This is a genomic window from Oryzihumus sp. (assembly GCF_036391795.1).
In the GTDB taxonomy this organism is placed as follows: domain Bacteria; phylum Actinomycetota; class Actinomycetes; order Actinomycetales; family Dermatophilaceae; genus Oryzihumus.
Window position 1 is genome coordinate 1 of the sequence record NZ_DASVZH010000043.1, and the last position, 49,715, is coordinate 49,715.

General features: G+C 72.2%; 49 protein-coding genes, 2 tRNA genes and 1 pseudogene. 14 read left to right on the forward strand and 38 right to left on the reverse strand.

The window, feature by feature from the left end:
• Positions 1-915, reverse strand: a 915-nt coding sequence (locus VF825_RS02395) for a 3-isopropylmalate dehydratase large subunit (RefSeq protein ID WP_331109757.1), incomplete at its 3' end; no start/stop codon positions are given.
• A gap of 120 nt (positions 916-1,035) precedes the next feature.
• Between VF825_RS02395 and VF825_RS02400 the strand changes: the two genes are divergently transcribed.
• The 3 genes from VF825_RS02400 to VF825_RS02410 are packed head-to-tail and all read left to right on the forward strand — an operon-like array spanning position 1,036 to position 3,001.
• Complete coding sequence (locus VF825_RS02400; RefSeq protein WP_141789020.1) at positions 1,036-1,785, forward strand: IclR family transcriptional regulator; 750 nt, start codon at positions 1,036-1,038, stop codon at positions 1,783-1,785.
• A gap of 56 nt (positions 1,786-1,841) precedes the next feature.
• Complete coding sequence (locus VF825_RS02405; protein WP_331109760.1) at positions 1,842-2,369, forward strand: GNAT family N-acetyltransferase; 528 nt, start codon at positions 1,842-1,844, stop codon at positions 2,367-2,369.
• A 38-nt stretch (positions 2,370-2,407) separates the two neighbouring features.
• Complete coding sequence (locus VF825_RS02410) at positions 2,408-3,001, forward strand: undecaprenyl diphosphate synthase family protein (RefSeq protein ID WP_331109762.1); 594 nt, start codon at positions 2,408-2,410, stop codon at positions 2,999-3,001.
• Positions 3,002-3,133: 132 nt separating this feature from the next.
• Here VF825_RS02410 and VF825_RS02415 read toward each other — a convergent pair.
• From VF825_RS02415 to VF825_RS02435, 5 genes are all read right to left on the reverse strand, one after another.
• A tRNA-Glu gene (locus tag VF825_RS02415) sits at positions 3,134-3,209 on the reverse strand.
• A gap of 111 nt (positions 3,210-3,320) precedes the next feature.
• Positions 3,321-3,392, reverse strand: a tRNA-Gln gene (locus VF825_RS02420).
• A 59-nt stretch (positions 3,393-3,451) separates the two neighbouring features.
• On the reverse strand, positions 3,452-4,201 hold the full coding sequence (locus VF825_RS02425; protein WP_331109764.1) for an HAD family hydrolase: 750 nt from the start codon (positions 4,199-4,201) through the stop codon (positions 3,452-3,454).
• 5 nt (positions 4,202-4,206) lie between these two features.
• Positions 4,207-5,697 (reverse strand): glutamate--tRNA ligase, encoded by a 1,491-nt coding sequence (gltX, locus tag VF825_RS02430; protein WP_331109766.1) that lies wholly within the window; start codon positions 5,695-5,697, stop codon positions 4,207-4,209.
• 42 nt (positions 5,698-5,739) lie between these two features.
• The gene (locus tag VF825_RS02435) at positions 5,740-6,519 is read right to left on the reverse strand and encodes a fumarylacetoacetate hydrolase family protein (protein ID WP_331109768.1); all 780 of its coding nucleotides are present in this window, start codon (positions 6,517-6,519) and stop codon (positions 5,740-5,742) included.
• 55 nt (positions 6,520-6,574) lie between these two features.
• Here VF825_RS02435 and VF825_RS02440 point away from each other — a divergent pair, with 55 nt between their 5' ends.
• Positions 6,575-7,426: a 3-methyladenine DNA glycosylase gene (locus tag VF825_RS02440; protein WP_331109853.1), complete on the forward strand. Its 852-nt coding sequence runs from the start codon at positions 6,575-6,577 to the stop codon at positions 7,424-7,426.
• A gap of 5 nt (positions 7,427-7,431) precedes the next feature.
• Here the strand turns inward: VF825_RS02440 and VF825_RS02445 are convergent, their stop codons facing one another.
• Positions 7,432-7,836 carry a VOC family protein gene (locus VF825_RS02445; RefSeq protein ID WP_331109770.1) on the reverse strand — a complete coding sequence of 135 codons (405 nt, stop codon included), beginning with the start codon at positions 7,834-7,836 and terminating at the stop codon, positions 7,432-7,434.
• A gap of 98 nt (positions 7,837-7,934) precedes the next feature.
• Here VF825_RS02445 and VF825_RS02450 point away from each other — a divergent pair, with 98 nt between their 5' ends.
• The 3 genes from VF825_RS02450 (at position 7,935) to VF825_RS02460 (ending at position 10,133) form a co-directional block, all read left to right on the forward strand.
• Complete coding sequence (locus tag VF825_RS02450) at positions 7,935-8,807, forward strand: hypothetical protein (RefSeq protein WP_331109772.1); 873 nt, start codon at positions 7,935-7,937, stop codon at positions 8,805-8,807.
• Positions 8,808-8,904: 97 nt separating this feature from the next.
• The gene (locus VF825_RS02455) at positions 8,905-9,717 is read left to right on the forward strand and encodes a glycoside hydrolase family 16 protein (protein WP_331109774.1); all 813 of its coding nucleotides are present in this window, start codon (positions 8,905-8,907) and stop codon (positions 9,715-9,717) included.
• A gap of 164 nt (positions 9,718-9,881) precedes the next feature.
• Entirely contained in the window at positions 9,882-10,133 is a 252-nt protein-coding gene (locus VF825_RS02460) for a hypothetical protein (RefSeq protein WP_331109776.1), read from the forward strand.
• Between the two features lie 24 nt (positions 10,134-10,157).
• On the opposite strand, the gene VF825_RS02465 is transcribed toward VF825_RS02460, so the two are convergent.
• Positions 10,158-10,415, reverse strand: coding sequence for a PspC domain-containing protein (locus VF825_RS02465; RefSeq protein ID WP_331109778.1), 258 nt, complete (start codon positions 10,413-10,415; stop codon positions 10,158-10,160).
• A 166-nt stretch (positions 10,416-10,581) separates the two neighbouring features.
• Positions 10,582-12,162, reverse strand: a complete 1,581-nt coding sequence (gene cimA / locus VF825_RS02470; RefSeq protein WP_331109780.1) for a citramalate synthase — start codon at positions 12,160-12,162, stop codon at positions 10,582-10,584.
• A 459-nt stretch (positions 12,163-12,621) separates the two neighbouring features.
• On the opposite strand from cimA, the gene VF825_RS02475 reads away from it, so the two are divergent.
• Positions 12,622-13,020 (forward strand): response regulator, encoded by a 399-nt coding sequence (locus VF825_RS02475; RefSeq protein WP_331109782.1) that lies wholly within the window; start codon positions 12,622-12,624, stop codon positions 13,018-13,020.
• Between the two features lie 44 nt (positions 13,021-13,064).
• On the opposite strand, the gene VF825_RS02480 is transcribed toward VF825_RS02475, so the two are convergent.
• From VF825_RS02480 to VF825_RS02565, 18 genes are all read right to left on the reverse strand, one after another.
• On the reverse strand, positions 13,065-13,796 hold the full coding sequence (locus tag VF825_RS02480) for a gamma-glutamyl-gamma-aminobutyrate hydrolase family protein (RefSeq protein ID WP_331109785.1): 732 nt from the start codon (positions 13,794-13,796) through the stop codon (positions 13,065-13,067).
• Between the two features lie 2 nt (positions 13,797-13,798).
• Positions 13,799-14,566: a 3-oxoacyl-ACP reductase gene (locus VF825_RS02485; protein WP_331109787.1), complete on the reverse strand. Its 768-nt coding sequence runs from the start codon at positions 14,564-14,566 to the stop codon at positions 13,799-13,801.
• A gap of 31 nt (positions 14,567-14,597) precedes the next feature.
• Positions 14,598-15,989 (reverse strand): aldehyde dehydrogenase family protein, encoded by a 1,392-nt coding sequence (locus VF825_RS02490; protein ID WP_331109789.1) that lies wholly within the window; start codon positions 15,987-15,989, stop codon positions 14,598-14,600.
• A gap of 6 nt (positions 15,990-15,995) precedes the next feature.
• Positions 15,996-17,363: a glutamine synthetase family protein gene (locus tag VF825_RS02495; protein WP_331109791.1), complete on the reverse strand. Its 1,368-nt coding sequence runs from the start codon at positions 17,361-17,363 to the stop codon at positions 15,996-15,998.
• 43 nt (positions 17,364-17,406) lie between these two features.
• The gene (locus VF825_RS02500) at positions 17,407-18,141 is read right to left on the reverse strand and encodes a FadR/GntR family transcriptional regulator (protein ID WP_331109793.1); all 735 of its coding nucleotides are present in this window, start codon (positions 18,139-18,141) and stop codon (positions 17,407-17,409) included.
• Positions 18,142-18,146: 5 nt separating this feature from the next.
• Positions 18,147-19,679, reverse strand: a complete 1,533-nt coding sequence (locus tag VF825_RS02505; protein WP_331109795.1) for an amino acid permease — start codon at positions 19,677-19,679, stop codon at positions 18,147-18,149.
• A gap of 185 nt (positions 19,680-19,864) precedes the next feature.
• Complete coding sequence (locus VF825_RS02510; protein ID WP_331109797.1) at positions 19,865-20,977, reverse strand: branched-chain amino acid aminotransferase; 1,113 nt, start codon at positions 20,975-20,977, stop codon at positions 19,865-19,867.
• 114 nt (positions 20,978-21,091) lie between these two features.
• On the reverse strand, positions 21,092-22,171 hold the full coding sequence (locus tag VF825_RS02515) for a 3-isopropylmalate dehydrogenase (protein WP_331109799.1): 1,080 nt from the start codon (positions 22,169-22,171) through the stop codon (positions 21,092-21,094).
• A 511-nt stretch (positions 22,172-22,682) separates the two neighbouring features.
• A complete protein-coding gene (gene serA, locus VF825_RS02520; RefSeq protein ID WP_331109801.1) occupies positions 22,683-24,272 on the reverse strand; it encodes a phosphoglycerate dehydrogenase in 1,590 nt (529 codons plus the stop codon).
• Between the two features lie 221 nt (positions 24,273-24,493).
• Entirely contained in the window at positions 24,494-24,796 is a 303-nt protein-coding gene (locus VF825_RS02525) for a hypothetical protein (protein WP_331109803.1), read from the reverse strand.
• Between the two features lie 19 nt (positions 24,797-24,815).
• A complete protein-coding gene (locus VF825_RS02530) occupies positions 24,816-26,507 on the reverse strand; it encodes a sodium:solute symporter family protein (protein ID WP_331109805.1) in 1,692 nt (563 codons plus the stop codon).
• A gap of 168 nt (positions 26,508-26,675) precedes the next feature.
• Entirely contained in the window at positions 26,676-27,704 is a 1,029-nt protein-coding gene (gene ilvC, locus VF825_RS02535; RefSeq protein ID WP_331109807.1) for a ketol-acid reductoisomerase, read from the reverse strand.
• A 76-nt stretch (positions 27,705-27,780) separates the two neighbouring features.
• A complete protein-coding gene (ilvN, locus tag VF825_RS02540; protein WP_141789047.1) occupies positions 27,781-28,293 on the reverse strand; it encodes an acetolactate synthase small subunit in 513 nt (170 codons plus the stop codon).
• 67 nt (positions 28,294-28,360) lie between these two features.
• Positions 28,361-30,199, reverse strand: coding sequence for an acetolactate synthase large subunit (locus VF825_RS02545; RefSeq protein ID WP_414695749.1), 1,839 nt, complete (start codon positions 30,197-30,199; stop codon positions 28,361-28,363).
• 286 nt (positions 30,200-30,485) lie between these two features.
• Positions 30,486-32,204: a dihydroxy-acid dehydratase gene (gene ilvD / locus VF825_RS02550; protein WP_331109811.1), complete on the reverse strand. Its 1,719-nt coding sequence runs from the start codon at positions 32,202-32,204 to the stop codon at positions 30,486-30,488.
• Between the two features lie 65 nt (positions 32,205-32,269).
• The gene (locus tag VF825_RS02555) at positions 32,270-32,791 is read right to left on the reverse strand and encodes a histidine phosphatase family protein (protein ID WP_331109813.1); all 522 of its coding nucleotides are present in this window, start codon (positions 32,789-32,791) and stop codon (positions 32,270-32,272) included.
• Between the two features lie 40 nt (positions 32,792-32,831).
• A complete protein-coding gene (locus VF825_RS02560; RefSeq protein ID WP_331109815.1) occupies positions 32,832-34,895 on the reverse strand; it encodes a YhgE/Pip domain-containing protein in 2,064 nt (687 codons plus the stop codon).
• Entirely contained in the window at positions 34,892-35,512 is a 621-nt protein-coding gene (locus VF825_RS02565; RefSeq protein WP_331109817.1) for a hypothetical protein, read from the reverse strand. Before VF825_RS02565 ends, VF825_RS02560 begins: the two co-directional genes overlap by 4 nt.
• 62 nt (positions 35,513-35,574) lie before the next feature.
• Between VF825_RS02565 and VF825_RS02570 the strand changes: the two genes are divergently transcribed.
• A complete protein-coding gene (locus VF825_RS02570) occupies positions 35,575-36,243 on the forward strand; it encodes a TetR/AcrR family transcriptional regulator (RefSeq protein ID WP_331109819.1) in 669 nt (222 codons plus the stop codon).
• Between the two features lie 56 nt (positions 36,244-36,299).
• The gene (locus tag VF825_RS02575; protein ID WP_331109821.1) at positions 36,300-36,959 is read left to right on the forward strand and encodes a dienelactone hydrolase family protein; all 660 of its coding nucleotides are present in this window, start codon (positions 36,300-36,302) and stop codon (positions 36,957-36,959) included.
• Position 36,960: 1 nt separating this feature from the next.
• Here the strand turns inward: VF825_RS02575 and VF825_RS02580 are convergent, their stop codons facing one another.
• The 5 genes from VF825_RS02580 to VF825_RS02600 all read right to left on the reverse strand — a co-directional run bounded on the left by VF825_RS02580 (position 36,961) and on the right by VF825_RS02600 (position 39,829).
• A complete protein-coding gene (locus VF825_RS02580; protein ID WP_221632528.1) occupies positions 36,961-37,251 on the reverse strand; it encodes a ubiquitin-like small modifier protein 1 in 291 nt (96 codons plus the stop codon).
• Entirely contained in the window at positions 37,248-38,330 is a 1,083-nt protein-coding gene (locus tag VF825_RS02585; protein ID WP_331109825.1) for an exo-alpha-sialidase, read from the reverse strand. The genes VF825_RS02580 and VF825_RS02585 overlap by 4 nt, the downstream gene beginning before the upstream one ends.
• A 41-nt stretch (positions 38,331-38,371) precedes the next feature.
• On the reverse strand, positions 38,372-39,298 hold the full coding sequence (locus tag VF825_RS02590) for a 2-hydroxyacid dehydrogenase (protein WP_331109827.1): 927 nt from the start codon (positions 39,296-39,298) through the stop codon (positions 38,372-38,374).
• Between the two features lie 10 nt (positions 39,299-39,308).
• Positions 39,309-39,470 (reverse strand): hypothetical protein, encoded by a 162-nt coding sequence (locus VF825_RS02595; protein ID WP_331109829.1) that lies wholly within the window; start codon positions 39,468-39,470, stop codon positions 39,309-39,311.
• A 107-nt stretch (positions 39,471-39,577) separates the two neighbouring features.
• Positions 39,578-39,829, reverse strand: coding sequence for a hypothetical protein (locus VF825_RS02600; protein WP_331109831.1), 252 nt, complete (start codon positions 39,827-39,829; stop codon positions 39,578-39,580).
• On the opposite strand from VF825_RS02600, the gene VF825_RS02605 reads away from it, so the two are divergent.
• A complete protein-coding gene (locus tag VF825_RS02605) occupies positions 39,822-40,790 on the forward strand; it encodes a PQQ-dependent sugar dehydrogenase (RefSeq protein ID WP_331109833.1) in 969 nt (322 codons plus the stop codon). The genes VF825_RS02600 and VF825_RS02605 overlap by 8 nt on opposite strands.
• A 273-nt stretch (positions 40,791-41,063) precedes the next feature.
• On the opposite strand, the gene gatB is transcribed toward VF825_RS02605, so the two are convergent.
• The 4 genes from gatB to ligA form a co-directional block, all read right to left on the reverse strand.
• Positions 41,064-42,593, reverse strand: a complete 1,530-nt coding sequence (gene gatB, locus VF825_RS02610; RefSeq protein ID WP_331109835.1) for an Asp-tRNA(Asn)/Glu-tRNA(Gln) amidotransferase subunit GatB — start codon at positions 42,591-42,593, stop codon at positions 41,064-41,066.
• Positions 42,590-44,131, reverse strand: a complete 1,542-nt coding sequence (gene gatA, locus VF825_RS02615) for an Asp-tRNA(Asn)/Glu-tRNA(Gln) amidotransferase subunit GatA (RefSeq protein WP_331109837.1) — start codon at positions 44,129-44,131, stop codon at positions 42,590-42,592. Before gatA ends, gatB begins: the two co-directional genes overlap by 4 nt.
• Before the next feature lie 69 nt (positions 44,132-44,200).
• Positions 44,201-44,497, reverse strand: a complete 297-nt coding sequence (gene gatC / locus VF825_RS02620) for an Asp-tRNA(Asn)/Glu-tRNA(Gln) amidotransferase subunit GatC (protein WP_141789059.1) — start codon at positions 44,495-44,497, stop codon at positions 44,201-44,203.
• Positions 44,498-44,645: 148 nt separating this feature from the next.
• Positions 44,646-46,745, reverse strand: a complete 2,100-nt coding sequence (ligA, locus tag VF825_RS02625; RefSeq protein WP_331109841.1) for an NAD-dependent DNA ligase LigA — start codon at positions 46,743-46,745, stop codon at positions 44,646-44,648.
• A gap of 111 nt (positions 46,746-46,856) precedes the next feature.
• Between ligA and VF825_RS02630 the strand changes: the two genes are divergently transcribed.
• The 3 genes from VF825_RS02630 (at position 46,857) to VF825_RS02640 (ending at position 48,133) form a co-directional block, all read left to right on the forward strand.
• Entirely contained in the window at positions 46,857-47,351 is a 495-nt protein-coding gene (locus tag VF825_RS02630) for a GNAT family N-acetyltransferase (protein ID WP_331109843.1), read from the forward strand.
• Positions 47,352-47,438: 87 nt separating this feature from the next.
• A complete protein-coding gene (locus VF825_RS02635; protein WP_331109845.1) occupies positions 47,439-47,729 on the forward strand; it encodes an ArsR/SmtB family transcription factor in 291 nt (96 codons plus the stop codon).
• Positions 47,726-48,133, forward strand: a complete 408-nt coding sequence (locus VF825_RS02640) for a VOC family protein (RefSeq protein ID WP_331109848.1) — start codon at positions 47,726-47,728, stop codon at positions 48,131-48,133. The genes VF825_RS02635 and VF825_RS02640 overlap by 4 nt, the downstream gene beginning before the upstream one ends.
• Before the next feature lie 44 nt (positions 48,134-48,177).
• Here VF825_RS02640 and VF825_RS02645 read toward each other — a convergent pair whose 3' ends face one another.
• Both VF825_RS02645 and VF825_RS02650 read right to left on the reverse strand, forming a co-directional pair.
• Positions 48,178-49,167, reverse strand: coding sequence for a DMT family transporter (locus tag VF825_RS02645; RefSeq protein ID WP_331109850.1), 990 nt, complete (start codon positions 49,165-49,167; stop codon positions 48,178-48,180).
• 8 nt (positions 49,168-49,175) lie between these two features.
• A pseudogene (locus VF825_RS02650) lies at positions 49,176-49,715 on the reverse strand (methionine synthase); the annotation flags it as partial.

The window sequence follows — 49,715 nt, forward strand, 5'->3', positions numbered from 1 at the left end:
GGGGTCGGGCACGCTGGCCGACAGCGGCAGGCCCTGGCCGGGGTTGGTGCCCCAGGTGACGTACGGGCTCAGCGTGGCGGCGTCGAGGCGCACCTCGAGGTCGAAGACGGCCTCGTCGTCGCTGCGCAGGCGGGACCAGTCGGCCACGGCGGCGTCCCAGTCGGCCCCGGCAGGGGCGTGCGGTCGGCCCTGCAGGTAGTCGAACGTCGTCTGGTCCGGCGCGATCATGCCCGCGCGGGCGCCGGCCTCGATCGACATGTTGCAGACCGTCATCCGGGCCTCCATCGACAGCGCCTCGATGGTCGAGCCGCGGTACTCGATGACATAGCCCTGCCCGCCGCCGGTGCCGATCTTCGCGATCACGGCGAGCACGATGTCCTTGGCGGTGACCCCGTCGGGCAGCTCTCCGTCGACGGTCACGGCCATGGTCCGGAACGGCTTGAGCGGCAGGGTCTGCGTGGCGAGCACGTGCTCGACCTCGCTGGTGCCGATGCCGAAGGCCAGCGCCCCGAACGCACCATGGGTGGAGGTGTGGCTGTCCCCGCAGACGATGGTCATGCCCGGCTGGGTCAGCCCCAGCTGCGGGCCGACGACGTGGACGATGCCCTGGTCGACGTCGCCCATGGGGTAGAGCCGGACGCCGAACTCCTCGCAGTTACGACGCAGCGTCTCGACCTGGGTGCGGCTGACCGGGTCCGTGATCGGGCCGGGCGTCGTCGGGACGTTGTGATCCTCGGTGGCCAGGGTCAGGTCGGGGCGGCGCACCGTGCGGTCCTCGAGCCGAAGCCCGTCGAAGGCCTGGGGGCTGGTGACCTCGTGGAGCAGGTGGAGGTCGATGTAGAGGAGGTCGGGCTCCCCCTCGGCCCGGCGCACGACGTGCTCATCCCAGACCTTCTCGGCCAACGTGCCTGCCATCGAACCAACCTCCGTCTGACCGGTGCAGCGAGCCACTCTGCGCGCCTGCTCCATGCAGGCTGACGCACTTTCCGGACCCACGAACTTGCGTCTCAGGCACTGAGACGGCAATATCAGGACATGGACAACTCTAGCGGAGTCGGCGTTCTCGACAAGGCCGCGATCGTTCTGGGCGCCCTCGAGGCCGGACCGTCGACCCTCGCGCAGCTCGTCGGGGCCACCGGCCTGGCCCGACCCACCGCCCACCGGCTCGCCGTCGCCCTCGAGCACCACCGGCTCGTCACCCGTGACATGCAGGGCCGCTTCGTGCTCGGCCCGCGCCTCGGCGAGCTCGCTGCCGCCGCCGGCGAGGACCGGCTGCTTGCCGCCGCAGGCCCGGTGCTCGGGGCGCTGCGCGACCACACCAACGAGAGCGCCCAGCTCTTCCGCCGCCAGGGCGACCAGCGCATCTGCGTCGCCGCCGCCGAGCGCCCGATGGGCCTGCGCGACTCCATCCCGGTCGGCGCCAGCCTGTCGATGCTGGCCGGCTCGGCTGCCCAGGTGCTGCTCGCCTGGGAGGAGCCGGACCGGCTGCACCGCGGGCTGCAGGGCGCCAAGTTCACCGCCACCACGCTGTCGGGCGTGCGCCGCCGCGGCTGGGCCCAGAGCGTCGGCGAGCGCGAGCCGGGGGTCGCCTCGGTGTCCGCCCCGGTCCGCGGGCCCTCGGGCCGGGTCGTCGCCGCCGTGTCCATCTCCGGCCCGATCGAGCGCGTCTCCCGCCAGCCCGGCCGGCTGCACGCCGCGACCGTCGTCGCCGGCGCCAACAAGCTCACCGAGGTCCTGCGGCGGGCCCACGCCGCCCAGCAGGCGGCCCAGCAGCAGGGCGCCTGAGCCGCCCCGCGGATAACCGTTCGCGTGCGGCCGGAGGAGCCGGTCACCATGCCGACATGACCGAGCTCGTCCGGCCGCACGTGCGCTACCACCACTCCTTCCTCGACGCCGCCCGCGAGCTCGAGGCCGAGGGCAACGGCGCCTACCTCGAGCTGCGCCGCCACCCGCTGCCGACCCTGCAGGGCGAGGCGGGCTTCGCGGCGTACGTCCGGGAGCTGCTGGCCAGGGCCTGGCCCGGCACCCCACGTCCGGCCGACCACGTGCCGGACACGGTCCTGTGGGTGGTGGACGGCGAGCGGATGCTCGGCCGTGTCTCCATCCGGCACTCCCTGACCCCGTTCCTGCTCGAGGAGGGCGGCCACATCGGGTATGCCGTGCGGCCGTCCGACCGCCGCCAGGGGCATGCGACCGCCGCACTCGGGCTCGCCCTGGTGGTGGCCCACGACCTCGGTATCGACCCCGCCCTGGTGACCTGCGACGAGGACAACACCGCCTCCCGGCTCGTGATCGAGCGCAACGGCGGCCGGCTGCAGGACGTGCGCGCGGGCAAGCGTCGCTACTGGCTGGCGACCGGGGAGCACTGAGCGCAGTCCGCCCAACTCCGCTGGGTAGCCTTCGCCGCGTGAACGCCGTCGCCGACCTGCTGGACCGGGCCCGGGTGGCCCGCATCCGACGCGCCCTGCGGGACGGCGAGCGACCACAGCGGCTGGGCATCGTGCTCGACTGCAGCGAGCTGCGGGCCACGGCGCGCGAGGCGCTCGACGCCAGTGCGGCGTACCGCGCCGCCGCCGCGCACGCGGACGACCTGCTGGGCTGGTGCGAGGACTGGGACCTCGACCACCTGGCGCTCCAGGTGGTCACCGCGGACGTGCTGCGCCGGGGCCAGGCAGGGCAGGCCGGCTACCTGCGCGGCCTCGTCGAGACGGTCATCGCCGACACCGTTGCCGGACCTGGCGACAGCTGGCGACTGGAGGTCGCCGGCGACGTGAGCCTGCTCCCCAGCTCCACGATCGCGGCCCTGCGGCTGGCCGCCGCGCTCACCCGGGGGCGGCGACACGAGCTCACCATCTCGATCAGGCACCCGGGAGACCAGTCGGAGGCGCTGGAGGCGGCCGACCTCGTGCTCACGCCTCCACTGCCCCTCGGCCTGGCCGAGCGCGACCTGGCCGAGGCACTGCTGGACTGGTCCCGCGCCGAGGTCAGCCGCGCCGGCTGATCCCCGCCGAGAGGGACGTTCCTCGGGCTTGGCCCCCCGTCGAAACCCGAGGAACGTCCCTCTCGGCGCGAGGAAACGGGCACGACAAAAGCCGATCCCCACCCTGGTGACCAGAGCGGGGATCGGCTGTGCTGGTAGCCCCGACGGGATTCGAACCCGCGCTACCGCCTTGAGAGGGCGGCGTGCTAGGCCGCTACACAACGGGGCCCTAGCTGGTTGCTGTCCTTCACGCTTCCGCGCTCTGCAACCGGTGGAAACCTTACCGAAGGGTCAGGATTTCTCCGAATCGCGTCCGACCGTCTCCGACCGGACAACAGCGCTGGGGTACCAGGACTCGAACCTAGACTAACTGAACCAGAATCAGTCGTGCTGCCAATTACACCATACCCCAAGGGGGTATCCCGGCCGGCTTCCCCGAGGGGCTTCCGGACCGCGATCCGGGGGTGAACATTACCGGGCGCCGGCCCCGGTTCCCAAATCGGCCTCGCGCGCCGCCAGGAGCGGCCCCACCTCGGCCAGCGAGGACACCCGCGGGCCGTCCCACCGGTGCCGCGCGTCGCTCCCCGCCGGGCGGTCGCCGTCGCGGGCCAGCCACACGGCATACAGGCCGGCGGCGCGCGCCCCGAAGGCATCCACCTCCACGTCGTCCCCGATGTATGCCGTGCCGGCAGGCTCGCTGCCGAGCAGCGAGCAGGCGTGCGCGAAGACGCGCGGGTCCGGCTTGCCGAAACCCAGGTCGTCAGTGGTCACGACGACCTCGAAGCGGTCCAGCAGGCCAGCGAGACGCAGCTTCTCGGCGGTGTAGGCGGCGCCGGAGTTCGTGAGCACGCCCACCGGCCAGCCGTGCCCCTTGGCACGCTGCAGCAGCAAGGTGACGTCGGCGAAGGCACGCAGGTGGTCGGCGAAGGCCGGCGCATAGGCGGCCTCGAACCGGCCGTGGGTGTCGTCGAGGTGGTCGAGCCCCAGGTGCTCGGCCAGGTCGGTCACGCGGGCGCGCCGCATCGCCGTGAAGTCGAGCTCGCCTCGGGTGTAGGCGCCGAACAGGCCCTGAGGGTCGGCCCGGAAGCGTCGGGCCGCGGCATCGTGCAGGTCCGGACCGGCCTGCGGCCACAGCGCGGCGGCCGCCGTCCTGCCCGCCGCGATCATCGCGGCGGTGCTGTCGACGAGGGTGTCGTCGAGGTCGAGCAGGACGGCGACCACGCGCGTCAGAGCGTGGCGCGCAGGCGGCGCAGCCGCGCCAGGGTCGACTCGCGGCCGAGGATCTCCATGGACTCGAACAGCGGCGGGCTGATCCGCTGCCCCGAGACCGCGGTGCGCAGCGGGCCGAAGGCGAACTTCGGCTTCAGGCCCAGACCGTCCACGAGTGCGGCACGCAGGGCGGCCTCCAGGTCGGCGGCCTTCCACTCCCCGACGGCCTCCAGCGCCTTGGTGCCGGCCTCGAGCACCTCACCGGCGTCGTCCTTGAGCTGGGCGCGCGCATCGTCGGCGACCTCGACGGCATCGTCGGCGACGTAGAACGGCCCGACGAGGGCGGCCGCCTCGGACAGCATGGCCATCCGCGTCTGGATCAGCTCGGTCACCGCCCGCAGCGTGGCCATCTGCTCCGGGCTCGGCGCGTCCGGCAGCACGCCCGCGGACCGCAGGTGCGGCAGCAGCCGGGCGGCGAGGTCCTCGACGGTGAGCTTGCGGATGTAGACACCGTTGAGCCACTCGAGCTTCTTGAGGTCGAAGATCGGGCCGACCGGGTTGACCTTGGACCAGGCGAACCGCGCGGAGAAGTCGTCGAAGTCGAAGACCTCGACGTCGTTGCCCTCCTCGTCCTGCACCGGCGGGTAGGCCAGCAGCGCAAGGAAGTTGACCAGTGCCTCGGGCAGGTAGCCCTGCTCCTGGAACCACGTCAGGCGCGCCGCGGGGTTCTTGCGCTTGGATATCTTGGACTTGTCGGTGTTGCGCAGCAGCGGCATGTGCGCGAACGCCGGCGCCTCCAGGCCCAGCCACCGGTGGAGCAGCACGTGCTTGGGCGTGGAGCTGATCCACTCCTCACCGCGCACCACGTGGGTGATGCCCATCTCGTGGTCGTCGACGACGACGGCGAGGTGGTAGGTCGGGAAGCCGTCGGCCTTGAGGATGACCTGGTCGTCCGGGCGCGGGGCGCTGACCTGGCCGCGGATGAGGTCGGTGAAGGTGAGCTCGACGTCGTCGGGGATGAGCATCCGCACGACCGGCGTCTCGGTGAAGCCGGGCAGCTCCGCGCGCTCCTCACGTGTCTTGCCGTGGCAGAGCCGGTCGTAGCCCGTGGGCAGCTTGCGGCGCTGCTGCTCGTCGCGCATGTCCTTGAGCCGCTCGGTTGAGCACCAGCAGTGGTAGGCCTTGCCCTCGGCAAGCAACCGGTCGACATACGGCTGGTAGGTCTCCAGCCGCTCGGACTGGCGGTAGGGAGCGTAGGGGCCGCCGATGTCCGGGCCCTCGTCCCAGGTCAGGCCCAGCCAGCGCAGCGTGTCGAAGACCTGCTGCTCGCTGTCCTCACGGAAGCGTGCGCGGTCGGTGTCCTCGATGCGGAGCACGAACTGGCCACCCTGCTGCCGGGTGAAGCCGAGGTTGAACAGCGACATGTAGGCCGTGCCGACGTGGGGGTCACCGGTCGGGGACGGCGCGACGCGCGTGCGGACAGGACGGGAGGAGGGCGTATCGCTCATGATGGTCCGATTCTAGGTGCCGGGCGTGCAGGGCTCGGGCGCTCAGCCGCGGCGGACGAAGGGGTTGGACAGGGCGCCGATGCCTTCGATCTCGACCTCGACGCGCTGCCCCGTCTCGACCGGGCCGACCCCTGCGGGCGTGCCGGTGAGGATCACGTCGCCGGGCAGCAGCGTGAACGCCTGCGAGGCGTAGGACACCAGCGTCGCCACGTCGTGGACCATGTCGCCGGTCGTGCCGTCCTGCACGACCTCGCCGTCGAGCCGGGTCACCAGGGACAGGTCGCTGGTGTCGAGCTCGGTCTGGATCCACGGCCCGAGCGGGCAGAACGTGTCGAAGCCCTTGGCGCGGGACCACTGCCCGTCGGACTTCTGCAGGTCGCGGGCGGTCACGTCGTTGGCGCAGGTGTAGCCGTAGACGACGTCCTTGACCTGGTCGGGGGCGATGTCCTTGCAGATCCGGCCGATGACGACGGCGAGCTCGCCCTCGTAGTGCACGTTGCTGCTCTGCCGCGGCATGACCACCGGGTCGCCGGGGCCGACGACGGCGGTGTTGGGGATGAGGAACATCAGCGGCTCGGCCGGCGCCTCACTGCCCATCTCGGCGGCGTGGTCGGCGTAGTTCTTGCCGATCCCGATCACCTTGCTGCGCGGGATGACCGGCGCCAGCAGCCGCACGTCCTCGAGCGGGACGCGGTTGCCCGTGAAGACGACGGCCTGGTACATCGGGTCGCCCTGGATCTCCAGCACCACCTCCTGACCCGGCTCGCCCTCGACGACGCCGAAGGTCGGGTCCTCACCTGTCGTGTATCTCGCGATGCGCACGTGCCGAGGCTACCGGTGGCGCCACGTACCCTTGACTCCCGTGGTCGGGCAGGTGATGGAGCAGGCGCAGTGGCGCGCCCGGGAGTCGGCACACCACGACCGGGTCGACGCGGCCACCGCCGCCCACCTGCAGCGACGCCACGAGGGACGCAAGCACCCGGTCAACGACTTCCTGTGGACCTACTACTCCCACCGTCCCGCCCAGCTGCGCCGGTGGCACCCGGGTGCCGGGGTCGCGTTGACCGGCGCGGCAGAGCGCGCGGGCTGGAAGCACTACCGGTATGACGGTCGCGCGGCGTCCGTGGACCTGCCCACCTTCCTGGCCGCGCGCGGTGACACGGTCCGCTTCGTCCGCGACCTGCTCGCGGCGACGGCCGCACGGCCGGCGCACCTGGGCTGCTTCGGGCTGCACGAGTGGGCGATGGTCTACCGGCTCACGCCCGAGCAGGTGCGCCACGCCGACTGGCCGCTGCGGCTGGGGGCGAGGGGCACGGACGAGGTCGTCGAGGCCCACCAGGTCCGGTGCTCCCACTTCGACGCGTTCCGGTTCTTCACGCCCCCGGCGCGGCCGCTGAACGCGGTGGCGCCCACCCGCGATACCCAGTCCTCGCTGGAGCAGCCGGGCTGCCTGCACGCCAACATGGATCTCTACAAGTGGGCCTACAAGCTGTCCCCGCTCGCCCCCAGCGAGCTGGTCATGGACTGCTTCGAGCTGGCGCGGGAGGTGCGCGAGCTGGACATGCGCGCGGCGCCGTACGACCTGGCCGACCTCGGCTACGAGCCGGTGCGGGTCGAGACGCCCGCGGGCAAGCAGGAGTACGTCGCCGCGCAGCGCGGCTTCACGACGCGCGCCCAGGTGCTGCGCCGGCGCCTGGTCGAGGTCTGTGACGCGGCGCTGGCCGCCTGAGCGCCTCAGTCCCCGGTGTCGGTCGCGCTGTCGTCGAGGTAGAGGCAGAAGGGGTGACCGGCGGGGTCGAGCATGACGCGGACGGTCTCCTGGGGCTGGAACCGAGCGAGTTCCGCACCGGCGCTGAGCGCGTGCGCCACGGCCTCGTCGAGGTCGTCGACCTCCAGGTCGAGGTGCATGGACATCTGCGGGTCGCCCTCCCCCGCCGGCCACACCGGCCGCACGTAGCCCGCGTCGGTCTGGAAGGCGAGGTTGTAGCCGGCGTCCTTCGACGGGGCGACGGTGGCCCAGCCCGGGTCGTCCGCGAAGACCTGCCAGCCCAGCAGGTCGGCGTAGAAGCGGGCCAGTGCCCGGGCGTCCCGGGTGTCCAGCACCACGCCGAACCAGGTCTTCGTCGTCCGCAGCGGCATGCGCCCACGCTGCCACGCGCGTCCGCCGGGCTCCACCCGAACGGGGCCAGACCCGCGTGGCGGAGGCGGGCAGGGGCCGGTGAACCTACGGTGGGGTCATGGACGCGGCGACCTTCCCGCAGCTGACCACCCGGGACCTCGACGGGCGTGAGGTCCTGCTCCCGGCCGGCCTGCCCGGCGAGCTCACCGTGGTGCTCGTGGCCTTCCGCCGGTCCCACCAGGCGCTGGTCGACTCGTGGGTGCCGTGGCTGGAGGCTCGGATGGCCACGGACTCCCGCCTGCGGGTGGTGGAACTGCCGGTCCTCGCCCTGCACTGGGCGCCGGGGCGCGGGGCGATCGACGGCGGCATGGCGGCGGCGATCCCGGACCGGGCGGTGCGGCGGCGGACGCTCACCACCTACACCGACGTCCGCCGGGTGACGGCCGCCCTCGGCATCGCGGACCGCGAGACCATCACCGTGTGCCTCGTCGACCGGACCGGTCGGGTGTGGTGGAAGGGCTCGGGCGGGTTCGACCGTGCCAAGGTGGCGGCGCTCGAGGCCGCCATGCCTGACGACCTCGACGGCACCGGCTCGCTCCCGGGCGTGGAGCAGTTCGGCTTCGACTTCGACCCGCGGTTCCGGCTGGTGCTGGCCGCCGTCGGCGCCACCCCCACCACCTCGCACGTCACCGTCGCGCCGGAGCGGGTCCTCGCCTTCCTGGGCCCGTGGTCGGTCTCGATGCACCCGCAGGACATCCGCGACGTGACCGTCACCGGGCCCTACCACTGGTATCGCGGGATCGGCGTGCGCCTGTCCGTCTCCGACCGGGGGCTGACCTTCGGGACGACCTACGCGCGTGGCGTCTGCCTGACCTTCCACACCCCCGTGCGCGGCCCGCTGCCCCTGCTGCGCCACCCCAACCTGACGCTGACGGTGGCCGAGCCGGAACGGTTCGCCGCGTCGGTGCGGCGGGCGGCGGGACTGGCCTGAGGCCCGGCAAAGACCGTCCCGCTCCGGTGGTTCCGACGGCACGCGGGCCCGGCGTAGCCTGCACGAGAGCCCCGCTGCCGTCCGGAGGGGGAGCCCGATGAGGAACATCGTCCGACTGGCCATCACCATGGTGGCGGTCACCGCCCTGGCGATCTACGGGCCGGCGAAGGTCCCGGCCTCGGCGGGGGCGATGTCGGTCGGGGTCGTGCCGCACGGACCGCCCGGGAGCTGGACGCTCGCCTGGTCCGACGAGTTCAGCGGCAGCAGCGTCGACCTGCACAAGTGGCAGCCGAACTGGCTGGGCGTGACCAATGCGTCGAGCACGCCGCCGGTCAACACCGCGGAGCTGTCCTGCTACGACCCGCACCAGGTCACCGTCTCCGGGGGCGCACTGCACCTGGCCGCCGTCAGGCGCTCCTGCCTGGGGTGGCAGTACGCCTCCGGCCTGGTCAACACGAGGGGGACGTTCCAGTTCACCTACGGCTATGCCGAGGCACGGATGTTCCTGCCGCACACCGCGTCAGGGGCCTGCACCAACTGGCCCGCGTTCTGGCTCAACGGCTACGACGGCAACCCCATCGAGGAGGTCGACGTCATGGAGTGCCTGCAGGGCGACGTCCAGTGGGTCTACCACTACGCCGGCTACACCAAGCGGGTGATCCACCTGTCCCCCGCGTGGCACCAGAGGATGCCGCGGACCCCCTCCGGCTGGCACACGTTCGGTGTCGACTGGGAACCGGGCTCGCTGACCTTCTACTTCGACGGCGTGTCCCAGGGCAGGACCGCCCAGTCGGCAACCCATCCCCACTACGTCATCGCCAACCTGGCGCTGTCGACCGTCATCTCGCCCCCGGTCCGGGTGCCGCAGACGGTTGGCGTCGACTACGTCAGGGTCTTCAAGAAGAAGTGACCGAGTCGGACGCGGCACGCGCCCACCTTCCGTCAGGACGTCGAAACTCAAGAAATCCTCAAGATCCGGCCGCCATCCGTCGCAGATTCTGTACCTCGGGCCCGGTTCTTTGTACTTTCGGGGCGATCTGCTGACCAATCCTTGACGAAAACGAGGGGATCGCCATGGGCACCGCCACGATCACGCAGCCGACCGACCGCGAGCGGCTCGACATGGTCATTCGCAAGGCCTCGCAGTGGGCCACGAACCTGCGAGCCAGCGCCGAGCGCGCCAAGGGCGAGCCTCACCACTACTCGGCACTCATGGCGCGCATCGAGGACATCGAGACGCTCCTGGCCTATGCCGACGGTCGCGAGGACAGTCGCATCAGCGCCTACCACTCGGCCCGGGCCGGCATCGTCGGCGGAGTGCTCTGAGCGAGCCCAGCCGGATCCCCGAGGTCACGCGGCCGCGGCCGGCGGCCCCTGGGGTGAGCGCACCTCGACCTGCTCCTCCGAGGGCATCAGGATCCACAGGATCGGGTAGACCAGGACCTGGCTGCCCGGGATGACCATGAGCAGCAGGACGAACAGCAGCCGGGCCGGCCACGGCGCGATGCCGAACCGGCGGCCGAGGCCGGCGCAGACGCCGCCCAGCACTCGTCCCTCCCGTGGCCGGACCAGGCCCTGCCGGGCGAAGCTCTGCTGGATCTCGTTCATGGGTGACGCACTTCCTTCTCCGCTGGTGCGCCGGGGGCCCTCCCCGACTCCTCCAGAGTGCGCCCATGGGCGGCGACGCGACATCGGGACCGCCCCTGACCCGACCCCGAGCCGACCCTGAGAGCCCAGCCCGACCTCCCCACCGACCACCGCGCGGGCCGGCGGCTCAGCGCACCGGGATGGCCTGACGCAGCAGGCCGTAGGTGACGCCGTCGACGAGCGCGATCCAGCTTGCCTCGACGATGTTCGGCGCCACTCCCACCGTCTCCCACGACGTCGACCCGTCGGAGGTCTCGATGAGCACGCGGGTGACCGCGTCGGTGCCATGGGCGGCGTCGAGGATGCGCACCCGGAAGTCGATCAGCTCCAGCTTGTCCAGCTCGGGGTAGGCCCCGGACAGGGCCTGGCGCAGGGCGTGGTCGAGGGCGTTGACCGGACCGTTGCCTTCGCCGGTGGCGACCACCCGGTCACCCCCGGCGACCAGCTTGACCGTGGCCTCGGAGACGGCCTCGCCCGCGTCGCGGGAGTCGGTGATGACCCGCCAGGACTCGACGTCGAAGTAGCTCAGCCGCTCCCCCTCGACCTCGGCGCGCAGCAGCAGCTCGAAGGAGGCGTCCGCGGCGTCGAAGGTGTAGCCGCGCAGCTCGAGGTCCTTGACCTTCTCGACCACCCGGCTGAGCAGCTCGGTCTCACCGGACAGGTCGTAGCCGAGCTCGCGCCCCTTGAGCTCGATGCTGGCGCGGCCGGCCATGTCGGAGACCAGCATCCGCATGTCGTTGCCCACCGCCATCGGGTCGGTGTGCTGGTAGAGGTCGGCGTCGATGCGGATCGCGCTGGCGTGCAGCCCGGCCTTGTGCGCGAAGGCGCTGGCCCCGACGTACGGCTGGCGGCTGTAGGGCGGGACGTTGGTGACCTCGCTGATGGCGTGGGCGATCCGGGTCGCCTCGCGCAGCCGTTGCTCGGGGACGATCGCCCGGCCGAGCTTGAGCTGCAGGTTGCTCACCACGGTGAGCAGGTCGGCGTTGCCGGTCCGCTCGCCGTAGCCGTTGATGGTGCCCTGCACGTGCGTGGCCCCGGCGGCGACCGCGGCCAAGGAGTTGGCCACCGCGCAGCCGGTGTCGTTGTGGCAGTGGATGCCCAGACGCGCCTGCGTGCCGGCCAGCGCGTCGGCGACGACGTCGCCGACCTGGGGCGGGAGCATCCCCCCGTTGGTGTCGCACAGGGCGACCACCTCGGCGCCGGCCTCGGCGGCGGTGCGCAGCACCTCCAGGGCGTAGTCGCGGTCGGCCAGGTAGCCGTCGAAGAAGTGCTCTGCGTCGAGGAACACCCGCCGTCCCTCGCCGTGCAGGAAGGCGACCGTGTCGCGCACCATCGCGAGGTTCTCCGCCAGCGTCGTGCGCAGCGCGGTCTCCACGTGCCGGACGTGCGACTTGGCGACCAGGGTGACCACCGGCGCCCCGGAGTCGAGCAGCGCCCGCACCATCGGGTCGTCCGCCGCGACCGTGCCGGCGCGCCGGGTCGAGCCGAAGGCGGCCAGGGTGGCGTTGCGCAGCGAGAGCTCCCGCTGGGCGAGGGCGAAGAACTCGGTGTCCTTGGGGTTGGCGCCGGGCCAGCCGCCCTCGATGAAGCCGACACCGAGCTCGTCGAGGTGGCGCGCGATGTCGAGCTTGTCGGCGACGGAGAGGTTGAGCCCCTCCTGCTGCGCACCGTCGCGCAGCGTGGTGTCGTAGACGTGCAGGTCGGTCATCGTCGGCCCCATCTCAGGTCACTGCGCGGTGCGGTCGTGCCGGCGCCCCGGGGCGCCGCCCGTGTCATCCATGGTCGTCCATCTCGGGAGCGTCACCGGGACGGGGTGGTGCCCGGTAACGAAAAAGACCCCCCAGGGTGTGGGAGGTCTGCGCGGCGGGAGGTGTCCCGTCGCGCTAGCCGAGAATGATGGTGGCGGTGGCCACTGCCGTCCAGGTGCTCATGACAAGGCTCAGGGTGCCACGGCCCATCCGGATCGTGGCACCACGTCTCGCCATCTGGTCCGCTCCGCCGGACGTCCCGGGAGCGGTCCCTCGCGCGTCCGCCGGCCGACCCGTCCCTGCTCCCCCACGCGTTCTGGCGGGTGCACGGATTTCGGACCGTCGTTGTGCTGTACTACTTTCGGGCTGTGGGGAGGCGCAAGGAGCGAGGAGTCGCCCCGTGAGGTTGGGGAGATGAGTTGGCGCCGCGAGTGCTGGTGGTGGAGAACGACCCGGACATCCGGGAGCTGCTGCTGTTCAAGCTGGGCCTGGCCGGCTTCGGGGTGGACGCCGTCGCGGACGGCCACGCTGCCTGGCTGCACCTGAGCACCCATGAGGTGCCGTCCCTGGTCATCCTCGACCGGCACATGCCGGTCATGGGCGGCATCGAGGTCCTGACGAGGATCCGGGCCGACTCGCGGCTGAGCGCTGTCCCGGTCCTCATGCTGTCCGGCGCCGCCCGCGAGGTGGACGTCGACGAGGGGTTCACCGCCGGTGCCAGCGACTACGTCACGAAGCCGTTCAGCCCGCGCGAGATCATCCGCCGCGCGAACGTCCTGATCGCCCGCCAAGAGGCACTCGAGGGCGCGTCGGCCTAGGCCGCCGTCCGGACCGGCTCCGGTAGGCCGGCGGCCGGGCCCGCTCAGCCCCTCACCGCCCGGTCGCGGCACTCCTGCACCAGCGCCTCGAACAGCCGCGGGTCGGCGCCCGCCTCGGGGTGCCACTGGACGGCGATCCGGAAGCGGGCGCGGGGATCCTCCATCGCCTCCAGCGTGCCGTCCCCCGCCCACGCGGACGGCACGTAGCCCGGGTGCTCCAGCACCGACTGGTGGTGGTAGGTCGGCACGTCCACCGCCGTGCCCAGGATCGCGGCGAGCCGTGTCCCGGCCACGGTGGTCACCGGGTGCGAGCCGTAGACCCCCGGCGCCGGAGAGTGCTCGTCGTGGCCGACCCGGTCCGGCACGTGCTGCTCGAGGTGTCCGCCGGCCGCCACCGCCATGACCTGCATGCCCCGGCAGATGCCCAGCACCGCGACGTCCTGCTCCGCCGAGGCACGCGCGAGCGCCAGCTCGAGGGCGTCCCGGTCGGGCCGCCCCGGCTGCACGCCCGGGTGCGGCTGCGCGGCATACCGGCTGGGCTCGACATCTGCACCCCCGGCGAGGATGAGGCCGTCGAGGCGCGAGAGCACCGCGCGGGCCAGCTCGTCGTCGGCGTCGAGACGGGGTGGGACCAGCAGCGCGATCCCGCCGGCCGCCTCGACCTTGGTGACGTAGTCCTGCGGCAGCAGGGCGCTGGGCACGTCCGTCCAGTCGCCCCGCGTGGCCGGCTCGACGTAGCAGGTGATGCCGATGACGGGTCGGAACGCCTCACCCATGCTCACACCGGGGTGACGTACGCGCCGGAGATGCCGCCGTCGACGAGGAAGGACGAGGCCGTGATGAAGCTCGACTCGTCGCTGGCGAGGAACAGCACCGCGTTGGCGATCTCCTCCGGCTCGGCGAACCGTCCCGTCGGGATGTGCACGAGACGCCGCGCGGCACGCTCGGGGTCCTTGGCGAACAGCTCCTGCAGCAACGGGGTGTTCACCGGCCCCGGACACAGCGCGTTGACCCGCACACCCTCGCGCGCGAACTGCACGCCGAGCTCGCGCGACATCGACAGCACCCCGCCCTTGCTGGCGGTGTAGGAGATCTGCGACGTGGCCGCGCCCATGACCGCCACGAACGAGGCGGTGTTGATGATCGAGCCGCGCTTCTGCTCCAGCATGTAGGGCAGCGCCGCCTTGCAGCACAGGTAGACGCTGGTGAGGTTGACCTCCTGCACCCGGCGCCACGCCTCGAGGTCGGTGGTGAGGATCGAGTCGTCCTCCGGCGGGGAGATGCCGGCGTTGTTGAAGGCCACGTCGACGCTGCCCCAGGTGTCCCGGGCCGTCCGGAACAGCGTCTCGACGTCACCGGCGTCGGTCACGTCGCAGCGCACGAACGTGCCTCCGACCTCCTTGGCCACCCCGGGGCCGACGCTCTCGTCGAGGTCGCCGATGACGACCCTGGCGCCCTCCCGGGCGAACCGCCGCACCGTCGCCAGGCCGATGCCGCTGCAACCCCCGGTGACGACGGCGACCTTGCCCTCGAGCCTGCCTGTCATGGTCCTGCCTCTCAGAAGTCGTTGGTGCTGCTCAGGATTCGGTGGAGATGAAGACGTTCTTGACCTCGGTGAACGCGTCGAGGGCATCCGGGCCGAGCTCGCGGCCCAGGCCCGACTGCTTGAACCCGCCGAACGGCGTGGAGTAGCGGACGCTGCTGTGCGAGTTGACCGACAGGTTGCCGGCCTCGACGGCCCGGGCCACCCGCAGCGCACGGCCGAGGTCGCGGGTCCAGATGGACCCGGACAGCCCGTATGCCGTGTCGTTGGCCTTCGCGACCGCGTCCGACTCGTCCTCGAACGGCATGACCGCCACCACGGGCCCGAAGACCTCCTCCTGCCAGACCGCGTCCTGCGTGGAGCGCGGGAGGACGACGGTGGCGGGGTACCAGTAGCCCTCCCCCGTGGGGGCCTCGCCGCGGAAGGCGACCTCGACCGGCTCGGGTGAGCCCTCGACGTACGAGCGGACCCGCTCCCGCTGGCCGGCGCTGACGAGCGGGCCCATCTGCGTGCTGTCCCGGCTCGGGTCGGCGACGACGACACCGCGGACCGCGGGCTCGAAGAGCTCCATGAACCGCTCGTAGACGCTGCGCTGCACCAGGATCCGGCTGCGGGCGCAGCAGTCCTGGCCGGCGTTGTCGAAGACGGCCATGGGGGCGGCCGCCGCTGCCTGCTCGAGGTCGGCGTCGGCGAAGACGATGTTGGCGCTCTTGCCGCCGAGCTCCAGCGTCACCCGTTTGACCTGGTCGGCGGCCCCTCGCATGATCCGCTGGCCGACCGCGGTGGACCCGGTGAAGCAGACCTTGCGCACGGCCGGGTGGGTGACGAACCGCTCCCCCACGACCGAGCCCTTGCCCGGGATGACCGTGAGCACCCCTTCGGGCAGCCCCGCCTCGAGGGCCAGCTCGGCCAGCCGCATCGCGGTCATCGGGGTGAGCTCGGCCGGCTTGAGCACGACGGTGTTGCCGGCCGCGAGCGCCGGCGCCATCCCCCAGCCCGCGATCGGCATGGGGAAGTTCCAGGGCACGATGATGCCCACGGTGCCCAACGGCTCCTTGAACGTCACGTCCAGACCCCCGGCCACCGGGATCTGCCGGCCGAAGAGCCGCTCCGGCGCGGCGGAGTAGTAGGCCAGCACGTCGCGCACGTTGCCGGCCTCCCAGCGGGCGTTGCCGATGGTGTGGCCGGCGTTGACGACCTCAAGGCCGGCGAGCTCCTCGAGGTGGGTGTCGACGACCTCGGCGAACCGGCGCAGCAGCCGCGCCCGGTCGGCTGGAGCCACCGCGCGCCAGGCCGGACCAGCGGCCTCGGCGCGGGCGATGGCGGCGTCGGTCTGCTCCAGACCGGCCAGCTCGATGGTGGTCACCCGCTCGCCGGTCGCAGGGTTGATGACGTCGTGGCGCTCGTCCACGGTGCTGTTGCTCATCGGTGCTCAGAGCCTCTCGAATCCTCGGATGCGTTCCCAGTCGGTGACGGCGGCGTTGAACGCCGCGAGCTCGACGTCCGCCGCGTGGACGTAGTGCTCGACCACGTCGTCGCCGAACGCCGCACGGGCGACCTCCGACGCCGCGAACAGGTCCCGCGCCTCGGCCAGGGTGGTCGGGACCCGGTCCTTGTCCGAGGTGTAGGCGTTGCCCTCGCACGGCGGCTCGAGCCAGATCTTCTCCCGCACGCCGTGCAGCCCTCCGGCCAGCATCGCGGCCACCGCCAGGTACGGGTTCACGTCCCCGCCCGGGACACGGTTCTCCACCCGCAGGCCCGCGCCGTGGCCGACCACCCGCAGGGCGCAGGTCCGGTTGTCCCGCCCCCACGCGACTGCCGTCGGGGCGAACGACCCCGGCTGGTACCGCTTGTAGGAGTTGATGTTCGGCGCGTACATCAGCGTCATCTCGCGCATCGTCACCTGCAGCCCGGCGACGAAGTGCTCGAACATCTCGCTGTAGCCGTGCGGCCGGGCGTCGTCGGCGAAGACGATCGAGCCGTCCTCGCCCCGCAGCGACAGGTGGATGTGGCAGGAGTTGCCCTCGCGCTCGTCGTACTTGGCCATGAAGGTCAGCGACTGCCCGTGGACGCCGGCGATCTCCTTGGCGGCGGTCTTGTAGACGGTGTGGTTGTCGCAGGTGCGCACGACGTCGTCGTAGAGGAAGGCGATCTCGTGCTGGCCCAGGTTGCACTCGCCCTTGGCGCTCTCGACGGTGACGCCCGCGGCATACATCTCGTTGCGGATCTCGCGCAGCAGCGGCTCGACCTTGGTGCCGCCGAGGATGGAGTAGTCGACGTTGTAGCGGTTGGCCCCGGTCAGCCCCTGGTAGCGGCGGTCCCAGGCCTGCTCGTAGGTGTCCTCGAAGACGATGAACTCCAGCTCGGTGCCGGCCAGCGCGACACACCCGAGCTCCGCCGCAGCCACAGCCTGCGCCTTGAGCACGGTCCGGGGAGACTGCCGCACCGGCCCGCTGCCGTCGAGCCAGGACAGGTCGCACTGCACCGTGGCCGAGTGCGGCTGGCCCGGGGTGCGCCGCAGCGTGCCCAGGTCGAGGTCGAACATCATGTCGCCGTAGCCGCGTTCCCAGGAGCTGATGGCGTAGCCGCCGACGGTGTTCATGTCGACGTCGACCGCGAGCATGTAGTTGCAGCCCTCGGTGCCGTGGCCGAGCACCCGATCGAGGAAGAACCGGCCGTGGATCCGCTTGCCCTGCAAGCGGCCCTGCATGTCGGTGAAGGCCGTGATGACCGTGTCGATGGCGCCGGACTCGATCTCGGCGCGCAGCTGGTCCACGGTCAGGGCGGGTGGTGCCGTCATGCTCTCTCCTCGTCGGTCGTGGCTGGGACGGCCAGTCGCCCCGTCATCCGAGCAGCCCCCGCAGCAGGGCCGAGGTGGCGTCGCAGTGTTCCTCCATGTGGGCGCGGGCCGCCTCCGGGTCGCCCCCGAGGACGGCCGCGACGACGGCCTCGTGCTGCTGCGTGGAGTGGGCGATGTTGCGCGGCAGCACCGGTATCGCGCTCAGCAGCTCGTGCAGCGCGGCCTGCGCCCGCGTCACGGACTCGATGAGCATCGGCGACCCGGACAAGGTGGCGACGGCCAGGTGGAAGCGGGAGTCGGCGACCCGGTGGGCGGCGCTGTCCGGCGCCTCGCGCACCGCACGGGCGGCCTCCAGCAGCCAGGCCCGCTGGTCCGCCGAGAGGGGCCGCGCCGCCGCCAGGTAGGCGGCACCGGGCTCGACCACCCGCCGGAAGCTCAGCGCGTCGGCGAGGTCGGCACCGTGACGGACCCGCTGGTCCGCGGCGTCGGGCATCGGTGCGCCCCGGTAGACCACCCTGGTGCCTCCGCCGCGCCCGCGCGTGGTCTCGACCATCCCCGAGTCGCGCAGCGCGGCGATGGCCTCGCGCAGCGTCACCCTGCTGACGCCCAGGCGCTCCGCCAGCTCGCGCTCGGGCGGCAACACCTCGCCCCGGGCGAACACCCCGAGCCGGATCGCGGTCGCCAGCTGCTCGACCGTCGACTCGAACGCGTTGCCCGGCGCCGGCCGCAGCACGGCGTCGGGCAGCCGGCTGGCATCGGAGGGGGCAGCCGCGGGCATCGCCGTCACGGGACCTCGGGCCCCAGGATCTCGCCGGGCGCCTTGGTCTCGTGCCCGGGCGGGACGTCCTTCATGAAGTGGTGACGGCCCCCGATGATCCACGTGAACGTGGCGAAGACGAGCACCGCCAGCACCGCGATGGGGGCGTAGTTGAACGTGTCCACCGTGATCGGGTTCGCCGGCGGCAGCATGAACAGGATGACGATGAAGGCCACCCAGGCGACCGAGATCCAGCCCACCACCGCGCTCCAGCGGCCGAGGTTCCACACGCCCGGGCGGAAGTCCGGGTTGAGCCGGCGCAGCAGCACCGGGGTGACGTAGGCGATGTAGAGGCCGATGACCGCGATCGAGGTCACCGCGAGGTAGGCGGTGGTGCTGAACAGCGCCGGGCTGGCCAGGACCAGCGAGCAGACGACGCACAGCCAGATCGAGTTGGTGGGGGTCCCGGTGCGCGGGTTGACCGTGGACCACCAGCGCGACCCCGGCAGGGCGTTGTCCCGCGAGAAGGCGTAGGACATGCGCGAGTTCGCTGTCACCGACGCCATGCCGCAGAAGAACTGCGCGACGGCGCAGATGAAGACCAGGCCCACCCCGAGGGAGTGCCCGACGGCGTCGATGAAGATCTGCGCCGGCGGCAGGCCGATGGGGGTCGTGCGGGCCTTGTCGAGGTTCTGCACCGACGCCGTGATCGCGACGAGCAGGACCCAGCCGGCGAAGAGGGACACCACGACCGAGTTGACGATGCCCTTGGGCGCGTTGACCGACGCCTGGTGGGTCTCCTCGGCCACGTGCGCCGAGGCGTCGAAGCCGGTGAACGTGTACTGCGCCATGAGCAGCCCGATGAGGAAGACATAGATGACGCTGTTCCAGCCGGTGGCGTTCTCGAAGTGGGTGAACGTCCACGAGAGCGACTGGTGCCGGTCGGGCACGAACGACAGGACGGCGACGATCACCGCGACGCCGGCGAGGTGCCACCAGGCGCTGATGTCGGACAGCCGCCGGACCAGGTCGACCCCGAAGGTGTTGAGCAGCCCGTGCAGCAGCAGGATCACCATGAAGGCAACGAAGGTCTTGGTCGCGGTGACGCCGACGCCCCAGGTGAGGTCGAGGAAGGCCATCCAGGTGATCGCCGCGCCGTAGTCGATGGCCGCGGTGACGGCGACCTCACCCAGGAAGTTGAACCACCCGACGTACCAGGCCCACATCGGCTTGCGGTGTCGGGCCAGGCGGCCGGCCCAGAAGTACAGGCCGCCGGCGGTCGGGAACACCGAGCACACCTCGCCCATGGCCAGTGCCACGAGCCAGACGAACACACCGACCAGCGGCCAGCCGATCGAGATGGCGATGGGTCCACCGGCGTTCAGGGCGATGCCGTAGCTGGTGATGGCCCCCGCCAGGATCGAGATGATCGAGAAGGAGACGGCGAAGTTGTTGAAGCCGCTCATCCTGCGGTGCAGCTCCTGCTTGTAGCCGAGCTCGGCCAGCATGGCGGAGTCGGCGTCCTCGACGGGTTGCGGCGTGGGGGGAACAGCGCTCATCGGGCACCTCAAAGGGTCTGGCGATGGACCATTACCCACCGAGACGATGGGCTGTCTCGATTGAAGACCCGGAGATCCCCTCCGTCAATGGTCTGGTTGCAGACCTTTACGCGCCGGAAACCCGCCGCGGGCCCGGCCCCGCGCGGAGCCGGGCCCGGTCATCGGGGTGCGTTGGTGCGGGCGGTTCACACCAGCCGGGTCAGCCAGCCGCGGGTGTCCTCGGCGCGGCCGTACTGCAGGTCGAGCAGCGCCTGCCGGATCGCCAGCGTGGTGGGGCCGGTCTCGCCGCCGTTGACGGACAGCTCCCCGCCCTCCCAGGCGAGGCGGCCGACCGGGGTGACCACGGCGGCCGTGCCGCAGGCGAACACCTCGGTGATGTCGCCGCCGGCGACGCCCTCGCGCCACTCCTCGATGGAGATGCGGCGCTCCTGCACGCTGTGGCCGAGGTCCTTGGCCAGCTCCAGGATCGAGGAGCGGGTCACGCCCTCGAGGATGGTGCCGGTCAGCTCGGGGGTGACGATCGAGCCGTCACGGCGCACGAAGTACAGGTTCATCCCGCCGAGCTCCTCGACCCAGCGGTGCTCGACCGCGTCGAGGAAGGCGACCTGGTCGCAGCCGTGGGCGCTGGCCTCGACCTGGGCCGCGAGGCTGGCCGCGTAGTTGCCGCCGCATTTGGCGGAGCCGGTGCCGCCGGGGGCGGCCCGCGTGTAGTCGGTGGACAGCCAGATCGACACCGGCTTCACGCCGCCGGAGAAGTAGGCACCGGCCGGGGAGGCGATGACGCAGTAGGTCACCTGTGCCGCGGGACGGACCCCGAGGAAGGCCTCGGAGGCGAACATGAACGGCCGCAGGTAGAGGCTGGCCTCGCCGGCCTCGCCGTTGGGCACCCACGCCTGGTCGACCTCGACCAGGGCCCTGAGGCTGGCGAGGAAGTCGGCCTCCGGCAGCTCGGGCAGCGCCAGGCGCCGGGCGCTGCGGGCGAACCGCGCCGCGTTGGCCTCCGGGCGGAAGGTCCAGATGGACCCGTCCGCGTGCCGGTAGGCCTTCATCCCCTCGAAGATCTCCTGCGCGTAGTGCAGCACCGCAGCGGAGGGGTCCAGCGAGATGGGCCCGTATGCCGTGACCTTGCCGTCGTGCCAGCCCTCACCGGGGGTCCACGTGGCCAGCACCATGTGGTCGGTGAACTTCTTGCCGAAGCCGGGGTTGGCGAGGATCGCCTCGCGCTCGGCGTCGGGGAGGACGTCAGGCCGCCTGCTGACCGTGAACTCCAGCGTCGAAGGGGCGGTCGCCTGCGTCATCGAAGGTCCTCCTGACCGGACGGGGTGGGTGGGCACGTGCCCTGAGCCGAAGGCTACCCGGCACGTCGGTCTCCGCCGAGGCGGGAGGTCCTCAGCCGGTGCGGGCGGCGGCGCTCAGCCCACGCGCGCGGCGATGGCGTCGCCGACCGCCGCGGTCGACCGCGGCGCGCTCCCGCGCTCGGCCAGGTCTGCGGCCACGGCCGCCTCGACGCGTGCGGCCTCCTCGCCCCGGCCGAGGTGCTCCAGCAGCATGCCCACCGAGAGGATCGTGGCGGTCGGGTCGGCCTTGCCCTGACCGGCGATGTCGGGGGCCGAGCCGTGCACCGGCTCGAACATGCTCGGCGCAGTGCGCTCGGGGTTGATGTTGCCGCTGGCGGCCAGGCCGATGCCCCCGGCGATCGCCGCGGCGATGTCGGTGACGATGTCGCCAAAGAGGTTGTCGGTGACGATGACGTCGAACCGGCCGGGGTCGGTGGCCAGGAAGATCGTGGCCGCGTCGACGTGCTGGTAGGCCGTCTCCACCTCCGGGAACTCCGCGCCGACCTCCTCCACGGTGCGGCGCCACAGGTGGCCGGCGTAGGTGAGCACGTTGTGCTTGTGCACCAGCGTCAGGTGCTTGCGCGGCCGGCCCTGGGCGCGGTGGAAGGCATCGCGCACGACCCGCTCCACGCCGTACCGGGTGTTGACGCTGACCTCGGTGGCGACCTCGGCGGGGGTGCCGACGCGCAGTGCTCCCCCGTTGCCGACGTAGGGCCCCTCGGTGCCCTCGCGGACCACGACGAAGTCGATGCCGCCGGGGGCGACCCGCTCCACGTCGAGCGGGCTGGTGACGCCGGGGTAGAGGCGGGCCGGGCGCAGGTTGACGTAGTGGTCGAGGGAGAAGCGCAGCTTGAGCAGCAGCCCGCGCTCGAGCACACCGCTGGGCACGCCGGGGTCGCCCACCGCGCCGAGCAGGATGGCGTCGTGGCCGCGGATCTCCTCGAGCACCGAGTCGGGCAGGGTCTCGCCGGTGGCGTGCCAGCGGCGGGCGCCGAGGTCGTACTCGGTGGTGCTGATCTTCGGGCCCTGCCCGGCAGTCACCGCGGCGAGGACCTTCAGGCCCTCGGCGACCACCTCCGGGCCGATGCCGTCACCGCCGATGACGGCGATGTCGAGGGTGTCCGTGCCCTGCGCCGGGCTCTGCTCGTCAGCCATGTCCTCAGCCTAGAAGTCGTCTTGCGTGCTGGAATCTGTGTCCCACATGACGGACGGCCTCCCGGCTGGTCGCCGGGAGGCCGTCCGTGTCTCGGTCGTGGTGACCGGTCACTCGTCGTCGGAGTGGCCCTGGTCGCGCAGGTCCATGGACTCCTGCAGTGCGCGGCGGGTGGCCTCTTCGGCTTCGCTCATGTCGTCACGTCCTTCGCATGATCGTCACTGGTGACAAGGGGTGATGGGTCTCGCACACGCACCCCGTGATGACGGGGTGTGGGTCAGCGGCACACGCGGGGTCTCCGCGGCGAGTCAGCTGACCTGTCGGAACCCGCCGCGGCGGCGAAGGATGAGAACCAGCCGCGTCATGTCCTCGACATTACGTGGACGTCCAAGTATGTGGAACTTGTTTCCCACACCGTGAGACGGCACTGGACGCCCCGCCCCACGCCTGCCCCGGGCACGACGAAGGGCCCGGCCGTGCGGCCGGGCCCTTCGTGCGGAGTGCTGGCGGTGCTCAGCCGTCGAGGTCGACGACGTTGACCCCGCTGGCGCCGATCTCGGTGCCGATGTCGCTCAGGACGCCCGCCGGGATCGCGCTGTCCACGGTCAGCGCGACGAGCGCGTCGCCGCCCTGGGCCTTGCGGGCGACCTGCATGCCGCCGATGTTGATGTCGGCCTCGCCCAGCACCCGGCCGACGGTGCCGATGATGCCGGGGCGGTCGACGTAGGTGAAGAACGCCATGTGCTCGGAGATCGGCACCTCGAGGTCGAAGCCGTTGACGCCGACCACCTTCTCGACCAGACGCGGACCGGTCAGGGTGCCGGCGACGCTGACCTCGGTGCCGTCGGCCAGGGTGCCGCGCAGCGTGGTGACGTTGCGGAAGTCCTCGGCCACCGGCTCGGTCAGCAGCCGCACCTCGCAGCCACGCTCCTGCGCCAGCAGCGGGGCGTTGACGTAGGACACCTGGTCCTCGACCACGTCCTGGAACAGGCCCTTGAGCGCGGCGAGCTTCCAGACGCTCACGTCGTACTCGGTGATCTCGCCCTTGACGTCCACGGTCAGCTGGGTCGGCACCGCGCCGGCGAGGGCGGTGAAGATCCGGCCGAGCTTCTCCACGAGGGCGATGCCGGGGCGGACCTCCTCGGCGATGACCCCGCCGGAGACGTTGACCGCGTCGGGCACGAGCTCGCCGCCGAGCGCGAGGCGCACCGACTTCGCGACCGCGATGCCGGCCTTCTCCTGGGCCTCGTCGGTGGAGGCGCCCAGGTGCGGGGTGACGACGACGGACTCGAACTCGAACAGCGGCGACTCGGTGGTCGGCTCCTTGGCGAACACGTCGATGCCGGCGCCGGCGACCCGGCCCTCCTTGAGGGCGACGGCCAGGGCCTGCTCGTCGACGATGCCGCCGCGGGCGGCGTTGATGATCCGCACCGAGGGCTTGACCAGCTTGAGGGCCTCCTCGCCGATGAGGCCGAGGGTCTCGGGGGTCTTGGGCAGGTGCACGGTGATGAAGTCGGACTCGCGCAGCAGGTCCTCCAGCGGCAGCAGCCGGACGCCGAGCTGGCCGGCGCGCGCCGTGGAGACGTAGGGGTCGTAGGCGACGACCTTCATGCCGAACGCGGCGAGGCGCTCGGCGACCAGGACGCCGATGCGGCCCAGGCCGACGACGCCGACGGTCTTGTCGAGCAGCTCCACGCCGGAGTACTTGCTGCGCTTCCACGCCCCGCCCTTGAGCGCCTCGTTGGCGGGGGCGATGTTGCGGGCGGTTGCCAGCAGCAGGCCGACGGCCAGCTCGGCCGCCGAGGTGATGTTGGACGTCGGGGCGTTGACGACCATGACGCCGGCGACCGTGGCCGCCTTGACGTCGACGTTGTCCAGGCCCACACCGGCGCGCGCGACGACCTTGAGGTTCTTCGCGGCGGCCAGGGCCTCCTCGTCGATCTTGGTCGCCGAGCGGATCAGCACCGCGTCGACGTCGGCAAGCGCGGGCAGCAGCTCGGACCGGTCAGCCCCGTCGCAGTGGCGGATCTCGAAGTCCGGCCCCAGCGCGTCGATGGTCGCGGGCGAGAGCTCTTCGGCAATCAAGACAACGGGTTTGGTCACTGGCCTGTCCTTCACGGGTGGTGGGATGCGGCCGAGCCCCCTGCGGGCCGGCCGGGTCTGGGCGGGAGGTTCCGCCCGGCACCGCGCTGTGCCCACGGTCAGTCTAGACACGGCGAGCCGGGGCCCCGGCCCCGGCTCGCGATGTGGACGTACCCGCAGTGGCGAGCCCCGGCACACCCGGGAGCGGGTATGCCGGGGCTCGCCCTCGCGGGCGGGTCAGGTCAGTGCTGCGGCTCCTGCTCGTCCTCACCGGCGTCGGGGGCGATCCGTGTCGGGGACAGCCTGCGCCAGAGGAGGAACAGACCGCCCAGGACGAACATGACGATGCCGGCCCAGAGGTTGATGTTGGTGCCGGCGGCCTTGGCCCGGTCCTCCTCGCCACCGACCAGGCCCATGACCAGGACGATGGCGCCGTAGGCGAGGAACAGGCCCCCGAGGACGCTGCGCAGGTCGAACAGCCTGGCCCGCGCCGGGGCCTGTGCCGGGATGTTCGGCTCCTCGGAGTGCGGTGCTCCAGTGCTCATGTCGAGGCTCCTTCCGGCTTCAGATGAACGGGATGTACAGGGCGACGGACAGCGCCAGCGCCAGGACGCCGAAGACGACCGGCGAGCGGTACCACGCCTCGTCGCCGATCACGGCGTCGCTGGTCAGGTCGTGCTTGCCGAGGCCGTAGACCAGGCCCTGCAGCTCGGTGACCGGCTTGGGCCGGCTGGCCAGGGTGACCAGCACCGAGACGACGACGTCGGCGACGAACGCCACGATCGCGCCCTTGAAGTTGCCGTCGCTGTCGCTGAGGTAGTGCACCCAGCCGAGCTGGCCGGCGCCCCAGGCGGCCGCGGCACCGAGCGTGCCGGCGACCAGGCCCCAGAAGCCGCCCCAGCCGGTCATCCGCTTCCAGAACAGGCCGAGGATGAAGGTGGCGAACAGCGGCGCGTTGAAGAAGGAGAACAGCAGCTGCAGGTAGTCCATGATCGAGTTGAACCGCGAGGCGATGAACGCCGTCCCGATGCCGCCCAGGACGCCGATCACCGTGACGATCCGGCCGACGCGCAGGTAGTAGCCGTCGGGGCGGTCCTTCTTCACGTAGTCCTGCCAGATGTCGTACGTGAAGACCGTGTTGAAGCTCGAGATGTTCGCCGCCATGCCGGCCATGAACGCCGCCAGCAGACCGGTGACCGCGACGCCGAGCACGCCGGAGGGCAGGTAGCGCTCCATCAGCGCGGGGATCGCGTCGTTGAAGGTCAGGCCCTTGCCCTCGGTGTCGGTCTGGCCAAGGCCGGGGATCATGGCCAGGGCGATCAGACCGGGGATCACCGTGAAGAACGGGATGACCAGCTTGGGGAACGCGCCGATGATCGGGGTGCGCCGGGCGGCGGACATGTTCTGCGCCGACAGCGCGCGCTGCACCTCGGCGAAGTTGGTGGTCCAGTAGCCGAAGCTGAGGACGAAGCCCAGGCCCATGGCGATGACCAGCCAGTTGGAGCCGATCGGGTTGGTCACATGGCCGATGCCCGTGCCCTGCCAGGCGTGCAGGAAGCCCTCACCGGCGTGCTTGTTGCCCTGGATCTTGCCGGTCAGGCCGTCCCAGCCGCCGGCGGCCTTGAGGCCGACGAAGGTCAGCGGGATGAGGCCCGCGAGGATGACGAAGAACTGCAGCACCTCGTTGTAGATGGCCGAGGACAGGCCACCGAGGGTGATGTAGACGAGCACGAACGCGCCGGCGGCGATGATCGAGACGTACTTGGGCCAGCCGAGCAGCGCCTCGAGGATCACCGAGAACGCGAACAGGTTGACGCCGGCCTGCGCCACCGCGGACACCGCGAAGGTGCTGGCGTTGAACAGGTGCGTCGGCGCGTTGAACCGGCGGCGGAGGTACTCCGGCACGCTGCGCACCTTGGAGCCGTAGTAGAACGGCATCATCACCAGCGCGAGGAAGATCATCGCCGGGACGGCGCCGATCCAGTAGTAGTGCACGGTCGAGATGCCGTACTTGGCACCGTTGGCCGCCATGCCGAAGATCTCGGTGGCGCCGAGGTTGGCCGAGATGAACGCCAGGCCGGTGATCCACGCGGGCAGGGACCGCCCGGAGAGGAAGAAGTCCTCACTGTTGTGGATGCTGCGCCGGACGGCGAAGCCGATGAACAGGACCACCGCGAAGTAGGTGGCCAGGATCAGGTAGTCGGCGCCTCCCATGTTGAGGCGCAGTCCTTCTGCAGGCACGACGGTGTGCAGCATCGATCTTTTCCCCTTCCAGGGCGGGAGCGGGCCCACGGTAGTCCCGAACTGCACAAATCGACCACCGCGCCCGCACGCGACGAGGGACTGATCACACGAAATGACCAGTCCCTCGTCGGTGTGCCGGGTGCCCCGGGCGCGCGGGGGCGCGCCGCCGCCGGTGCCGCCTCAGCGGGCGGCGGTGCCCTCGGTGTAGTCGCTGTCGGCCGGCTTGATCCAGCTCATCAGGCCGCGCAGCTCCCGGCCGGTCTTCTCGATCGGGTGCTGCTCACCCTTGGCGCGCAGGGCCTGGAACTCCGGGGAGCCGGCATCCTGGTCGTCGATGAAGCGCTGGGCGAAGGTACCGTCCTGGATGTCCTTCAGGACCGCCTTCATGTTCTCCTTCACGTGGGCGTCGATCACCCGCGGGCCGGAGACGTAGTCGCCGTACTCGGCCGTGTCCGAGACCGACCAGCGCTGCTTGGCGATGCCGCCCTCGTACATGAGGTCGACGATGAGCTTGAGCTCGTGCAGGCACTCGAAGTAGGCCACCTCAGGCTGGTAGCCGGCCTCGATGAGGGTCTCGAAGCCGTACTGCACCAGCTGCGAGGCGCCACCGCAGAGCACCGCCTGCTCGCCGAACAGGTCGGTCTCGGTCTCCTCGGTGAAGGTCGTCTTGATGCCGCCGGCGCGCAGGCCGCCGATCGCCTTGGCGTAGGACCTCGCCAGGTCCCAGGCCTTGCCGGAGGCGTCCTTCTCGACGGCGACGAGCACGGGCACGCCGCGGCCGTCGACGTACTCGCGGCGGACCAGGTGGCCCGGGCCCTTGGGGGCGACCATGGCCACGTCGACGCCCTCGGGGGCCTGGATGTAGCCGAAGCGGATGTTGAAGCCGTGCCCGAAGAACAACGCGGCGCCGTCCTTGAGGTGCGGCTCGATCGACTCGGCGTAGACCTTCCGCTGCACCTGGTCGGGGGTGAGGATGACGATGAGGTCGGCCTCCTGCACCGCCTCGGCGACCGGCAGGACCCGCAGGCCCTCGGCCTCGGCCTTGGCCTTCGAACGGCTGCCCTCGGCCAGGCCGACGCGCACGTCGACGCCGGAGTCGCGCAGGTTGAGCGCGTGGGCGTGCCCCTGGCTGCCGTACCCGATGACGGCGACCTTGCGGCCCTGGATCACGGACAGGTCAGCGTCGTCGTCGTAGAACATCTCGGCCACGTCGGCCACTCCTTCGGTTTGGTGGAACAGGCGGTGGTGCGGGTATGCCGTGTGGTCACCCGGGCGGGTGGGTCGCTCAGGCGGACCGCAGGGCACGGTCGGTGATGGAGCGCGGTCCGCGGCCGATGGCGACCATGCCGGACTGCACGAGCTCCTTGATGCCGAACGGCTCCAGGACGCGCAGCAGCGCCTCGAGCTTGTCGCTGTTGCCGGTGGCCTCGATGGTCACGGCGTCGGGAGCGACGTCGACGACCTTGGCCCGGAACAGCTGGGCGGTCTCCAGCACGTGGGACCGGCTGGACAGGTCGGCCTTGACCTTGACCAGCAGGATCTCGCGCTGCACCGAGGCGGTCCGGTCGAGCTCGACGACCTTGAGCACCTCGATGAGCTTGTTCAGCTGCTTGGTCACCTGCTCCAGCGGCAGGTCCTCCACGTCGACCACGACCGTCATCCGGGAGATCTCCGGGTGCTCGGTCGGGCCGACCGCGAGGGAGTCGATGTTGAAGCCGCGCCGGGAGAAGAGACCGGCGATGCGCGCGAGCACGCCGGGCTTGTTCTCGACCAGCACCGACAGGGTGTGCTTGCTCATTCCACGCTCCCTCTGCTCGCCGTGCGCACGCGCTCCGGTCCTCGCTTCGCTGCGATCCTCACGCGCTTCACTCCTCGCGCTCCCAGACCGGGGTCATCCCGCGAGCCGTCTGGATCTTGTCGTTGCTCACGCCCGCCGGGACCATCGGCCACACCATCGCGTCGCGGTGGACGACGAAGTCCACGACCACGGGCACGTCGTTGATCTCCATCGCCTTGGCGATCGTGGCGTCGACCTGGTCGGGGGTCTCGCAGCGCAGGCCCACGCAGCCGTAGGCGTCGGCGAGCTTGACGAAGTCGGGCACCCGCCGCTCGACGCTGGTGTGCAGGTCGGTGTTGGAGTAGCGCTCGTTGTAGAAGAGCGTCTGCCACTGCCGGACCATGCCCAGGCTGGAGTTGTTGATCACCGCGACCTTGATCGGGATGTTGTTGATGACGCAGGTGGCCAGCTCCTGGTTGGTCATCTGGAAGCAGCCGTCGCCGTCGATCGCCCACACGGTGCGCTGCGGCTCGGCGACCTTGGCCCCCATCGCCGCGGGGACCGCGAAGCCCATCGTGCCCAGGCCACCGGAGTTGACCCAGCTGTTGGGCCGCTCGTAGCTGATGAACTGCGCCGCCCACATCTGGTGCTGGCCCACGCCGGCGACGAACACCGACTCCGGTCCGCTGATCGCCCCGATGCGCTCGATGACGTGCTGCGGGGCGACCGAGTCACCCTCGGGGGCGGTGTAGCCCAGCGGGTAGGTGGACTTCCACTCCTGCACCTGCTCGTGCCACGAGGTGTAGTCGCCGCGCTGGCCGGCCTCGTGGTCGGCCCGGATCGCGCCGAGCAGCTCGTGGATGACGTCCTTGCAGTCCCCCACGATCGGCACGTCCGCGATGCGGTTCTTGGAGATCTCGGCCGGGTCGATGTCGGCGTGGATCACCTTGGCGTGCGGGGCGAACGTCGACAGCTGCCCGGTGACCCGGTCGTCGAAGCGGGCGCCGAGCGTGATGAGCAGGTCGGCCTTCTGCAGGCCGGTGACGGCCGCGACCGTGCCGTGCATGCCCGGCATACCGAGGTTGAGCGGGTGGCGGTCCGGCACGCTGCCGCGGGCCATGAGGGTGGTGACCACGGGGATCTGGGTGAGCTCGACGAGCTCGCGCAGCGCATCACTGGCCCCGGCACGGATCACGCCACCGCCGACGTAGAGCACGGGGCGACGCGACTCGGCGATGAGGCGCGCAGCCTCGCGGATCTGCTTGTTGTGCGGGCGCGCCACCGGGCGGTAGCCGGGCAGCTCGATCTTCGGTGGCCACTCGAAGGTGGTCTGGGCCTGCAGGGCGTCCTTGCTGATGTCGACCAGCACCGGACCGGGCCGGCCGGTGGAGGCGATGTGGAACGCCTCGGCGATCGCCCGCGGGATCTGCGCCGGGTCGGTGACCAGGTAGTTGTGCTTGGTGATCGGCATCGTGATGCCGCGGATGTCCGCCTCCTGGAAGGCGTCGGTGCCGATCGCGCTGGAGGACACCTGGCCGGTGATCGCGACGATCGGGACCGAGTCCATGTAGGCGTCGGCGATCGCCGTCACGAGGTTGGTCGCCCCCGGGCCGCTGGTGGCCATGCAGACCCCGACCTTGCCCGTCGCGGCGGCGTAGCCCTCCGCGGCGTGCCCGGCCCCCTGCTCGTGCCGGACGAGGATGTGGCGGACCTTGGTGGAGTCCAGCAGCGGGTCATAGGCCGGCAGGATCGCCCCGCCGGGGATGCCGAAGACGGTGTCGACGCCGACGGACTCGAGCGAGAGGACCAGGCTCTGGGCGCCGGTGACCGTGACGCTGCCACGGTGGCGGCTGCCGGCCAGGTCGGCGGGCGAGGGGGCGTGCGGCTCGGGCCTCGAGCCGGGCCCGGAGGCGGTTCCGTCGGTCACTGTCGTCACCCTTTTTCACGTCCTGTCTGGTGCACCCGCGGGTGCGTGGTGGTGCTGCCTGAGTCGTGCTCCGCCGACAAAAAAGCCCCTCGGTCCGGTGGCGGACAGGAGGGGCAGCGCGCTGACTGGCGGTTCAGTCGGCGCGCTGGGCGAGTACGAGGTTCAGGGCCACGGCCCCACCTTGCGCCCCCGGCCGAAAGGGTGTCAATCGGCCCCCTCCTTCGTCCCAGCATCTGGGATGGGCGTCCGTTTAGTGGGACGCCCATCCCTGCACCTCCCCCTCCGGTCAGCCGCAGACGGCGCCCTTGGACGCGCTCTGGACCAGCTTGCGGTACTTCGCCAGGACGCCCCGGGGGTACTTGCCCGCGGGCGGCTCGAAGCCCTGGGCCCGCTGCGCCAGCTCCTCCTCGGCCACCAGCAGGTCGAGCGTCCCGGACGCCACGTCGAGGCGGATCCGGTCGCCGTCACGGACGAAGGCGATCGGCCCGGCGTCCACCGCCTCGGGCGCCACGTGGCCGACGCACAGGCCGGTGGTGCCGCCGGAGAAGCGCCCGTCGGTCAGCAGCAGCACGTCCTTGCCCAGGCCGGCGCCCTTGATCGCGCCGGTGACCGCGAGCATCTCGCGCATCCCCGGACCCCCCTTGGGCCCCTCGTAGCGGATGACGACGACGTCGCCGGCCGCGAGGCCGCCCGCCTCGACCGCGTCCATCGCGGCCCGCTCCCCGTCGAAGACCCGGGCGGTGCCCTCGAAGACGGTCTCGTCGAAGCCGGCCGTCTTGACCACGGCACCCTCCGGCGCCAGCGACCCCTTGAGGATGGTCAGGCCACCGGTCGCGTGGATCGGGGAGCCGACGGCGCGCAGCACGTGGCCGTCGGGGTCCGGCGGGCGGATGTGGGCGAGGTTCTCGGCGACGGTGCGGCCGGTGACGGTGAGGCAGTCACCGTGCAGCAGGCCGGCGTCCAGCAGGGCGCGCATCACCACCGGCACTCCCCCGACCCGGTCGATGTCGGTCATGACGTACTGCCCGAACGGCTTGACGTCGGCCAGGTGCGGCACGCGCGCGCCGATCCGCTGGAAGTCCTCGATGCTCAGCTCGACCTCGGCCTCGTGGGCGATGGCCAGCAGGTGCAGCACGGCGTTGGTCGAGCCGCCGAAGGCCATGACCACGGCGATGGCGTTCTCGAACGCCTCGCGGGTCATGATCTGGCGCGCGGTGATCCCCCGGCGCAGCAGCTCCACGACGGCCTCGCCCGAGCGCCGGGCGAAGCCGTCCCGACGCCGGTCGGTGGCCGGCGGCGCGGCGCTGCCGGGCAGGCTCATGCCCATCGCCTCGGCGACGCTGGCCATGGTGTTGGCGGTGTACATGCCGCCGCAGGCGCCCTCGCCCGGGCAGATGGCCCGCTCGATCGCGTCGACGTCCTCACGGCTCATCCGGCCGGCGGCGCAGGCCCCGACGGCCTCGAACGCGTCGATGATCGTGACGGTCTTCTCCGTGCCGTCACTGAGCTTGGCGATCCCGGGCAGGATCGACCCGGCATACAGGAACACGCTGGCCAGGTCGAGGCGCGCGGCGGCCATGAGCATGCCCGGCAGGGACTTGTCGCACCCGGCGAGCAGCACGCTGCCGTCGAGGCGCTCGGCCTGCATGACCGTCTCGACCGAGTCGGCGATGACCTCGCGGCTGACCAGGGAGAAGTGCATGCCCTCGTGGCCCATCGAGATGCCGTCGCTGACGCTGATCGTGCCGAACTCCAGCGGGTAGCCGCCGCCGGCGTGCACGCCGTCCTTGACGGCCTTGGCCAGCCGGTCCAGGGACAGGTTGCAGGGGGTGATCTCGTTCCACGAGCTGGCGACGCCGATCTGGGGCTTGGCGAAGTCCTCGTCGCCCATGCCGACGGCCCGGAGCATCCCCCGCGCGGCGGCCTTCTCGAGGCCGTCGGTGACGTCGCGGCTGCGTGGCTTGATGTCGGGCGTGCCCTGGGCAGTGGTCGGCGTCTGCGTCATGACCGGATCATAGGACCCGGCGTCCGAGGGCTGGGACGGCCGTCTCGGCCAACGGTCGTGGCGGCTCAGCCACGCGGGGCGAGGACGTCCTCCAGCACGGCGTCCTCCGGCCCGAGCTCGGCCCAGCTGCCGGTGAACGACAGCACCGCGATCCCCGAGGTGGGCAGGCCGTCGTCCAGGCGCGCCCAGGCGCGCTCCGAGCCTCCCCCACTGACGGCGAGGTCGCCGACCAGGGCCGGTATGCCGGGTGCGTGGCCCACGAGCACGACCACCGTCGCGTCCTCGGGCACCTCCCGCACCACGTCGAGCAGCTCGTCGGAGCTGGCGTCGTAGACGCGCCGGTCGTACCAGACGTCGCCTGCCTCGGCCCCGGCCTCCGCGGCGGTCTCCCACGTCTGGCGGGTGCGCACCGACGGGGAGCAGACCACGAGGTCGGCCACGAGGTCCTGCTCGGCGAACCACTGGCCGACGGCCTCGGCGTCGCGTTGCCCGCGCGGGGACAGCGGGCGTTCCATGTCAGGCGTCCCCCCGCCGTGCTCGGCCTTGGAGTGGCGCAGCAGGATCAACGTTCGGTCTGCGACGGTCACCCTCCGAGGATCCCGAAGCAACCGCCGACGCGCCAGTGGTTCACAGCACCAGCTCGGGCTTGACCCGGGCCGCGGTCCACACCCGGGCGCGCCGGGCGGTCGCGCTGGACCCGGCGAGCGCCAGCAGGAGGTAGGCCAGGAGCACCGCGACGTCCCGGCCCACGGAGGTGAGGGACCCGCCGTACATGAGGTGCCGCAGGCCGTCGATGGCGTAGCCCATCGGCAGCACGTGGTGCAGGGCGTGCAGCGGCAGGGGCAGCGTCTGCCAGGGGAAGGTGCCGCCGGAGCTGACCAGCTGGAGCACCAGGAGCACCAGGCCGAGGAACTTGCCGACCGACCCCAGCCGCGCGGCGAGCAGGTGCAGGATCGCCACGAAGGTCGCCGAGGTGAGCAGGGCCAGGCCGACGACCCCGAGCGGGTGCGCGGCGTGCAGGTCGATGCCGAGGAACACCACGGCGAGCACGACGGCCACCTGGGCCGCACCGATGACCACTGTCGGCAGCCAGCCGCCGAGCGCGACCCGCCACGCGGGCTGGCCGGCGACCATCGCCCGGGTGGACAGCGGGCGCACGAGCAGGAACATCACATAGGCGCCGATCCACAGGGCCAGGCACAGGAAGAACGGGGCGAGCCCGGCGCCGTAGCTCCCGGCGCTGGCCTGGCTGGTGTTGCGCACGCCCACGGGGTCGCCGATGGTCTGGGCGATGGCCTTGCGGTTGGCGGCGCTGGGGTCGGGGATCGACCGCAGCCCCTGGGCCAGACCGGTGTGCAGCCGGTCCGCGCCGTCGCGCAGCGTGCTGAGGCCGCCGTGCAGCCTGTCGGCGCCGGACCGCAGCTGCTGCGCTCCGTCGAGGGCCTGGCGCTGGCCGGACTGGAGCCGGTGCGCGCCGGTGGAGAGCTGGTCCAGCCCGCCGGCCAGGGACGAGGCGCCGCGGTGCGCCTGCGCGGCCCCGGTCGAGGCCTGGTGGATGCCGGAGTGCAGCGGCCCGGCGGCGTCGGCGAGCCGGCGCGCGCCCGCCGCCACCTGGTTGGACCCGTCGGAGAGCGCGGTGAACTGGCCGGTCGCCTGCTGCACGCGGGTGTTGGCGTCGCTCACCGGCGCGCTGAGCCGGCTGGTCACGGCGAGGACCTGCGCGACCTGGGCATCGTCAAGCCCCTGCGCCCGCAGCGCGGCGGCCAGGGTGCCGTTCGTCCCGCTCACCGAGTCGGCGAGGCGCTGCGAGGCCGCGGCGACGTCGCGGGCGCCGGCCGCCATCCGCGCGTTGCCGTCGGCCACCTGCTGCGCACCGTCGGCCAGTGCCCGGGTCTGCGCGGGCAGGGACGCGGTCTGCCGATCCATCGTGGCGAGGCCGTCGGCCAGCCGCCCGGTGCCGTCGCTGAGCCGGTGCGCACCGCTGTCCGCCCGGTCGATGCCGGTGGCGAGCCTGTCGGTGCCGGAGACCAGGTCCCGCTCGCCGGCGACCAGGCGGCCGGCGCCGCCCGCGAGGTCGGCCGAGCCCTGCTCGGCGGTGCCGAGCCCGTCCGCAAGCCGGCCGGCGCCGGCGCTGGCCTGCTCGACCTTGTCGTGGATCGTGGAGAAGCCCAGCAGCAGCTGGTTGGCCGCGGTCGAGCTGACCTTCTCGGCGACGGACTTCGTCACCTGCGCCACGACGTTGTTGGCGATCGTGTGCGCGAGGTAGTTGTTGGCGTCGTTGGTCTCGATCTCCAGCTGCGCCTGCCGGGGGTGGAACTCGGCACTGGAGGCCAGGGCGGCGGAGAAGTCGCGCGGCACGATGAGGGCGAAGTCGTAGCGGTCCTCGGCCACCCCGCGCACGGCCTCCGCCCGGGAGACCCGATGCCAGTCGAAGCTGCGCGAGGCGACGAGGTCATGGCCCACCTGCGGGCCGGCGTCGAGCCGCTCGCCGTTGGCCAGGGTGGTGCCGGCGTCCTCGACGACCACGGCGGCAGGAACCCGGCGCAGCCCGCCGTACGGGTCCTTGTTGGCGTAGAGGTAGAGCCCGGCGTAGATCGTGGGGACGAGCACCACCGCGGCGAGCGCCATCCGCGGCAGCTTGCCGGAGGTGAGGCGGCGCAGCTCGTTGAGGGCGAGGCGCAGGGCAGTCATGCGGAGGCTCCCAGCTCGTGGTGGACGGGGTGGCGCAACAGGCGGGCCGAGGCGTGGGTGCACTGCACGACGACCGCGAGGCCGCGGGCAGCGAGCCCGTGGGCGACCGACCACCATGCGAACGGGTCGCCGCCGAAGCGGTCGGGGTTGGCCAGGACGAGCGCCTCCACCCCCGGGCGGCTGCCGGCGAGCTCGGCCAGCCAGGCGGTGCGCAGCCCCGCCGGCACGTGCTCCCAGCGCTCCCCCACCAGCTCGCCCGCCTCGTGCTGTCCGAGGAAGGCCAGGACGTCGCGCCGGCGCGCCGGCCGACCCGCGAGAGCGAGCTCCTCGGCGAGGACGGCGCTCACCGGCAGCCCGCCGTCGGGCTCGCTGACCCCGGCCAGGTCCACCAGGGCGACGGCCCGCTGGAGCCGCACCCGGTCATCGGCGCCGTCGACGAGCACCCGACCCGCGGCCGGGACCATGCGTCCCGCGATGGCCAGGGCCAGGCCCACGTGTCCGTATCCCGGGTCCCCGGCCACCAGGGTCACCTCACCGCTGCGCGCCTCCAGCGAGGTCGGCAGCAGCAGCGGGGCGTGGCTGCCGGCCAGCTCGACGTCCTCGACGTGGATGTGCACGTCGCACCACCCATCCGTTTCGATACAGATATGTATTCAATACGCAAGTGTATTCTCTCGTCATGACGCGAGCGACCGGCCCGGGCGTGACCTCCCCCACCACAGCCGGCTCCGCGGCGCCGCGGACCGCCCGGCGTGAGGCCACCCGGGCCCGGCTGCTCAGGGCGGCCACCGAGGTCTTCGCCGACCGTGGCTTCCACGGCGCCAGCGTCGAGGACATCTGCGAGCGGGCCGGCTTCACCCGCGGGGCCTTCTACTCCAACTTCGGCTCCAGGGACGACCTCGTCCTGGCGCTGTACGAGCAGCACGTGGCCCGGCTCGCAGAACGGGTGGAACAGCTCGCAGCGCGGGAGTCGGCCGACCCCGAGACCATCCTCGAAGGGGTCTTCGACGTCTGGGCGGAGAGTCCGCAGGCCCAGGAGCAGTGGTTCCTCCTGCAGACCGAGTTCACCCTCCACGCGATCCGCGACAAGGAGGCCGGCAAGGCCTGGGCCCGACAGCAGGCACAGGTCCGTCGCCAGCTGGCCCGCCTCGTGCGGCGCATCGCGCAGGAGCACGGGGTCGAGCTCTCGGTGACGCCGGAGGAGTTCGTGCGGCTCGCGCTGGCGGTCTACCAGGGCGGCATGGCCCAGCACCTGCTCGAACCCCGGCAGGTGCCGCGTGGCAGCCTCGAGCGGCGCTTCCTGCCGCTGGTCCTGGCGGCCGTCTCGGAGGGACCGGCCGAGGGCTGACCCACCGGGACCTTCGGTGGGAACCGGGGGCGACCGGCCGCCGGATACTGGGCCTCGTGGTGCACCGCGTCACGACCCGGGCAGTCTCGGTGGGGAACGACGTCACCCTCGAGGCTGACGTCTCGCTGCCCGACCGGGCGACGGGAGTGGTGATGTTCGCCCACGGCAGCGGCAGCAGCCGGCACAGCCCGCGCAACCGGCAGGTCGCGAGGGCGCTGCAGGACCGCGGGCTCGCCACCGTGCTGCTCGACCTGCTCACCGAGGACGAGGAGCGGGTCGACTCACGCGACGGCAGCTACCGGTTCGACATCCCCCTGCTGGCGCACCGGCTCTCCGGCGCCGCCCGCTGGGTCGGCCGGCAGCCCGTGCTCGGCACGCTGGCGCTGGGCCTCTTCGGCGCGAGCACCGGGGCGGCCGCCGCACTCATCGCCGCCGCCGGGTCCCCGGCGGTCCGGGCGGTCGTCTCCCGGGGCGGGCGGGTCGACCTGGCCGGGGAGGCGCTCGGGGCGGTCAGCTGCCCCGTGCTGCTCCTCGTCGGCGCCCATGACGAGGTCGTGCTGCGGCTCAACCGGCGCGCCCTCGCCGCCCTGCCCCGGGCCGACCTGGTGGTCGTGCCGGGCGCGACGCACCTGTTCGAGGAGCCGGGAACACTGGAGCAGGTGGCCGACCACGCCGCGACGTGGTTCGTCACCCACCTCGTGGCCCCGGCGGAGTGACTCAGCCGCCGGAGACCGACGGCAGGATGTGGATGACACCGCCGGCGCGCACCGGGGTGTCCTGACCCGCGTCGAACCGGACGTCGCGGCCGTCGAGGAAGACGTTGACGTGACGACGCATCGCGCCGGTCTCGTCGCGCACCCGGGCGCCCAGCAGCGGCCGGTCGGCCAGCGCCCGGTCGAGCACGTCCCGGACGACGGCGCCCTCCTCGCAGGGGACGTCGAGCTCGGCCTGCCCGCCGGCGAGCTCGCGCAGCACGCCGGGCAGGACCACCCGCACGTCGGGGCTCACGGCAGGTCCACCGCCCGCACGCACAGCACGTCGGGCAGCTGCTCGGCGATCCGGGTGAACGAGGCCCCGCCATCGGTGGAGGCGTAGACGTCGCCATTGCGCGTGCCGAAGTAGAAGCCGGTGTCCTCCTGGGAGTCGACGCCGGACGCGTCGCGCAGGACGCAGGTCCACGACGGCTGCGGCAGGCCGGAACGGTGGACCTGCCAGGTCCGGCCGGCGTCGGTGGTGTGCTGCACCTGCAGCTCGCCGTGCGGTGGCACGTGCTCACGGTCGGAGGTGATCGGCACGACCCAGACGCTGTCGCCGCGGTGCGGGTGGGCCTGCATGACGAAGCCGAAGTCGGTGGGCAGCCCCTCCGCGATCGACTCCCACGAGGTGCCGTCGTCGTCGGATCGGTAGACCCCGTGATGGTTCTGCGCGTAGAGGCGCGAGGGCTCGGCGGCGTCGCGGGCCACCTTGTGGACGCACTGGCCGAACTCGGGGAACGGGTCGGGGTAGAAGGACGCCTTGATCCCGCGGTTGCTGGCCTCCCACGTGCGCCCGGCGTCGGCGGTGCGGTAGACCCCGCCGGTGCTCATGGCCACGAGCATGGACTCGGCGGAGCGTGGGTCGGGCAGGATCGTGTGGATGGCCCCGCCGCCTGCGCCCTCACCCCACTCAGGGCGGTGCGGGTGGTCCCACAGGCCGCGCACCAGCTCGAAGGTGCGCCCGCCGTCGTCGCTGCGCCACAGGCCGTGGGGCTCGGTGCCGGCCCAGACCACGTCGGCGTCGTGCGGGTCGGGGACCAGCTGCCAGACCCGGGCGAGCGCCGCGCCGGTGGCCTCGGGGAAGCGGATCGCACCCTCCGGCGTCTCGTCCCAGGACCGGCCGCCGTCCTCGCTACGCATCACGGTCGGCCCCCAGTGCTCCGAGCGCACGCCCACCAGGACGCGGTCCCGCCCCTCGCGCGTGTCGAAGGCGATGCTCGGCACCTCGCGCATCATGAACTGCGGCCCCTCCAGGGACCACGTCCGCCTGTCCTCACTGCGCGCCAGCCAGAGCCCCTTGCGCGTCCCGATCCCCACCACAGTCTGCGTCATGTCTCGCAGTCTGGACCGCGGGACCGACAGCGGCAACGGGTTCAGCCGGTGTGGACCACGTTCAGCAGCGGCCGGCCGCCGACGAAGGCGGAGAGCTGCTCACGCAGCAGACGTGCCGCCCTCGGGGCGAAGGCGTCGGTGGCACCGCCGACGTGTGGGCTGATCAGCACGCCCGGGGCCTGCCAGAGCGGGTGGTCGCCGGGCAACGGCTCGGGGTCGGTGACGTCGAGGGCGGCCCGCACCCGGCCCTCCTGCAGGGCGGAGACGAGGGCGTCGGTGTCGACCACCTTGCCGCGAGCCACGTTGACCAGCAGCGCACCGGGCTTCATCGCGGCGAGGAAGCCGGCGTCCACCAGGCCCGTGGTCGCCTCGGTGAGCGGCACGATGACCACGACCACGTCCTGCTGGGGCAGCAGGTCGGGGAGCTCGTCGATGCCGTGCACGCTCGGGACGAGCTCGTCGCCGGCCCGGGCGCGGGAGGCGACCGCGGTCAGGCTGACCTCGAACGGCGCCATCCGGCGAGCGACGGCATGCCCGATCGAGCCGTAGCCGAGGACCAGGACCTTCTTGTCGGCCAGCGAGCCGCGGATCGTCGTGGGCAGCCACTGCGAGCGCGCCTGGGCCGCCACGAACTCCGGCAGGCCACGCTCGGCGGCCAGGGTGAGGCCCACGGCGAGCTCGGCGGTGGAGGCGTCGTGCACCCCGGCGGCGTTGGCCAGCTGCACCCCCGGCCCGACGTGCGGCAGGGCGTCGTCGTAGCCCGCCGTCAGCAGCTGCACGAGACGCAGCCGGGGCAGTTCACGCAGGTCGCGCAGGTGCTCGCGCGCCCCGAGGTAGGGCGGCACCACCAGCTCGAGCTCGTCGGCGCGCGGCGCGGGGCCGGTCATGTCCCAGTGGACGACCTCGACCCCGGCCAGCGCGCCGACCAGACCCGACCATGTCGCGTCGGGCAGGGAGATGACGGGCATGCGCCCGACGTTACCGGCCCTGCTTGCCCTCGAACTGCTCGAGGTGACGGCGGGCGGCCCGCTCCGACAGGGCGAAGCGCACCCGCGGGTGACGGGGGACCTGCAGGCGCGGGGTGCAGGTGGTGGCGTCGGTGGTGGGGGCCGCATAGATTCGGGTCGGGGTGGCGTTCATGGTCACAGCGGCCTCCTGGGGTCGTCAGATCGCGGGTGCCGACGAGTCGGTCCCGCGATGAGCAAGGGGGTTGGCCAGCAACGCTGCTCGCGTGCTGTCCATGGTGTTCAAGGCGCCAGGGCGCGCTGGTATTCCCCGACTGCGAGAATCAGTGCCATGCGGGCGACCGCGGCGGTGCTCGTCGCGACGGCGGTGGCCCTGGCCGGGTGCACCTCGGGCACCCCGGCCGGGCCTGTGGTCTCCAGCGCCCCGACGGCCGCAGGAACCTCCCCCGCACCGGCGTCGCCGCCACCTCCTGCGACGACCTCGCCGCCCTCACCGACCCCGTCCCCGGTCAGCACGACGACGACGGTGGCCACGGGGCTGTCCGTGCCCTGGGGTCTGGCCCTGCTCGGTGACGGCAGCGCGCTGGTGACCGAACGCGATACCGCCCGCGTGCTGCTGGTCCGGCCGGGCGCGCGTCCGCGCGTCCTCGGCCGGGTGCCCGGGGTCGTCCCTGGCGGGGAGGGTGGGCTCCTCGGTATCGCGCTGTCCCCCCACTTCGCCTCGGACCACCAGCTGTTCGTCTACACGACAGCCGCCGGGGACAACCGTGTGCTCCGGATGTCGTTGCGCGACAACGTCCTTCGCGCGGAACGAGTCATCCTCAGCGGCATCCCGAAGGCCGGCAACCACAACGGCGGACGGCTGGCGTTCGGCCCGGACGGCTACCTCTACGTCACCACCGGCGATGCCGGGATCCGGCCCAACGCGCAGGACCGCGGCTCCCTGGGCGGGAAGATCCTGCGGGTCACCGCCGACGGCGCACCGGCGCCCGGCAACCCGTTCCCGGGGTCGCCGGTGTGGACCCTGGGCCACCGCAACGTGCAGGGCATCGCCTGGGACGCGCACGGGCGGATGTACGCCAGCGAGTTCGGGCAGGACACCTGGGACGAGCTCAACCTCATCCGGCCGGGCGCCAACTACGGGTGGCCGCTGGTGGAGGGCATCGGCCACCGCGCCGGCTTCGTGGACCCGCTGGTGCAGTGGCCCACCGACGACGCCTCCCCCAGCGGGCTGGCGATCGGGGCCGACGGCGCGGCGTACCTCGCGGCGCTGCGCGGGGAGTGCCTGTGGCGGGTGCCGCTCGACGGCGGCACGTCCGCGGGACAGCCGCGCCGGCTGCTCTACCGCAGCTACGGGCGCCTGCGCACGGTCGTCTCCGCGCCCGACGGGCGGCTGTGGCTGGTCACCAGCAACACCTTCCGTGGCACCCCTCGGCCCGGGGACGACCGCATCGTCATCCTCCCGACCGACTGGTTCCGCCAGGCGCTGCCGTGAGGGCACGGCGGGAGCCTCACCGGCGCAGGGTACGAGCCGCACCGACGCCACTGTTCTGCCACCGTCCCCGGCTGGTGAAGGTCGCCCCGTCGAGCCCACCGTGAAGTCTGAGGCCACGGCGGCGGGGGCAAGCCGGGACCCGCCGTGCCGATCGCTGAGGAGGCCGGGGCAGTGGCTCGCCGGGCCGTCAAGGGAGCGTGCGAGCAGGCCCAAGAGCAACTGCCCCGGCCGACGACCCAAGTGGTCGTCGTCCGGGGCAGCATCCGAGGACGATCAGGAGACCCCGAGCTTCTCCAGGATCAGCGTGCGGACCTTGGCCGCGTCGGCCTGGCCCTTCATCTCCTTCATGACCTGGCCGATCAGCGCGCCGGCGGCCTGGACCTTGCCGTCGCGGATCTTGGCGGCCACGTCCGGGTTCGCCGCGATCACGGTGTCGACCGCCGCGCCGAGCGCGCCGTCGTCGCTGACGAGCTGCAGCCCGCGCGCGTCGGCCACCTCGGTCGGCGTGCCCTCGCCGGCGATGACACCCTCGAGGACCTGACGGGCCATCGAGTCGTTGAGCCGGCCGGAGGCCACGAGTCCGTCGAGCTCGGCGATGTGCGCCGGTGTGACGCCGAAGTCGGCCACGTCACGGCCCTCGGCGTTGGCGCGACGGGCCAGCTCACCGGACCACCACTTGCGCGCCCCGGACGGCGACGCCCCGGCGTCCACGGTCTCCTCGATGAGCTCGACCGCACCGGCGTTGACGACGTCACGCATCTCCAGGTCTGAGAAGCCCCAGTCGCCCTGAAGCCGGCGACGGCGCTGGGCCGGCGGCTCGGGCAGCGTCTCGCGCAGGTCCTCGACCAGCTCGCGGGTCGGGGCGACCGGCACCAGGTCGGGCTCGGGGAAGTAGCGGTAGTCCTCGGCGTCGGACTTCACGCGGCCCGAGGTGGTGACGCCGGTGTCCTCGTGCCAGTGCCTCGTCTCCTGGGTGATGGAGCCGCCACCGGTCAGGATCGCCGCCTGGCGGGTGATCTCGTAGCGCACCGCGCGCTCCACCGAGCGCAGCGAGTTGACGTTCTTGGTCTCGGTGCGGGTGCCGAAGGGCACGGCCTGCTGGTCGTCGGCCCTGGCCCGCAGCGAGACGTTGGCGTCGCAGCGCAGCGAGCCCTGCTCCATGCGCACGTCGCTGACGTGCAGCGCCCGCAGCAGGTCGCGCAGGGTGGCGACGTAGGCACGGGCCACCTCCGGGGCCCGCTCCCCCGCGCCGACCAGCGGCTTGGTGACGATCTCGATCAGGGGGATGCCGGCCCGGTTGTAGTCGACCAGGGAGTACTCGGCGCCGTGGATGCGGCCGGTGGCGCCACCGACGTGCAGCGACTTGCCGGTGTCCTCCTCCATGTGGGCGCGCTCGATCTCCACGCGGTACGTCGTGCCGTCCTCGAGCTCCACGTCCAGGTAGCCGTTGAAGGCGATCGGCTCGTCGTACTGCGAGGTCTGGAAGTTCTTCGGCATGTCCGGGTAGAAGTAGTTCTTCCGGGCGAACCGGCACCACTCGGCGATCTCGCAGTTCAGCGCCAGGCCGATGCGGATCGCCGACTCCACGGCCTTGTCGTTGACGACCGGCAGGGCGCCGGGCAGGCCGAGGCAGACCGGACAGACCTGGGAGTTGGGCTCGGCACCGAACTCGGTGGCGCAGCCACAGAACATCTTGGTCGCGGTGTTGAGCTCGACGTGGACCTCGAGGCCCATCACCGGGTCGAAGGAGGCCAGCGCCTCGGCGTAGTCGAGGACCGGCTCGGCAGCGGTGGTGGTGGTCATGCGCGCGCCTCCTTGGCGACGGCGGAGGTCAGGTCGGCGAGGTCGGGGGCCTGCGCGAGCAGGTGCCCGCCCCAGCGGTCGGAGAGCATGCCCTCGAGCGCCGCGCCCACGCCGTACAGGCGCTCGTCCTGGGTGGCCGGGGCGAGGATCTGGATGCCGGTGGGCAGCCCGTCCTCGGGGGCCAGGCCGCTGGGCAGCGACATGCCGGGCACGCCGGCGAGGTTGGCCGGGATGGTCGCGATGTCGTTGAGGTACATCGCCATCGGGTCCTCGAGCTTCTCCCCGATCTTGAACGCGGTGGTCGGCGCGGTCGGCGAGACGAGCACGTCGACCTTCTCGAACGCGGCGGCGAAGTCACGCGAGATCAGCGTGCGGACCTTCTGCGCCTGCCCGTAGTAGGCGTCGTAGTAGCCGCTGGACAGCGCATAGGTGCCCAGGATGATGCGTCGCTTGACCTCGTCGCCGAAGCCGGCCTCGCGGGTGGCCGCCATGACCTGCTCGGCGCTGGGGTCGTCGACCCCCTCCGGCAGCACGCGCAGGCCGTAGCGCATCGCGTCGAACTTGGCCAGGTTGGAGGACGCCTCGCTGGGCAGGATGAGGTAGTAGGCCGCGAGGGCGTACTCGAAGTGCGGGCAGGAGACCTCGACGACCTCGGCCCCGGCGTCGACCAGCAGCTGCACGGACTCCTCGAAGCGCTGGCGGACGCCGGCCTGGTAGCCCTCGCCGCCGAGCTCCTTGACCACGCCGATGCGCATGCCCTTGACGTCGGCGCGACGCGCCGCCTCCAGGACGGGCGGCACCGGGGCGTCGATCGAGGTGGAGTCCATCGGGTCGTGCCCGCCGATGACCGAGTGCAGCAGCGCCGCGTCGAGCACAGTACGGGTGCAGGGGCCGGCCTGGTCGAGGCTGCTGGCCAGCGCGATGAGGCCGTAGCGGGAGACGCCGCCGTAGGTCGGCTTGGTGCCCACGGTGCCGGTGACCGCCGCCGGCTGGCGGATCGAGCCACCGGTGTCGGTGCCGATCGCCAGCGGCGCCTCGAACGCGGCGACGGCCGCCGAGGAGCCACCACCGGAGCCGCCGGGGATGCGGTCGAGGTCCCACGGGTTGCGCGAGGGGCCGTAGGCCGAGTGCTCGGTGGAGGAGCCCATGGCGAACTCGTCCAGGTTGGTCTTGCCCAGGATCGGCATGCCCGCCGCCTTGAGCTTGCTGACCAGGGTGGCGTCGTACGGCGGGACCCAGCCCTCGAGGATCCTGGAGCCGGCCGTGGTCGGCAGGCCCTTGGTGGCCACGACGTCCTTGACCGCGATCGGCACGCCGGCGAGGACGTGCAGGTCCTCCCCCGCGGCGCGGCGCTGGTCGATGTCCTTCGCGGCGGCGAGCGCGCCGTCGGTGTCCACGTGCAGGAAGGCATGGACGGCGCCGTCGACGGCGGCGATCCGGTCGAGGTGGGCCTGGGTGGCCTCGACCGCGCTGATGTCCTTGCGGGAGAGCGCGTCCGCCAGCTCGGCGGCGCTCGCGCGGGTGATGTCGGAAGTCACGGTGAACCTTTGGTCAGGATGCGGCAGACGGTCTCGGGCAGGGGCGGCACGCGGGGCACCGCCGCCGCGTCAGTCCTCGTCGAGGATGCGCGGCACGGAGAAGCGCTGCTGCTCCGCGGCGGGCGCGCCGGCGAGGGCCACGTCGGCCCCGAGGCTCGGGCGCACCTCGTCCCGCCGCGTGACGTTGGTCAGCGGCAGGGGGTGGGACGTCGGCGGGATGTCGTCGGCAGCAACCTCGCCCACGCGGGCGACCGAGTCGAGGATGACCGCCAGCTCGCCGGCCATCTTGTCGAGCTCGGCGTCGCTGAGGTTGATGCGCGCGAGCATGGCCAGATGGGCGACCTCGTCGCGGGTGAGAGCGGACATGGGCCTCAGTCTAGGGGGCGGCCGCGCGCCGTCCTGCGGGTGCACGGGGCATGGACCGGCCGGTATGCCGGGTGGCCGCCACGCCCCCCGGCCCACCTGGGGGCGCGGCGCCACACCGGCGCGAGGAGAGGCGGCCCGGCCGGGCGCGTCAGTCGGCGCTGCCGGTCTCCAGCAGCCGGCGGAACCCGGCCTCGTCGAGGATGGTCAGCCCCAGCTCCTGGGCCTTGTCGGCCTTGGACCCGGCGTTCTCGCCGACGACGACGTAGTCGGTCTTCTTGGACACCGACCCGGCCGCCTTGCCGCCGCGGGCCAGGATCGCCTCCTTGGCCTCGTCGCGGGAGAACCCCTCCAGCGACCCGGTGACCACGATGGTCAGGCCGGCGAGCGTCCTGGGCGTGGACTCGTCGACCTCGTCGGCCATGCGCACGCCGGCCTTGGCCCACTTGTCGACGATGGCGACGTGCCAGTCGACGGTGAACCACTCGGTGACCGCCTCCGCGATGACCGGACCGACGCCCTCGACCCCGGCGAGCTCCTCCAGCCCGGCGGTGCGGATGGCGTCCAGGGAACCGAAGTGGCCGGCCAGCGCCCGGGCCGCGGTCGGCCCGACGTGGCGGATCGACAAGGCGACGAGCACCCGCCACAGCGGCTGGGCCTTGGCGGCCTCGAGGTTGGCGACCAGGCGCTTGCCGTTGGCCGAGAGCACCCGGGCGCCCTCGGGGTCGCCCTCGACCTCGCCCTTCTTCGCGGCACGGGTGTAGAGCGGGACCCGGGCGATGTCGTCCTCGGTCAGGGAGAAGATGTCGCCCTCGTCGGCGATGACGCCGGACTCCAGCAGTGCGATGGCGCCCTCCCAGCCGAGCGCCTCGATGTCGAACGCGCCGCGGCCGGCCATGCCGAAGACCCGCTCGCGCAGCTGCGCGGGGCAGTACTGGCTGTTGGGGCAGCGGATGTCCTTGTCGCCCTCCTTCTGCGGGGCGAGCTCGGTGCCGCACTCGGGGCAGTGCGTCGGCATGACGAACTCCCGCTCGGTGCCGTCGCGCAGGTCGACCACGGGTCCGACGATCTCGGGGATGACGTCGCCGGCCTTGCGCAGCACGACCGTGTCGCCGATGAGCACGCCCTTGCGCTTGACCTCGAAGGCGTTGTGCAGCGTGGCCATCTCGACGGTGGAGCCGCTCACCTTGACCGGGGTCATCACGCCGAATGGGGTGACCCGGCCGGTGCGCCCGACGTTGACCCGGATGTCGAGGAGCTTGGTGTTGACCTCCTCGGGCGGGTACTTGAACGCGATCGCCCACCGAGGTGCCCGGCTGGTCGACCCGAGCCGGCGCTGCACCGACACCTCGTCGACCTTGATGACGATGCCGTCGAGCTCGTGCTCGACCGAGTGGCGGTGCTCGCCGTAGTAGTCGATGTAGTCCTGCACCTCGGGCAGCCCGTCGACGACCTTGTAGCGCTGCGAGACGGGCAGGCCCCAGTCGCGCAGCAGGGCGTAGGCGTCGGACTGCCGCTCGATCTCGAAGCCGTCGCGGGCGCCGATGCCGTGGACCAGCATCTGCAGCGGCCGGGAGGCGGTGACCCGTGGGTCCTTCTGGCGCAGCGAGCCGGCGGCGGCGTTGCGCGGGTTGGCGAACGGCGCCTTGCCGGCCTCGACCAGGCCGGCGTTGAGCTCCTCGAACGCGGCGACGGGGAAGAACACCTCCCCGCGCACCTCCATCCGCTCGGGGTGCCCGTCGCCCTCGAGCGCGTGCGGGACGCCGTCGATGGTGCGCACGTTGTGGGTGACGTCCTCGCCGGTGCGGCCGTCGCCGCGGGTCGCGGCCCGCACCAGCCGGCCGCGCTCGTAGAGCAGGTTGACCGCCAGGCCGTCGATCTTGAGCTCGCACAGCAGGTGGTATGCCGTGCCGGCGTCGCGGTCGACCCGCGCGGCCCACGCGGTGAGCTCCTCGGCACTGAACGCGTTGTCCAGGCTCATCATGCGCTCGAGGTGGTCGACCGCGGTGAACTCGGTGGAGAAGGTGCCGCCCACCTGCTGGGTCGGGCTGTCGGGGGTGCGCAGCTCGGGGTACTGCTCCTCGAGGACCTCCAGCCGGCGCATCAGCGCGTCGTACTCCCCGTCGCTGATGGTCGGGGCGTCGCGCACGTAGTAGGCGAACTGGTGCCCGCGCACCTCCTCCGCGAGCGCGGTCCACTCGTGGCGGGCGTCGTCGGGAACGTCGGTGGGCAGGTCGGTCACAGGCCACATCCTGCCGCACCGGACCGACAACCGGAGGGCGACCGGGCCGGGTCCCACGGGCGCGGTACCGGCTGCCGGACGCACGGGTCGGGCTGTGCTCGGGGTGCGCACAATGTGGGGGTGTCCGACTACACCGTCCGCCGTGCCGAGCCGCGCGACCACGACGCCGTCGGGGCGCTCACCGTGCGGGCCTACGTCGACGACGGGCACATCCCGGCGGACGCGGACTACACGGTGCGCCTGGCCGACGCCGGCGGCCGTTCGCAGGACGCCCTGCTGCTGGTCGCCGTGGACGAGGACGACGAGCCGGTCGGCACGGTGACCTTCGCCGTGGCGGGCAGCCCGATGGCCGAGCTCTCCCGCGAGGGCGAGGCGGAGTTCCGGATGCTCGCGGTCTCACCCCGGGCCCGCGGCCGGGGCGTCGGCGACTCGCTCGTGCGAGCCTGCCTGGACGAGGCCCGCCGGGTCGGCGCCCGCGCCGTGGTGCTCTCCACCCAGCCGGGCATGACCGCCGCCCACCGCATCTACGAGCGGCACGGCTTCCGCCGCACCCCCGAGCGGGACTGGTCCCCCGTCCCCGGCGTGGACCTGCTGGCCTACCGCCTCGACCTCTGAGCTGAGCGGTCGTCGCCCGCGCGATGCACACGCCCAGCCCACGAATCATGCTTGAAGTGCAAGTAGCCGCTTGCCTACGGTGGAGACATGGCGGATGTCTACCGGGCGCTCGACGACGAGACGAGACGGCTGATCCTCGACGTGCTCGTCCGCCATGACGGCCAGAGCCTGTTCGGGCTGTGCTCGATCCTCACCACCCAGCACGGTCTCGGCTCGACCCGGCAGGCGATCTCGCAGCACCTCGCCATCTTGGAGAGCGCCGGCCTGGTGACGACCGAGCGACGGGGCAGGACCAAGCTCCACTACGTCAACGCCGAACCCCTCGCAGTCATCGCCGACCGGTGGCGACTGCCGGAGCGCCGAGAGGACACCCAATGAAGATCCGGCTCACCAGCATCTATGTCGACGACCAGCGAGCCGCTCTCGACTTCTACACGAACGTCCTCGGGTTCACGGTCCACCACGACATCCCCCTCGGTGACAGCTTCTGGCTCACCGTGGTCTCCCCTGAGGACCAGGACGGCCCGCAGCTCCTGCTGGAACCCTCCGACCACCCTGCCGTCCGTCCGTACCGGGAGGCCCTCGCGAACGACGGGATCCCCCTTGCCCAGTTCGCCGTCGACGACGTCGCCGCCGAGCATGACCGCCTCGTGGGCCTCGGGGTCACCTTCACCCAGGCCCCGACCGACATCGGCTCGGCCGTGGTGGCCGTCTTCGACGACACCTGCGGCAACCTCGTCCAGCTCATCACCGAGAAGCGCGACACCCGGGCCGGCGACTGACCGGTGCCCGCCTCCGCGACTCCGTGCTGTGTGCGCTCTCCTGCTCAGGTCGCGGCGGTGACCGGGGGCTTGCGGACCGGGCGCTGGATGAGCACGGCCGCCGAGAGCACGATGGCCGCGCCGAGGGCCTGCGGCCACTGCAGGTGCTCGTGCAGCAGCAGCACGCCGAGCGCCACGGACACGACCGGGATCAGGTAGGTCACGGTCGAGCCCACGGTCGGGCCGGCCGCGCGGACCACGTCGAAGTGGAACGAGTAGGCGATGCCGGTGCCGACCACCCCGAGTGCGGTCACGGCCAGCAGCGGGCCGAGCGCCGCCGACGGGGCCGAGTGCAGCGACCACGGCGTCGCGAGGTGCCCACGGTTCATCAGCCACCACACGAGCAGCACGACCACCATCTGCCCTGAGGCGATGATCAGCTGCGCGGCTGGCTGCGCCAGCCCACCGAGGTCGGCCTTGGCCAGGAACCGCCGGTTGTAGGTCCAGCCGATCCCGTAGGACGCGCCGGCCACCAGGGTCATGCCGAAGCCGATGAGGTCGGGACGACCGGCGGCCTGCCACGGCTGCATGATCACCAGCACGCCAAGGAAGCCGGACAGCACGCCGAGGACCTTGCCCAGCGCGATCCGGTCGGAGGGCAGCAGGAGCAGGGCGAAGAGCACCGTGGCGATCGGCGTGGTCGCGTTGCCGATGCCGGCCAGCGCCGAGCTGACCCGCTCCTCCCCCAGGGCGAACAGGCTGAACGGCAGCGTGCACAGGAAGAACGCCGAGACGAACAGGTGCGCCCAGGTATGCCGTTGGTGCGGCAGCCGCCCGCGCGTCACCAGGAGCAGGACGGTCAGCACGAGCGCCCCGCTGAGGATGCGGAACCCGGAGATCTGCAGCGGCGCCAGGGAGCGCAGCCCCACCTTCATGAACAGGAAGCTCGAGCCCCAGATGACGGACAGGGCCAGGAACTTGGCCTGCCACGGCACCCGGGTGGTCCGGGCCGACGGCGCGTTGGGGCCCGGCAACGGGCGGGTCAGTGCGGTCATGGTGGTCTTCAGCCCCCGGATCTCTCGGTCAGCTCCTGCGCGATGTGCACGGTCGCCCGTTGAACGTCGCGGGCCCCCTGTGGTGTGAGCCCGGCCAGGCCGCACGCCGGGGTGACGGTCACCTCGGCCAGGTCGGACAGCGGCAGCCCCACCCCCCGCCAGGCGGAGACGAGGCGGCTGGTCAGCTCGGTGACCCGCGGCTGCTCGTCGTCGGTGGGCACGAGCCCGGCCCACAGCCCGACGCCGTCCTCGACCGTCGCCGCGATCGACTCCCAGCCGGCGGAGCGCACGAGGGAGGCGTCCAGGGAGATCGCGCGCGCACCGGTCGAGCGCAGCAGCGGCAGCGGCACCGCCGGTGCGCAGCAGTGGATGACGGTGGGCCGCTCCCCCACGGCCGCGAGGACCTCACGCAGCCCGGCTGCGGCGACCTGCGGGTCGACGGCGCGGATCCGGCCGAAGCCGGACACCGTCGGCAGCGACCCGGCCAGCACGCCTGGCAGGCCGGGTTCGTCGACCTGGACCACGAAGGAGGCCCCCGGCACCAGCCG

Excerpts from the sequence above, each read along its gene's own strand:
- VF825_RS02585 (WP_331109825.1), bottom strand. The coding sequence starts at position 38,330 with ATGACGCAGACTGTGGTGGGGATCGGGACGCGCAAGGGGCTCTGGCTG.
- VF825_RS02645 (WP_331109850.1), bottom strand. The coding sequence starts at position 49,167 with ATGACCGCACTGACCCGCCCGTTGCCGGGCCCCAACGCGCCGTCGGCC.
- VF825_RS02500 (WP_331109793.1), bottom strand. The coding sequence starts at position 18,141 with ATGCCCGCGGCTGCCCCCTCCGATGCCAGCCGGCTGCCCGACGCCGTG.
- ilvN (WP_141789047.1), bottom strand. The coding sequence starts at position 28,293 with ATGAGCAAGCACACCCTGTCGGTGCTGGTCGAGAACAAGCCCGGCGTG.
- VF825_RS02405 (WP_331109760.1), top strand. The coding sequence starts at position 1,842 with ATGACCGAGCTCGTCCGGCCGCACGTGCGCTACCACCACTCCTTCCTC.
- gatC (WP_141789059.1), bottom strand. The coding sequence starts at position 44,497 with ATGTCCGCTCTCACCCGCGACGAGGTCGCCCATCTGGCCATGCTCGCG.
- VF825_RS02505 (WP_331109795.1), bottom strand. The coding sequence starts at position 19,679 with ATGAGCGCTGTTCCCCCCACGCCGCAACCCGTCGAGGACGCCGACTCC.
- VF825_RS02590 (WP_331109827.1), bottom strand. The coding sequence starts at position 39,298 with ATGCCCGTCATCTCCCTGCCCGACGCGACATGGTCGGGTCTGGTCGGC.
- VF825_RS02480 (WP_331109785.1), bottom strand. The coding sequence starts at position 13,796 with ATGGGTGAGGCGTTCCGACCCGTCATCGGCATCACCTGCTACGTCGAG.
- gltX (WP_331109766.1), bottom strand. The coding sequence starts at position 5,697 with ATGAGCGATACGCCCTCCTCCCGTCCTGTCCGCACGCGCGTCGCGCCG.
- VF825_RS02440 (WP_331109853.1), top strand. The coding sequence starts at position 6,575 with ATGGAGCAGGCGCAGTGGCGCGCCCGGGAGTCGGCACACCACGACCGG.
- VF825_RS02595 (WP_331109829.1), bottom strand. The coding sequence starts at position 39,470 with ATGAACGCCACCCCGACCCGAATCTATGCGGCCCCCACCACCGACGCC.
- VF825_RS02400 (WP_141789020.1), top strand. The coding sequence starts at position 1,036 with ATGGACAACTCTAGCGGAGTCGGCGTTCTCGACAAGGCCGCGATCGTT.
- VF825_RS02560 (WP_331109815.1), bottom strand. The coding sequence starts at position 34,895 with ATGACTGCCCTGCGCCTCGCCCTCAACGAGCTGCGCCGCCTCACCTCC.
- VF825_RS02635 (WP_331109845.1), top strand. The coding sequence starts at position 47,439 with ATGGCGGATGTCTACCGGGCGCTCGACGACGAGACGAGACGGCTGATC.
- VF825_RS02460 (WP_331109776.1), top strand. The coding sequence starts at position 9,882 with ATGGGCACCGCCACGATCACGCAGCCGACCGACCGCGAGCGGCTCGAC.
- VF825_RS02445 (WP_331109770.1), bottom strand. The coding sequence starts at position 7,836 with ATGCCGCTGCGGACGACGAAGACCTGGTTCGGCGTGGTGCTGGACACC.
- VF825_RS02640 (WP_331109848.1), top strand. The coding sequence starts at position 47,726 with ATGAAGATCCGGCTCACCAGCATCTATGTCGACGACCAGCGAGCCGCT.
- cimA (WP_331109780.1), bottom strand. The coding sequence starts at position 12,162 with ATGACCGACCTGCACGTCTACGACACCACGCTGCGCGACGGTGCGCAG.
- ilvD (WP_331109811.1), bottom strand. The coding sequence starts at position 32,204 with ATGACGCAGACGCCGACCACTGCCCAGGGCACGCCCGACATCAAGCCA.
- VF825_RS02530 (WP_331109805.1), bottom strand. The coding sequence starts at position 26,507 with ATGCTGCACACCGTCGTGCCTGCAGAAGGACTGCGCCTCAACATGGGA.
- VF825_RS02490 (WP_331109789.1), bottom strand. The coding sequence starts at position 15,989 with ATGAGCAACAGCACCGTGGACGAGCGCCACGACGTCATCAACCCTGCG.
- VF825_RS02450 (WP_331109772.1), top strand. The coding sequence starts at position 7,935 with ATGGACGCGGCGACCTTCCCGCAGCTGACCACCCGGGACCTCGACGGG.
- VF825_RS02515 (WP_331109799.1), bottom strand. The coding sequence starts at position 22,171 with ATGGCTGACGAGCAGAGCCCGGCGCAGGGCACGGACACCCTCGACATC.
- VF825_RS02570 (WP_331109819.1), top strand. The coding sequence starts at position 35,575 with ATGACGCGAGCGACCGGCCCGGGCGTGACCTCCCCCACCACAGCCGGC.
- VF825_RS02485 (WP_331109787.1), bottom strand. The coding sequence starts at position 14,566 with ATGACAGGCAGGCTCGAGGGCAAGGTCGCCGTCGTCACCGGGGGTTGC.
- VF825_RS02495 (WP_331109791.1), bottom strand. The coding sequence starts at position 17,363 with ATGACGGCACCACCCGCCCTGACCGTGGACCAGCTGCGCGCCGAGATC.
- VF825_RS02510 (WP_331109797.1), bottom strand. The coding sequence starts at position 20,977 with ATGACGCAGGCGACCGCCCCTTCGACGCTGGAGTTCACGGTCAGCAGG.
- VF825_RS02525 (WP_331109803.1), bottom strand. The coding sequence starts at position 24,796 with ATGAGCACTGGAGCACCGCACTCCGAGGAGCCGAACATCCCGGCACAG.
- gatB (WP_331109835.1), bottom strand. The coding sequence starts at position 42,593 with ATGACCACCACCACCGCTGCCGAGCCGGTCCTCGACTACGCCGAGGCG.
- ligA (WP_331109841.1), bottom strand. The coding sequence starts at position 46,745 with ATGTGGCCTGTGACCGACCTGCCCACCGACGTTCCCGACGACGCCCGC.
- VF825_RS02455 (WP_331109774.1), top strand. The coding sequence starts at position 8,905 with ATGAGGAACATCGTCCGACTGGCCATCACCATGGTGGCGGTCACCGCC.
- VF825_RS02465 (WP_331109778.1), bottom strand. The coding sequence starts at position 10,415 with ATGAACGAGATCCAGCAGAGCTTCGCCCGGCAGGGCCTGGTCCGGCCA.